Here is a 57,671-nt window from a genome sequence, read left to right as displayed (position 1 = left end):
CGATAATATCCTCTAATTGTTCATTTGGATTTTGCAGCTTTAGCTTAAGACCAATTGCATTTTGCACATATTCTGCATAGGTCGTTTGACAAATTTTATCGACCCCTAGCTCTGGTAGCACGTCGCCAATATATTCGATAAATAATTTGCTTGGTGCTAAAATCATAAGCTGCTCTGGCTTAAAATGCTCGCCCATTGTGTAAAGGAAGTAAGAGATACGATGTAGAGCAATTGTTGTCTTCCCACTACCAGCAGCGCCTTGTACTAATATGGGCTGGCGCAAATGGGCACGAATAATTTCATTTTGCTCCTTTTGAATAGTTGAAACAATTTCCGTTAGGCGGACATCAGCTTTCCCAGCGAGTGCCTCCTGTAGCAATTCGTCATTTGTCGTTAAATCCACATCCTGAAAATCGAGTAATTGTCCTTGCTCAATTTTATATTGTCGCTTAGCGAATAAATGACCAGTATGCTCCTCCTCGCGAACTCGATACGTCATGTCGCCGAGCCGCCCATCGTAATAAACATTTGCTACAGGTGAGCGCCAATCAACGATAATTGGTTCATTCGTTTCGCAATCAAAGAGCGAAGTTTTCCCGATATATAAAAATTCCTCTTGCTCACCAGTACGTTGGAAATGGATACGTGCAAAATAAGGCTTTTGCATAACAGCCTCTAGTCCTTCTTTTTGTGTACGAGCCATCTCAAAAAAACGAGCATTTGTTAAAATATTCAAAAAACTATCACTGGAATCAATGTATTCAAGATTTGCCATGGCAGAACGAATATTTTGCTGCGCCGCCTGTAAGTCGCGCTCAGATGCATATAAAATGTCATGCATATATGCCTTTGTCTGTTCTAATCGTTGTACCTCGTCTTGGTAATCAGGATGTTGCATTTGGTCCATTCCTCCAATCGTATATGTAAGTCAGAAACTCATCTTACCAAATTGTAGAAGTAGTAGGCAAGTAGTAGAAGATGTTTAAAAGTAATTATTACTGGGTATACATAAAAACATAGAAAGGGGAAGATACAATGAGTACAGCTTTATCTACTAATAAACGCACAAAGGGGCAGCATTCAACACTTACACAGTTGCGCCAGCAAGGGGCAATCCCGGGAGTAGTGTATGGCTATCAAGTTGAGTCTACACCAATTTCAATTGATGCAAAACAATTTGCAAAAGCATTATCGGAAAACGGAAGCAATGGCATATTTCAGCTTGAGCTAGAGAGCAAAAAAGTGAATGCCGTTTTATCGGAAATACAGCGCGATGCTTTAAAAGGCTTTGTTAAACATGTAGACTTCCAAGTAATCAACATGTCAGAGGATTTGGAAGTAAGTATACCAGTAGCTATTACAGGTAACGCTGTTGGTGTTTCAGAAGGCGGGCTACTGCTACAGCCGATTCGTGATATTACAATTAAAGTTAAGCCAAATGCCATACCTGAAACGATTGAAGTAGATGTGACGGATTTGGCTATCGGTTCCTCGTTGACTGTTGGCGATATTCGTACACAGCATGAGTATGATATTTTGAATCAAGATGAAGAAGTATTAGTTACTGTTTCACCACCAACTGTTGAGGAAGAAGCAACTGAAACAGAAGAAGAAGCAGTAGAGCCGGAAGAGGCTTAATAGAGGGTTTTAGAAGAGAAGGGGCGTCTGAAAAATTATTTTGAGACAAGGATAGTGACAATTTATTGTGACTACCGAAGGAGTAAATATTTTTAGCGAATATTTAATAAAGAAGTAGGGGGCTGTCTGAAAAGATATAAACTTTTCGGACAGCCCCTCTCTATATATACTGAAAGCGAAGCAGTAGGTATGTGCGAATTTCACAGATTCCAGACACAATTACGCCGAGATGTAATTGATATTATGAGTAACTATTTTTTAATGCCCTTTGAAGAGCTGTAATTGAACGAAAGGCTATAGGGCAATGGCTTCCATTTTCCATGACAATACGACGCTCTTTAAAATTAACTTCCTTTATCTTTTTTAGATGTACTAAAAAGCTTTTGTGACAGCGAAAAAAATCCTCTCCCAAATAATCTAGCTCCTTTAAAGTGCCATAAAATGAATAACAGCCGTTGCGTTCGTGAAGTTCGACTTTGTGTGGCTGTGAGGCTGTTTCGAAATAATAAATATCAGTTAGTGCTATATTTTTTATTTTTTCTCCAATTTTAATTTGAAACCATTTATCTTGATTTGTTGTACCGAACTGCCTGTATTTAGTAAATGCTGCTTGCAATGCATCGGTAATATCAGTCTGTATTTGGGATGATGTATCTTTCACAATAAAATCAAGTGCAGCTAATTTATATTTAATAGTCAAAGTTAAGTAATTTGCATAAGTTGTAATAAAAATAATATGGGCAAGTGGGTCCTGCTCGCGTATTGCTTGAGCAATATCTAAACCATTTGTCGTACTATTGAGCTCAATATCTAGTATGTAACAATCGATTTGCTTTTCTTTCATCTCTCTCAATAAGATAGATGGCTCATTTGTGCAACATGCGATTGAAATACTAGGCGCTTGAAATAACGAATAATTTCTTATTGAATCTACAATTAGTTTTTGATAGTAGGAATCATCTTCACATATGGCTACTCGCATAAAGTTCCTTCCTCTCTATTAGCATTTCTTGCACAAACCAATCTTCCTCTACATATGTATTGAGTGTGACGTTCGGGTAGTGATTTAATAATTGCTTAATATTATATAAACCTATGCCTCGATTTTTTCGTTTAGTTGAATAGTTTTCTTCAAATAGTTTTTTTATGTCAATATAGTTTTGAGTCGTTGTGTTTCGAAGAATAATTATTTGTTGGTCTGAAGCAATAGGTAAAATAGCGAATTGTATTTGTGGCATAGGATGCTGTGTACATGCCTCAATAGCGTTATCAAATAAAATACCAATTGCTCTTACTAAATCGATTGATTCGATAAATAAGTTTTTAATGCTGTTAGGTATTTCTACATTGATACTAATTGAGAGGCTATGAGCTTTGACAATTTTGGAACTAAGAAGACCTTTTAATTCAATTAATTTGATATTTTCAAGTTGTTGTAGACTACGAATAGATGGAGATTGAGTAATTGAAGTGACCTTTTCAAAATAAGATTTTAGCCCCTCTATATTTTCATTTTCTATATAGCCTCGTATTGCTAATAGTATATTAGAATAATCATGCTGTACTTGCTGAATTTCCCGATTCATTTGCTCCAACTGAGTCATATATTCGTAGAAAGAATGCTGTGCTAATTCCTTTTGTTTTATAATCGCTTCTTTTTTAACAGCTTGAATCAATACTTGGGTTGTTAAAAAAAGAAAGAGAAAATAACAAAGCAGCAGACTAAAATTAAATAATGAGAATGATATATTTCCCTCACTCGAAGGAATAAAGACTGTTACATAAAATATAATGATTGTTGTTATTGCCATGAAAATTAAGAATAACTCTATTTTTAATGGCAGTGGTATTTGCCGTAATGTCTTATTAATAAATGATTTATAACAATAAAGCACTAGCATAAATAATATAATGAGCAGTGCTGCATGGATGGTTGTCGAGAACTGAAGCGACTCTATTAACAGCAGGCTAGCATATTCCACAAGAATAGATAACAATAAAACAATTACACTATGTAAAAAGACGATGCTTTGTTTCGTTATATAAAAAAAGTAAGTGCTACTCAAACAAATGCTTAAAATTAACGCAACCCAAGGGTAGTCAGCAAAATAGATGGCATGTAGTGCAATGCACCCATTGAACAATAAAGTAATAGCAATAGCCTGAGCAGTGGGGCGAATATCTAATAAATAAAATAAAGAGCCAAATACAATGAAGTAATTTAATATACTAAAAACCCAAAAAAGTGAGTCCATTAAATACATCCTTCCAAATCATAAGACGTTCAAGAGGAATTTTCTAACGCTTGAGATAAAGTTCAGCTTTTTCTAGCGTAAGTTTCTACAATGAACAGTATAGCATTTACGTAACAGAAAGAGGGAAATGGATGAATTACTTATTATTAAGCAGCAATACATTATTGTTTTCTTTTCTTTTATTGCTAATTGCCATTATTCCATTTGGCTTTGCGACAAAAACAAAACACGCTATAAGCTGGAGAAGTGCATTAGCATTAACATGGCTTGCTTTTATTTTACAAATAATATATTTCACATGTAGATGGAAGGCAATAGGATATGCTCCTGTAAGTAATATGTATGAATTTATGACGTTTTTCGGCATTATGTTAATAGGAGCCGTATTGCTAATGAGCTATCTTTATAAGCAATGGTCAATTGGTTTCTTTGCAATCCCGATTGCGCTCATAATTTTAGGCTATGGCAGTGTATTTTCAAATAAAGCTACACCATTAATACCTAGCTTGCAAAGTCATTGGCTAGCAGTACATGTTATTACAGTAGCTGCTTCAAGTGCCATTTTATCTGTAGCCTTTATAACAAGTGTAATGTACTTGTTAAAAACAACAAATACGGGAGCAAAAACACGTGGTGCAAAATGGTTAGAGCTTGTATTATTTAATCTTGTTGTAGTAGTTGGATTTATTTTAATATCCACATTTTGCCGTTTGTTTTTCAGCTCTCAAGTGATTGAGTTTGCGAATAAAAAAGGACAAATTATTAGTGCTACATATACATTGCCTATAATTATCTCAAATAAAGCAGAGGTAGGCTTGTTTGCGTTATCTGCAAGTGTTGATGCACAAAAATTAAATACAATTATATGGTCTTATTTAGTAGGGGGCTTGCTCTATTTAATTATTCGACTAACGATGCGCAAAGCACTTTGTGAGATACTGAAGCCATTTATATCACGTATTGATTTGAGATTACTTGATGAAATTTCTCATCGTTCAATTTTAATTGGTTTTCCTTTATTCTCATTAGGCGGTTTGTTTTTTGCCATGATTTGGGCACAAATTGCTTGGGGCAGATATTGGGGCTGGGACCCGAAAGAGGTATGGGCATTGATTACATGGTTATTTTATGCAGCCTTACTGCATCTTCGCTTAACAAAAGAATGGGAAGGGGAGCGTACAGCATGGCTGGCGATTATCGGCTTTGGGCTTATCGTATTTAATCAGGTGTTCGTTAATTTAGTAATAGCAGGGTTACATTCTTATGCCTAAAAGAGCGGGCGTCCTAAAAGCTTGCAAGGCTTTTTGGACGCCACTATTTACCACTTCGCCACATGTTCCTCAATGCAGCCTAACATTTGTTGAATTGTTAATATTTTTCCATCAGGCAATGCAATTGTTCCGTGATAATAGCCTACGAGCTGATGTACCTCAGACGTAACCAATTTTACGTCTGTTTTTGCTATTCGCTCAAAAAAAGGTGTAAATGTTAAATTTACTTGATTGCTTGACTTAGAATGGATTGCCCACGGCTGCATAAAATTAGCGCGATTATATGTAAAGGCTACATCCTCACCGATTTTTGTCATTTTACCATCAATGAAAATTGCGTTTTCTGTCATTCCTGTTCCATCTGTCCATTGACCGCCGAAATTCAGCCCAATACGTCTTCCTCGAATGCGTTGTGAAGCCATTCCCCAATTCCATGTTGCTTTCCGCGGCCACACACCGCGTCCGTAATCAAGCACTGCAAAGCATTCCTCTGTATTGAAAGAATAGCTCCGTTGACCGATTTGAACTGTACCAGAAGTAGGTAATGTATGATGTTTGGCAGTAAATTGGAAAATTTGTCTGCTCCAGGGGATGACAACATTCAATGATTCATCATGCTGAGGATGTTGAATCGTTAAGTCTGCCTGCAAATGTTCATTATCAAAGTCAGGTATAGAAACTGAGAGCTGTGTTGTGCCATTGTTATAAGTAAAGCGAATATTTAGCTCGTCATGTACAAATTGCACAGATTCCAGTACTTGTGTTGGCATTTTTACACTAGTACCAAGCGGAACTGTTATTGTTTTTTCAAAATAGCGCTGTGTTTCATATTCTAAAAAATAGACAAAACAAACAGCCGCATAATCTAAATGGCTTATTGTAGCTGAAAATAATATATCCTCACCGTAAACACACCAGTAATTCCATTTTTTTTTCCGTAAATAATGACCTGTAACATTACAATCAATCAATGGTCTTCTTGCAAAACCAATTGCAGCAGGATTCAAATTTCCCTTTTTATCACACAATGGTGTTGGAACCGTCACTTCACGCTCTGCAATTAGCCTCATAAAAATCATCCCCCTCGCATAATGCTATTACAGAATAGTGTAACAAAACATGAGCGAATATGGGAGCTTTAGACACGATGAATGAAAAAATATGTAAATAGGGGGAGAAACGATGCGCTACAATCGTGAGCAAGCGGTCGCTTATGCAAGGATGTGGTGGAATGGGCGTAACCCCGCCTTTCCTTCATTTCAAGATGATTGTACAAATTTTGTATCACAATGTTTATATGCTGGGGGTGCACCGATGAGAGGCGCACCTAATCAATCAACAGGCTGGTGGATGCTACCTGAGCAAGGAATATGGAGTTTTAGTTGGTCTGTAGCTCATTCATTGCGTTGGTATTTAGAAACATCAAAAGAGGGGCTTACTGCAACACGTGTCTATTCACCTACAGAGCTTGAAATTGGAGATGTCATAGCCTACGATTTTTCCGGAGATAGCCGCATTGATCATACGACAATTGTCACGAGCATCCAAGGTGGTATTCCATATGTTCACGCGCACACATCAAATAGTGCAGATAGACCATATCATTATCGAGATTCAACAGCAGCTACTCCTAATATGCGTTACTATTACTTTCATATAGCAGATGTATTTTCGTGATGAAAGCTTTATAATTGAGAAGGAGCATCAATTGTAGAAGGGGAGATAGCATAATGACAAAAGCATTAACAGTACGAGAAGCCATTACAACTCGTCGTTCAATAAAAAAATTTAACGGACAGCCTGTGAAGCGCGAAGATTTACTAAGCATCATTGGTGATGCAGCTTGGGCGCCAAACCATGGTACACGAGAACCTTGGCGTTTAGTAGTTGCATGCGAGGAACAATTACCAAAACTACATGAGCTTTTGCGTGACTTAGCGATACCAAAATGGCAAGAGCTGTCTGAAGAAATGTTAGTTGCACAAATGCAAAAATTCACTTTACCAGGTGGCTATGCATTTATGATTGTGCCTGAAGATGCGCGTCAAAAAGAGCGCTTAGAGGATTATGCTGCAGCCGCAAGCTTTTTGCAAAATATGCAGCTACTTGCATGGGATAAAGGCATCGGCTCATGCTGGAAAACGCCAGGCTTTTTAGATATGCCTAAATTCCGCGAAGCATTAAATGTAAAAGCGGGTGAACGCGTTATCGCTATGCTGCAATTAGGCTATTTTGATGAGCTGCCAAAGGCGAAGGAACGTAAGCCGGCTACTGATATTGTCACTATTTTTGGGGAATAAAAGAAAAAGACTGTCCAGAAAGTGCATTATTTTCTGGGCAGTTATTTTTTTAATTTTACTTATCCACTTCAATCCGATTTAAAAAGTTTTCAAAGTGTACAAAATGTATTCCGATTCCCCTTAAATTACTAAATACAACACAATAGGTAAGGAAATAACACTAATTGCTGTTGTCACAAGTGTTGTAAACGATACGAGGTCAGGTTCTGTATCGTATTTAAGCGCAAGCATCGTTGTATTAGCTGCCGAGGGCATTGCCGCTTGTATAATAAATACAGTTTTTGCCAAATCATTTAAAGGTAAAAATGATAAAATGAATGCGGCTATGATAGGTGAGGCAATCATACGTATAATACTTGCCTCTACAACGAAGCGATATGTTACCTTTTTACGTGAAATAACTGCGAGCTGCATTCCTAGTACAAGCATAATAATAGGAATTGTCGCTTCTGCTACAAGGTTAAGTGCATCTTGAAAAGGAGCGGATAGCTCTAAGCCAATATAATGGCAGAGCATGCCTAGTATTGCAGCATACAGCACAGGCATACGAACGACACTCTGTAATGCTTGCTTATGTCCCCCACCCCCATGTCCTCCAAGTGCTGCAAAGAAAATCCCAAGCGTATTCATTAACAGAGAATGCAACACCATAATAATAACCGCATAATCAAAGCCTGCTGGGCCAAGTGCAAATAGTACAACAGGTGCCCCGTAATTTCCGCTATTCATAAAAACGCTACTTAAGATGAGTGCGGAGCTTTCAGATTGGTTCGCCCGCGATAGTTTTGCAACGATGTATGTAATTACTAATAATGAAAAGCTTAATGCAAGTGCAGCTAGCATCATATACACATAGTCCAGTGTTATATCGTTTGTGAAAAATGTCCTAAATGCTAGGCAGGGGGACAGTATGTATAGCGACATCGCAGAAATCGACTTAATATCAAATCCGATAAACTTTTGAGCGATAAAGCCAATCGAAAAAATGACGAGTGCAGGCAAAATAATAAGAAATAAAGTCATTGCTCCTTCTCCTTCGATTTTTGAAAATCACATCCAGATTTTATCTCGCATAAATGGGCAGTAAGCCTCTCACTTCGAGACTTGAGTAAAAATCGGCTTAAGGATAAGTTTGAGATGAACTGCCCGTATAAGCCTGATTGAAGTTTCACTTTATTCTAATTCGCAAGAGAGACCTTTTTGAACGAGATAATGCTTTCATTATTGCACTTTCTCAAAAGAAGTAAAAATAAAAAATTGACAAATATTTTTTTGTCCTTTATGGTTATATACATAAGTGTATAACCGTATTACTATAGAGGGTGGTGAAATATTTGAATCATCTATTTGATAAAGATAAACCGATTTACCAACAAATTCGTGAAAAAATTGAGGACCAAATTGTCAATGGTCAGCTACTAGAAGAAGAACAAGCACCTTCCACAAATCAGCTTGTTAGCTTTTACAAAATTAATCATGCGACCGTTTCAAAGGGAATTAATCAATTGGTGGAGGAAGGCATTCTTTATAAAAAGCGAGGAATCGGCATGTTTGTTGCAGCAGAAGCGAGGGAGAAGCTAATGAAAAAAAGAAAAGAAGCATTTGTTGACCAGTACGTTGTGGCTCTTATCCAAGAGGCAAATAAGCTTGAAATAAGTGAGCAGGAAATTATTGAGTTAATCAAACAAGTGAAGGAGCGTGAAAGCGAATGATGAAGATGAAAGCGGAAAATATCGGCTTAGATTACGGACAGCATACAGCATTACAAAATATTTCGTTTCAGCTAGAGGGCAATAAAATATATGGTCTATTAGGTAGGAATGGCGCTGGAAAAACGTCGTTGTTGAGTATTGTTGCATCTTTTCAGGAGCAAACAACAGGCACATTAACCGTTTTAGAGCAAGCTCCATTTGAAAACGCTGAAATAATGCAGCAAGTTGTTTTTGCTTACAATAAAGACTACAAAGAAGAATCTGACCAAGTAAAAAATTTACTAGCGGGTATTGCAAAATATCGTCCAAATTTTGATATGGAATATGCACAGCATTTACTAGCACGTTTTAAAATACCACAGGATAAAAAAATGAAACAATTATCAAAAGGAATGCAAGCAGCAGTTGATGCCGTAATAGGCTTAGCAAGCAATGCACCAGTGACGATTTTTGATGAGATTTATGCAGGGATGGATGCACCAACTCGAACAATTTTTTATGAGGAGCTATTAAAATCTCAGGAGCGATTCCCAAGAATGATACTAATGTCTACGCATCTTGTTTCAGAAATGGAATATTTATTTGATGAAGTACTGATTTTACACAAAGGTACAATGATTTTGCATGAAGCATATGAGGAGCTTATTTCTAAAGGTGTAACAGTGACAGGGCGAGTGGAAGACGTAGAGGTATTCGTTCAACCAATGCGCCAACTCAACACACAGCAGCTAGGTGGCACGAAGGCTGTTATGGTCTATGGTGATTTATCAGAGCAGCAATATAAAGAAGCCGCAAGGCGAGGGCTAGAAATCGGCCCGATTGCCTTACAAGACTTGTTTATTTATTTGACAGAGGAAGGAAATGATTAATATGCAAAAATCCAGCTCCGTGAAGGTTGCACTAGATATGTTTTTGACACAGATGACTTGGGCATCGGGCTATTTATTTGTTATGTTGCTCATTTTTTCAGTAAGAGCCTTGGCATCTTTTATAGGTAATATGGAGGCAAATAATTTTATTACAAAAATGATTAAAACGCTAGCGAATGAAGGGGGAATGGATAGTTTTTCAACCTTAATCTTTTATTCCTCTAATATTTTTATGTTCGTTATCGGAATTATCGCAGCATATGGCTTCCTTCAATATTTCGTCAGCAATGGTGTAACGCGCAAAAATTATTTTATCGGAGCAGCCATTGGTTCATTTGGGGTAGCTGTAGTAATTCCGATTATTATAAAAATAATTTTAATGATTGAAGTCGTCGTAACGAAAATGCTACCACTACAATTTGCAGATAGTACAAAAATAATGGAGGCTGATGATGAAATCATTGGTCAGGTAATACAAAATATTTTGTTTTCCCCGTTTATTGATATGACGAATGGCGGCATTAGCGCGATGGTTATTTTTGCTTTAAATATATTTTGTTATTATGTAGCAGGGTGGTTTATCAGTGTTAGCTTTTACCGTTTGGGCACGACACTAGGGCTTCTTTCAATTCCACTAGTAATTGTTCTATTTTTGCTATATGACGAATTGATGAGTATTGCATTGGGATTACCTGTAGCTAACTTGCTGCCATCAATAGATACAATTCCAAGTGTGCTTGCATTTGCGCTAGCTATTGCAATTGTAGTCGCTATGTTAGTAATGATTCGTCTGTTTACTAAAAAAGTAGCGGTTAAACTATGAAGATGTTAGACTATTTAATAAATTCGCATCAAATGGGTGTGTTAGAAAAGTAGTCCATCGTGCTATCTTTCAAACAATGCTTGCTGCTTATTGGAATGTAATTTATTTAGAGAAATGAATGCAGGTGTTATAAGATTGAAAACACTTGATTCACGTCTTTGTTTTCACATGAAAGCGAAGAAGCAAAACTGTATCAGAGAGAATGCTGACTTTCTAGGCAGCCCAGATGAGAAAATTTACTTTACTAAGTTTAGGGGATAGTTTTTATGACAAAAACAACATTTGCATTAATTGGTACAGGTATTGTAGGAGAGCGCATTATTAATCAAATTTTAGCGCATCCAAATTGCGAAATTGCGGCAATTTTCGACGGAAATCAAGAACGTTTGCAGGAAATTGCTGAGAAATATAGTATTCCTGCTGTTACAACATTAGAGGATTTATTAGCGACACGCCCAGATTGGGTATATATTGGGACGCCACCGGTTAGCCATGCGCCACTTGCGAAGGAAATTGCAGCACAGGGATTAAATATTCTTTCTGAAAAACCGCTGGCACATGATGCACAGGGTGGTCTAGAAATGGTGCAAGTAGCAAGTGAAGCAGATGTGCATACAGCGATGCATTTCCCATTAATGTATAGCCCAGCAGTACATCAATTAAAGCAAACTTTAGCTAATAAGGAGCTAGGAGAAGTTGTGCGTGTCGAGCTTCACACATATTTCCCAGAGTGGCCAAGGAAATGGCAGCAAAATCCTTGGATTGCATCGCGTGAGCAAGGTGGCTTTATTCGTGAGGTATTCCCACACTACTTACAATTAATGCATCATTTATTTGGAGATATTGAGATTTTATCACATGAAACAACATACCCTGCCGACGTGACTTTATGCGAAACAGGTGTATCCGCTTTAGCAAAAACGAAAAGCGGCCTACCCGTTGTGCTAAATGGTTTATCTGGCATCGGACAAGAGGAGCGCATAGAATTTAAAGTATTCGGTACGGAAAAGGTAATGACATTGCGCAACTGGTCTGAGCTGTGGCTAAGTGCAGCATATGAAGAAGCACAAAAAATAGCATCAAGTGTGCAACCAGCAGCATTGTTGGATGCTTGCCGAGCACAACTCCAAGGCGAGGATGCATTAATTGTATCGTTTGAAGAAGGCTTAAAAGTACAACGTTGGATTGATGAGCTGCTGAAATAGGATAGAACTGTCCCAAAAGCCGTGCGGTTGCCGGCTTTTGGGCAGTAGTGATGAAAATCTTTTCAAGCTGTAGTTCCATTTAAAGGGGATGCGTTTGAAAAAATGGAGAGAGCTTGCTTGAAAATCAAAAAGAAGGCGAATGGATAATTGCTTTACAACGTGAAAAAGCACTAAAGGAGTTGGTGCTACAAGCCGCAGTTCGGCGAGGTTTTCATAAATTTAAAGATGAGTTGATACGGCTACAGCAAGGTTTATCCGGCGAGCGTTATGTAGACTGTTGTTGGCAGGATATGCAATTAGAAGAACAACATTATTTACTGCATGACTTTCAAACAAATGCACATCAAATAGATAGCATCTTCCTTTGTGATAAGTTTATTTTGCTAGTGGAAATTAAAAATATTGCAGGGCGCGTTGATTTTGACGAGGCGCGTTACCAATTCACTCGAAAGCTTGAGGATGGCACAGTCCATGGTTTCCGCAATCCACTGGACCAAGTGCGGCGCCATCAAAGAATGCTACGAGCGGTTGTTCGCAATTTACCTGTATTATATGCGATTGTTTTTTCCCATCCGAAAACCATCATTGGCCATATCCCAAAAGGAGAGCCGATCTTCCATTGTAGCGGGCTAGAATTCCACATTAGAAAGCTCCTCGCACACCATAACACCGCACAATTAACCTCAACAGAGCTCCTAACTACGAAATTAATGCAAATGCATACAATTAAAAAACCCCAGTTACAAATTGAGCAAACAAAAATCTGTACAGGTGTGCTTTGCGTACAGTGTCAGGCTTATGTGCAAATGCATTATCATTACGGAGTTGTCCGAAAAGTTCATTTTGTTTTGTCACCGCATTGAAATCAATGTTTTCATCGCTTCACTTTTACTCAAAGATAACACTGCTAAAGCCAATGTTCATCCCATTTTTAAAAGAGGCGTTTTCTGTTTATATGTATCAACATTTTATGAAATATCATCGCTACTGTCCAAAATGCCGGCTATGCACGGCTTTTTGGATAGCCCCCAAGTATCACTACAAAGATAATGGCATCTTAGTAGGTGAATGGATTCCAAATGAGGAGTTTTGGGCGTTTGTAGGTGCAGATTCCGCGAATAGTGCGAAGCGTTTATTACAAAAACTTGACTGACAGTTAGGGAAAGTCACTGATATATTTGCCAAAGCCGCTGATAAAACAAAAAAGTCGCCGATATATATTCGACATATGTGAAAAATACCTTTTTATGTATCGAATTATGACGGTTCTCCGAAAAAACAGCTAGTACCATAGCGCATAGTGCCTACTATAAGGTATACTAATAAATAGTGACTATAAAGAGGGGTAGCAGAGGGTAAATTATTATGCAAAAGCAATCTACTATAAATTTATGGGCACAGGCTGTTAAGACGGGCATCATTAAGTCGAATTTGATTCCGATGTTTGCTGGACTTATGCTTGCGCTTTATACGTACGAACTAAATTTTGTCGAAAACATCCCAAATATTATTTTGGCGATAGTGGGTTCAGCATTTGTTATTGCGGCAGCAGGTATTTTCAATAATTTATATGATCGTGATATAGATGAGATTATGCCTCGTACAAAAACAAGGCCTACTGTAACTGGAGAGCTTAGCACGCGGACAGTGTTAATTGTTGGAATTATTTTTTTTGTTTTAGGGTTAATAGCGTTGGCTTTCACAACGGCACTTGCGATGTTTTTAGGTTTTCTAGGCGTGTTCTTTTATGTTGTGCCTTATACAATGTGGACGAAGCGTCGTACAATTTGGAATACTGAGGTTGGCAGTATTTCAGGAGCAATGCCGCCATTAATTGGCTGGGCGGCTGTAGGACCAGATATTTGGCATCCTGCTTGTTGGGCATTGTTTATTATTATGGTTATTTGGCAAATGCCGCATTTTTATGCAATTGCTATTCGTAAGCGTGATGATTATGCTGCTGCCAATATTCCAATGTTGCCTGTGGCAAAAGGGCAGCGTAGAACATATATCCAAACGAATATTTATTTAGTTGTACTTATTTTCACAAGCTTTTTATTCCTTCCATTAAGCTTAGGGTTAACGCTTGTATCCCTAGTTCTTGGCGGCATTTGGTTATGGCTAAGCTTTGTTGGCTATCGCAAAATGGAGGGGAGAACGTGGGCAAATAAAATGTTTGCCTACTCATTAATTCATATGACAGTATTATTTGCTACAGTAATTATTTATTCATCTGTCGGATTGATTTTACAAGCATTATAAAAAGGTCTGCCTAATCAGGCAGACCTTTTCTTATAGCTTTAACCCTGCAACCTCGTGTAAATAATCGCCTAATACGCGGAGACCATTATCGAAGTTTTCTAAATGGAAATGTTCGTTTGGTGCATGGAAGTTTTCGTTCGAAAGACCGAAGCCCATTAATACGACAGGTAAACCTAAAATTTCATCGAAGGCTGCTACGATTGGAATTGAACCGCCTCCACGTGTATAAGCAGTCGGCACTTTATAAACCTTTTCATAAGAGCGACCTGCTGCTTGGATAACTGGATGGTCGAATGGTGTTAAGTATGGTTTTCCTTTATCGAATTCAGAAATAGCTACTTCGACACCAGCAGGCTTATGCTTTTCAATATGTGTCTTTAATAGTGCAACGATTTCTTCAGGGTCTTGGTTTGGTACTAGACGACATGTGATTTTTGCGCCCGCTTCAGCAGGTAGCACTGTTTTAATTCCTTCGCCAGAGAATCCACCGAATACGCCATTAATTTCTAATGTTGGGCGTGACCAAGTTTGCTCTAAATAAGAATAGCCCGCTTCACCGAATAGCTCCTTCACCTGTAGCTCTTCTTTTAGCTCGTCCTCATTAAAGTTTAAGTCACGATAAGCTTGGCGCTCTTCCTCAGACAATGGAAGGACTTTGTCGTAGAAGCCTTCAACTTGAATTGTTCCGTGCTCATCACGGAACGATGCTAAAATCGCCGTTAGTGCATGGATAGCATTTTGCACACCGCCACCATAAAGACCAGAGTGTAAATCACCCTTTGCTCCGCGCACATCAATTTGTACTCCTGTTAAGCCACGCAAACCGTAGCAAACAGCAGGCTTACCTTTTGCATAAAGGCCTGTATCAGAAATTAAAATTAAATCAGCAGCTAATTTTTCTTTATTATCCTCTGTATATTTCGGAAGAGAGGGGCTACCAATTTCCTCCTCACCCTCATAAATAAATTTCACGTTTACTGGAAGTGTACCTTCAGTGGCAAATAATGCCTCAATCATTTTCAAGTGCATAAATACTTGGCCTTTATCATCAGATGAGCCACGTGCAAATAATTTATTATCACGAATTGCTGGCTCGAAAGGCGGCGTTTCCCATAAATGCAATGGGTCTACAGGCTGCACATCATAGTGACCGTAGAACAAAATCGTTGGTTTATCCTCTGCATGCAACCACTCACCGTACACAACAGGGTGTCCCGCAGTTTCTTCCACTGCTACATTCTCAATATTTAACGATTTCAAATGGTCTGCTAGCCAATTTGCTGCATTTCTCATATCCACTTTGTGATCTGATAATGCTGAAATACTTGGGATACGTAAAAATTCATCCAACTCTGCTAAATGGCGCTCACGATGCTCTGCAAAATAAGCATCTAATTTCTCTAAATGACTCATAAAAAGAAAGCCTCCTTTTATTTCGAATATGGAAATAGTATAGCATAAGGAGGCGAGAAAGTATTGATATATCAAAGGTGGGGGAGGGGTAAAAATAATTAGCCCCACTTTTAGCCCCAGTCGCTAAGCTTGCGCTAAAGACGGTCACAGATTCCTGCTCTAATTCCTTCATGACATGACCGTATGTGTTCATGACCATGTTCGGTGTATTTCCTAAACGCTCAGCAATCACTTTTACATTTTGCCCATTGTTCAAAAGTATTGTAGCGTGAGTATGTCGCAAGCCATGCAGTGAAATTTTAGGGCTGCCATCCTCATCTACTAGCTTCGCCTCTAACAGATGAAGAAGATTTAGATATGGAATAAAAAGTATATTATATTGGTTTTTTTAGAATGGGCAAGTGCAAAATTATTTTATGGGAGAGTTATAAAGAAGGTTCAAGGTGGAATACAAGTAAGATTTTCTGGTTGATATTGTTTATGTTGAATCTATTTGTAGATTGTTTAAAAAGTTGTTTGGTTTAGATGAGATGCCTTATGTTATAAGAAAAGCGACAAATGTTATTAAATCAACGTTTGTCGCTTTTTTTGTGCATTCTCAAACATTTATTGGGAACGTTAATTAAATTTGTTAGTGAATTAAAGATGTTATAGCAATACTCCAGACAATTAAAAGAAAAGATGCGGTTAACCAAAACGTGTTAGTAGCAGTAGGTTCTTCTCTCTTCACTTTTTTCATTATTTCTACAAGGTTAATACAAAATATAATAGCTAAAATCGGCATTAGAAACATACCAATTAGAGTCGCAACTCCTACCATAAGTAAACCCTCCCTCCTGAAAAATATTCTATTTTTTACACAAATAATATTCTCAAGCGTCCTTTGGTAACATTTCATTGAGATTCTATTTATATGTTGCCACCATTCAGAACAAGTGGATTGAACAGCCTTCCGCGCAGCATCTCAGGATGTTGTTTTCTAAAAAAACAGCGACAAGTACTGATTTAACAGTGTTTGCCGCTGTTTTAAATGTTATCAAGATTGGATTTAGGAACGTTATTTTGAATAGGTATTTAAATATCCTATAATTTATTTAGAAATTATTTTGTATTACCTATTATAAAAGTATTTCTCCAATTCCATTTATCTCCAGCTTCACCCGAAAAGCTAATGCTTCCTGCAGCACCAATATTAATAGTGACTCCTCCAAATCCTGCGACAGTAGGGGACCAAGAATGACCATATGCTGAAGTGAATGAACCTGTAGTTCCTTGATTTACAACAGGTATTCTTACTGTATCTTCAATATAACCATAGTGTCTACCAGGTGCATTTTGTATATCTATTGTAGCTTTAGTGGCTAAAATATTAGATCTGTCCACCGTTACTTTATTATCATGGGAAACTCCACCATTTGCATATCTCTTATAAGCACTTGCAGTACTAACTGAAGTAGTGTGAGCTTGCCATCCTGTAGCTATAGTGTCTGTAAATGTTAATGTTGGCATCAGGCTCCATTCCCATGCTGTTCTGTATTTGTACTCATACTCCAAATTATTACTTTTTTTCCCTACATAGGTTAAAATACCCTGTCCAGTGAAATTCCCATGCTGTTCTATTTCCATTGCAAAAGTACTTACACCTGAATTTAAATTAATTTTACTAGCAATTATTTGTGCATCTCTCAGTTTAATTTTATCAACCGCATCCATAGTTTCAGGTGTTACGATATAATCGTTGCCCTGTAAATCTGTATAAATGTGTACAAAATCTTCTTGTGTTACTTCAACTTCTACTCCACCATCAGTTAATAGTTCATTAACTAATTCTTCTGGAAAAGATTCAATCTCAACATCCGAGAATTTCATCAATTTCAAAATTGATGTTCGTTCTTCTTTTGTGAGAGATTCTGGATTATTAATAGGTTTTATGCGTCCGTCCTCAAAAATAGATATGCTTTCATTCTTAAGTTTTACAATTTTTGAAACTCTATCAGTATCCATCACTATTTCTTCAGTAGAATCCTTAATATTCATTGCGTTTGCAGTAATATTTGTATTTAATGAAAATAATACAGCAAATGTTAGTAAAAAATCGAATACTTAAAAATATTAAACTTTTTCTTATTAATTCTCATAATATCTCTCCTACTTTTTGTAAGTTTAACATAAGAAATTGGTTTTTGAGGCTTCTCTACAAAAGTAGTCAATATTAGACAAAGTTAGACAAATGAAATTAGACATGTTTGTGATGTTTAAAGCATACAGCTGCTCTTTTTTATTTCTCGAAATTTTAAAGTCATAGAGGGAAGGCATTGACAATCTTGCAGCACCTGAATCCTCTGATATTAGCCCCAATTTAGCCCCTAACTAAAGCTATTCCATGCCCCGAAATGCATAATCAATATAATAAGAGAAACGCCACAAACCATTGATACATAACATCTTCTAAGCCATTTCGTGCCCCTCTTTGCAAAGTAAAAAAATGGAAATAGTATAGCGTATCAGAGCTAAGAAGTATTGATATATCAACGGTGGGAGAGGGGTAAAAATTAATTAGTCCCACTTTTAGCCCCAGTTGCTAAACTCTCACTAAAGACGGTCACAGATTCCTGCTCTAATTCTTTCATCACATGGCCGTATGTGTTCATGACCATGTTCGGCGTATTTCCTAAACGCTCAGCAATTACTTTTACATTTTGCCCATTGTTCAAAAGTATTGTAGCGTGGGTGTGCCGTAAGCCATGTAATGAGATTTTAGGGCTGCCATCCTTATCTACTAGCTTCGCCTCTAATTGTACCCGCTTCAGCATCATGTAAAAGGTTTGATCATGCACAGGCTCCCCATAGCTGTTGATAAATATGAATAAATCACTACTATATTTAATGCCGTATTGTAAGCACACCCTCTTATACCAGGTTTTATATTTTTTTAGCTGCTCTATCACGATGCTGTCGACTAAAATAGTGCGGTAGCTATTTTTAGTTTTTGGCGTTCGAGCGCCAAATTTATCTCTAGTGCGCTCAATTGTAATTGTATGGTTTTTAAAATCAATGTTTTTCCATTGAAGCCCCAATGCTTCACCGCGCCGCATCCCTGTATAGGCAGCTACTAACAGAAAGCTATAGTGTGAAATATCCTCTGTTTCCATTGCTGTGGAAAGCAGCTTGTTTAATTCGGCTGGTGTTAAAAACTTATTGCTGGTCTTTGTAGCACTGTCATCCTCATCTTTTATCACAACTTTGGTGAAGCGGTTCCGCACGAGTATTTCTTCCTCTACGGCTGCATTAATGGCAATTTTAAATAAGCCATGTATTTGTTTGAGTGTGTACGGTTTCAATTTATCTTCAAGCACATTTATGAAAACTCTTTGATAGGTTGCGCGGTCTAGCTTTTGAAGTTTGTGATGGCCTAATAGCTTTTTAAGATGGTTATCGACAATCATTTTCCTGTATTTGCTTGTGCTAAGCTTCCACTTCTTTTTATTCATCTCTAGCCATATATCGAGCCATTCACCTATCGTCATGTTATCATTATCTATATGTTTTGTTTCACCGCGCAGCGTGGCAGCCTTTACTTCTAATAGGGCTTTCAACGCTGCCTTTTCTGTTTTGAAGCTGCTTTTCTTCTTCTCTTGGCGTATTCCAGTCGCATCATAAAACTTATGGCGGTACATCCATAGTTTTTCACCCTTAGCATTGAAATAGTAATATATTTCAGCAGGTGTGTTGATTATGTAAATATTGTCTATTAATTAGCGTGTTTTATTTAGAGGAAGTACTTTTTGCTAGGCATACCTCATTGGTTGCAGTGAAGGGGCAACTCCATCGGGATTACTGCGAGCTGAGAATCCATTTATTTCGGCGAATGCCAAATATATTAGTTGAAGTCGCACTCTGAGGAAAGCGTCCCCCGTAGCGGAAATCAACAAATTACTAGGCTTTATTTGTGAAATAAAGGATAATTAACATGCTTGATATTTTAGGCTCTTTTGATGATTTATATAGCCTCACCTTGTCCATTTCTTTCATGCTTGGCGGCGTTTGTGTAGGAATAGGTGAGTAGTAGGTGTATTTTATTTGTTAACCATCTTAAGGTATATTTTTTGCTAATTTTTTAATTGGAATTTTATTATAATTAATTCTTGTTTTTGTATTATTAATATAGTAAAATGCAAAACAGGAAGGAGGTGTAATAAATGGGACGTCGCAGATCGGAACAAAACACTAAAGATACTGTATGGGCAACGGTAGAAGAAAACAACCTAGAGCTTAGCAAAGCAAGTCTTCTAATTAGTGAACTAACTCCAGAAGAAGAGGATTTAGTAGAAACTTTAAATAAGTAATTTCTTTCTTAGGCGGGAGATACTATCCCGCCTAAGATTATTATTTAAAATAATATTTAGTTAATGTTGGAGGGAGTTTAATTGAACTTTTTATTAACTCAAAAAGAAAGAGCGATAGATACTAATGATGCAATTGAAATAGCTTTAAGTTATTTTCGGAAATTTAATTTTGAATATCAAAGCCGTTATTTTAACTCAAAAAATGAAGAAATAAATACTGTTAGCATTTATGTGAAAAATGTGGTAGATGAAATAGGTTGTTTAATGGGGAATGGGAAAGGGATAGGTAAGCAATCTTTGGCTAGTGGACTATTTGAAACACTAGAACATTATTTTAGTGATCCTAATTTTTATCATAGAGAAATTCACACTAATACGATATCCCGAATTATAGAAAGTGAACCTTATTTAATAGAAGAATATCCAATTGAGTATTTATTCTTACAGAATAAGTGTCAGGAAATAGAAACTATAAAGTATACTTCTCTAAATGATGAAAAAGAAGTTTTATATCCAGCATTTCTTACTCATCCTAGTTTTACAAAAAATTTAAACAAAGATTATAGTAATTTAATCAAATATTCTACTAATAGCGGAGCTGCAATAGGTCGAAATAAAGAAGAGGCACTTATTCATGCAATTAATGAAGTTGTTGAACGTGATGCTCTTTCAATTCATTATATAAAATCTTTTCTTTCGAAAAAACAACAAAAAATTTTTGAAGTTGACCGTTTCAGTTTACCAAATAATTTACAAGAAATTTGTGAAATAGTAGAAGATACATTAGGTACCGATATAAAAATCGTTGATATTAGTACAGATTTCAATATATATAGTTTTTTAGTATATGCAAAACATAAAGATTTCCTACTACCTATACGTGGATCAGGGAGTTCAGTTTATCCTACATATGCCTTAGAAAGGGCATTACTAGAATGTTTACAGTCGTTTCATTTATATGACAAGGATTTAGAAATAGAAGATAAATATACAGTAGCTGAATTATATAAGTACGAAAAATTTAATAATATATTAATGCTAAACTATAGTAGTAAAATTGAGGTCATGCCATTTAAAGATATAACGAACACCCATTCAAATCTATCTTCATTATTAGATTATATGGTTGATAAGATACAAAAAAGTGAGCGGAATGTTTATTATACCCCAATTTATGAAGAACGAGATTTATATTGTACACATGTGTTGATACCGGGATTTGAAAAATTTAATCTTATAACGAGTGGTCTGTTGGTAACCCCATATAAGAGAGGGTTACAATATATAGGAGGATGAATATGACTTTTAATATAATACAAGAACACAATGAAGCTTTTTATAAAATTATAGAACATATTAGTTTTGAAGATGAAAAATATGTCTTAATTCATATAGATGAGCATCATGACTTTGGAACACCAATAATTCGCAAAGATGATTTGATGAATTATAGAAAAAACTTAAAAGACATAACTTATAGCCAATTGAGAGTTTCTGATTATATAATTCCACTATTTCATTTAGGAAAAATAGATACTTCAATGTGGTTATCTAATAATGAAAAAGAGTATTATTATGAATTTATTACATTTGAAGAATTAATCAGCAATGACCACATAATGATAGGAACTAAGTCAGTACAACCAAGTGGAAATAATAATAAATTTTTAGAGGTAAAACCTAATAGTAATGTAATTCCTTTTATAAAAGGTCGAAAGCTTATCTTAAGTATTGATTTAGACTATTTTTCATGTTGTGATGAAGCGGGAGAGCGTACAGTTATTGAAATTACAAAACAAGAATTTGAAAGGTTTAATAGTGATTTATATCATAAGAGTCGTTTGAATTTTGGAAGTAGAGTTAGTTGCCATACTAATAATGATAAATATTACATGATTCATCAGCACATGGACGGTAAGTTTGTGAATAAGCAAAGATCTTGGGAAGAAATAAATACTAAACTAGCAGAATTTGATTTGTTTTTAAATAGCAATAAAATTAATCCAGATATTGTAATTGTTTGTAACTCGTTAATCAGTGGCTATACACCTAGTCACCAACATAATGACATACTATCAAATGTTATAAAGATTGTAAAAAAATATAGTACTAATGAATTACTGGAGAGAGAATAAAAATGATTAGTTTTAAAAATATACGTTTTTCTTACAAGACCTTTAAAAAACAAGTCGGAATTCATGGAACAATAAAAGATCTATTTAAAAGAGAACATATTACTCATACTGCTTTAGATAATATTAGCTTTGAAGCAGAAAAAGGTGAAATTATAGCCTTACTAGGTCCAAATGGAGCTGGAAAAACAACCTTTATAAAGTTATTAGTCGGATTAATAGAGCCATCAGACGGTGTTATTAATGTAATTGGATTTAATCCGTATAAAAAGAGCAATAAATATTTATCTCAAATTGGCCTCGTGATGGGGCAAAAGAGTCAGCTCACTTGGGACCTGCCCGCTATAGATACACTCTATCTATTAAAGTCAATTTATAAAATAGAAAATAATGATTTTAATAAAAGACTAAATTATCTAGTAAACATTTTAAATTTAACAGAAAAGATAAATACCCCAGTAAGAAAATTGTCTCTTGGAGAAAGGATGAAATTTGAACTTATAGCATCTGTGATTCATTATCCCAAGTTGTTGATTCTTGATGAACCAACAATAGGTTTAGATATTGAGAGTCAAAGAGCTATACATAAATTTTTAATACACATTAATAAATCTGAGAACACAACAATTTTGATTACAAGTCATTATATGAGCGATATAGAGGCGTTAGCTAAAAGAATAATAATATTAATAAAGGGTAATATTAAATATGACGGAGATATTAAGCAATTATTAAATATTCATAAACAAGAGAATACTCTCGTTGTTAAAACTAAAAGTAAACTACCTTCTGAAATACATGGATATAGAATAAAGAAAGGGTCAGCTACAAATGAATGGGAAATAATTCTTCCGGTTAAAGACGATGTTCAGTATAAATTGATATCGTATTTGACTAATAACTTTTATATTGAGAGTTTCAATATTAAAGAAACTCCATTTGAAGACATTATTTTTAATATATTTACTGATAATAATAAGGTGAATTCAAATTGAAATATATATATGTCTTTAGGAACGAACTTTTATCAAATCTAACTTATAAAGGTAATATAATATCAAGCTTTATAGTTCAAATTATACAAATAATTACAACTATATTTGTATGGAGAGCTTTATACTCAAGTGAAGAAGTTATTGGCGGCTATAATATATCAGAAATAACTACCTATTTAATTTTAACATCTTTGCTAAGTATATTATTTGCTCCTAATAGTGCTTTTAGATTATCCAATCTAATAAGTAATGGTAAACTTTCAACTTTACTAATAAGACCATATTCCTATTTTCTTGAAAGTTTTTCTGTTTTTATAGCTCAAAAAGCAGTGCAAATTTGTGTAGTATTAATAATAGGTACTGGCTTTTTTACTCTAAATATCTTTCAATTTTCATTTCCAAACTTAGCTTCTGTTATATTAGTTTTGTCTAATTTCTTTTTGCTTTTTATATTTTTATCAGTTATAGGGGCGTTAAGCTTTTGGTTAATTGAAATGTGGCCATTACGCCCAATTTATAATGGTTTACTTTCACTTTTCGGAGGAGTAATGTTCCCATTAGACTTATTACCAGAAAACATTTTAAATATAATTCAATACACACCTTTCTCACTCTTTGGATATGTAAATACAAAAGCTATACAAGGCGACTTACCTTTGACATTAATAATTAACTACTTAATAGCTTCAATTTTTTGGATAATCTTTTTTCGAATTATTTACTCTATCTTATGGAAAAAGGGATTGAAGAAATACGAAGGAGTGGGAGTTTAATGAATTTGAATTATCTGAAAACCATGTGGATTCAAAGTATTTCTCAATTTTTTATTTATAGATTAACTTCAATATTAGTATGTATTTTTGGAGTTTTATTTACAGCGATTGAAGTAATATCTGTATTATTGATTTATAATTATACAGATTCTGTAAATGGTTGGGACTTTTATAGTTTTTTAACATTAAGTGCCACATATACTTTAATTTCATATATTTATCAGTTCTTCTTTACATTATCTCATGAGGAATTAATAGATAAAATTATTGAAGGGGAATTAGACTATGATCTTATAAGACCAGTTGATTCTCAATTAATTAATAGTATTAAAAAAATGGATATTGCTAGTTTAATTAACATTATTATTGCAATTTTATTGTTATGTTTTTCAGTACCTAAAATATTAATTGGACAGAATATAATACTTGGAATTGGGATGTATATTTTGTTTGTTCTTCTAGGTGTATATTTATACTATTTGGTAAATCAATTTTTTATAAACTTTTCATTCTGGATTGAACGACCATATCAAATATCAGCTATCCCGGAATATTTATTAGATATTGCTAGTCGTCCAAGGAATGTTTATCCCCCAGTTTTACATCTACTTTTTGTATGGGTTTTACCAATTTTACTTAGTACAAATTTACCGGTTGAAATAGTAAGAGGGGAATTCAGCTTTCTAACAATAGGATATTATATATTATTTATTGCTGTGTTTACAATTTTAGTTAGAATACAGTGGCAGCAAGGTCTAAAGAAGTATCAATCTACTAACTAATATTCAGGGCAAGTTGATTTTAAGGTTTTAAAAATGTTATGAAAGGTGGAATTATTTTGTTTAATAAACAAAATCTTGTTGATCTACTAATTAAAGAAACTTCACAAGTTTATAGTGACGTTAATAATTTAGGCCAAAAAAAAAAAAAATAAGAGAATTTATTAATTCAAACCCTGAAGATTATTCTCACGAAAATAGTGAAGAACTCCATCAATATCTAAAAGTAAAGAAGAAATATATAAATAATAAAACACCATACATTTATACAAAACATAATAAGAGCAACACTGAAAATTATACTATATATTTTATAAGATATTATCGAGAAGTAATGATTAACTTTATAACGAACGAAAAAATAATTGTTCATTTTGAATCAATGAAAAACTTTGTTGAAGACAGTTGCTTTTATCTCAATGAAGAAATTATTCAAATTTCAAGAAAGACTTTAAGCTATGAATTTTCGATGGATATTTCAAAAGTACATGATAATATAAACCCAAAAATAAATAATATAAATGATATGTCTTCTTTTATGGATAAATATATAAATTTAATATTGATAATAGATAATATAGTTGAACAATCTATTTCATGTTTAAAAAAAATAATAAAAATATATATAAAAGATATTCCGATGCTTATTAATAAAAAATTCATAGATGAAGAATCACTAGCAATTAAAACAATTAAATTAGTTGGGGATAAGCATAATAATGGAGAACGGGTTGCTATCTTAGAGACTTTATCTAAAAAATTGGTATTCAAGCCTCGTTCATTGAAATCTGATAGAATATTTGAAAATTTAATTATTCTTTTAAATAGTACCCTGAAAGAGGAACGCTACATAAATATTTATCCGAGAACAATAGATTGTTATAAATATGGTTGGGTTGAATATATTGATACGCAAAAGCAAGCATCTTTAAACAAAGACCATTTTGCATCAAAGTTAGGAGTTCTCACGGCACTTTTTCAAGTTTTAAATACTTCTGACATTCATGAAGATAATATCTTAATATATGCAAGTTATCCAGTAGTTATTGATTTTGAAACATTAGCTCACAATAATACTATATATGAAAATAAAGAAAAAATAGACTCTAAATATATTTTAAAAAGTTTATTAATTGAATCATATAGTAGGAATAATCTAATTTATAAAGCTAGGACTATTAATAGGTTACTAAATAAAAATGAAATGAAATTAAATGACAGACTACTAAAAAAAGAAATTAATCCTTTATTTATTATAGATGAAAACTTAGAATCTTTTTTTGATGGATATGAGAAAGGCTTAATGTTTATTCAAAATAAAAAAGTTGAAATTAATGAATTGATATATAAATATAGAAATTGCATTTCTAGATTTATTCCTAGAAATACTTCATTTTATCAAAATTTAATAAATATAATGATGAATCCCATACTTTATAGAGATTTTAATAAATGTAAAGAGTTTTTAAGAATTATACTTGAAGATAATAAGTTAAACAGAATAGTAGAATATGAAATAAGCTCTTTATTGAAATGTGATGTTCCTTACTTTTATACCAAATTCAATAGTGTAAATTTATACCATGATAAGGAAATAATAGATAACTTTTTTAAAGTACCTATAAATAAAATAATTAAATCAAATATAGAAGAAAACTGGATAGAAGAATTAACATATCAAAAGGATATTGTTTATCATTATTTAAATGTAAGCCCGAAATGTACGACTTAGCGTACCTTTGCGATACGTATGACGAGTAGCCAACTAGGTGGAAGATTATTCAGTTAGCTGACTATTTTGCATATGTAAATTGAGTATTTTGGTCCCTGGAAAAACCCATATCCAAATAACGCATATAAACACTAAGAACCTTGGATCTACGTCAACACCCTCAACTTAATTTTTTTGTCGCGCAACATCCATTTGGGAGTGTTCCACATGCCTAGTAACCCGTCAAAGTGAAAAGAGCCTTTGACCGCCTACTCGGGATGTAGAGCGGAAAATGCATGTAAGTTGCGCGCCAAAAATGTGTTGGGGTAGATTTCTTTGTACCCTAGTTTTTTTTACGCTGCTGCTCGGCACATTCTTTCGTATTTATCGAGTGTGAAATAGTCGACGCTACCGTGAATGCGCTTGCGATTATACCAACCTTCGATGTATTTGAATAAAGCGGTACGTGCCGTTTCGAAGCTGTCATAGCGCGTTCTGTACACTTCTTCTTTTTTCAATGTTGCGTGAAACGATTCGATGCATGCATTATCATAGGGACAACCTTTACGGCTAAACGAAGGAGTCATTCCATACTTTTTCAGTTATTTTAAGGCACCTGCACTTGTATATTGTGAGCCTAAGTCTAGTGTGTACAATGAGTCCAGGCGCTTGTGTTTTGCAAAATGAAAGATTTTTTCGTTGAAAAACACATTCCCATTTTTAAAACTTAATATATACAGATTATTAAACAAGCCATTAAGACGTCCACAATAGCTAATGTGAGTGCTTTCATATAAAAAGATTGAATTAGATTGCCTCAAGTTGTTATAATTCAAACATTTCTACACATCACCAACCTCTATTAGCCCCAATTAAAAGCTATTCCATGCCCAGAAATGCATAATAAACATAATATTAGAAACATCTTAAACCCTTGATACATAAAGCTTCCTAAGCCATTTCATGCCCCTGTTTGCAAAGTCGAGAAATGGAAATAGTATAGCATAAGGAGGCTAGAAAGTATTAATATATCAGCGTAATGAAGGGATATATCTTTTTCTTATCTTCCGTAAAGCTAAACCAATTGCTAAGTACAATAATGTCGTCACAATCCCTGCTGTTGGTGAGACGAAAAATTCCTTGTTCTGTGCAATTGAAATGTAACCGTCTAGCATCAATGGATTAATTAGGGCATCCTCTGTGGCATGCATAAGAACAAGTGGCCAAATACTTCGTGTTATTAAATAAATTTCTGTATACATAATTGTCCAGACAATCATTGTTACAATACCGATAATGGTAAAGACCAACCGATTAACGGGGAGTACACTCGCAATATCACTATCTGATAAAAATACAAGGAAGTAAGGGATATGCCATGCCCCCCAAACGACTCCAACTGTAACATAAAGCCAGAAATCATTTAGTTTAAATTGAAGCAGTTTACTCGTTAAATAACCTCTCCAAACAGATTCCTCAAAAATATTTTTTATAAATTGAATGAAAAATACACTAACGAAAGCAGAACTAATAGCTTGAAAATTGAAATTGGAAAAATCCATCCATCCAGTTAGATAGCCAAATGATAATAAAAGAAATGTTGTAATGGGGTAAATTAGAAATGCTACAAGATACCATTTCGCATTACCTTTTAAATTTAGTGCAAGCCCCATATCTCTCCAGCCATCACCTGCAAATGCTCGTAAAAAAATCGTAGTAAGCAAAGGTAAAATTAGCCAAATACCCATTCCAAGTGTGTTGCCATTAGGTTGCTCAGGTATAAAATGGTCAATTATCACACCGAGCCAGCCGCATAGTAAAGCAATTACAACAAAAATAATGATATTTCTTTTCGTTTGCATTTTTTTTACCTCCTAATAATATCGATAATCCACTCTGCATCAGGACAAGGGGCGTTGGGATGTAAGGCAATATGCTGTGCTATGCCTTGTAAGGAATTCCAAAAGGCGATAGCTAGCGCTTGTGGGTTACCATCCTTTATTTCATTTAAACGTTGACCTTCCTCAATAAGTGAAATACTTTTGGTAATTAATTTATCTGCTTCAGCCAGCATTTCTTTGATGTCTGATGGCAAAGAATCTAAATGCTGCGCGTTTTCCATTAAGACAAACATTTTAGCTGCAAAAGGGTTAGCGCTAATTGTTTGGAAAATGTCCTCAGCAACATATTGAAAAGTTCTTAATGGAGATACCGCTGCGGCATGTAGCTCCATTTTCAATTTCTCACTTCCAATCCGAATTAAAGCTTCATATAATTTTTCTTTTGATTCGAAATAATAGAAGAGCAATCCCATACTCATATTGGCGGCTTTGGCAATATCAGCGATTTTTGTTTCTCCATAGCCTTTACGAATAAATAAATCTAAGGCTGTTTGTAAAATAAGCTGCCGTCTTTGTTCTTTTTGTTGTTGTCTAGTGTTCATATTGATAACCTCTTTATTAAATTTATTTTCATTGAATATATATTCAATGAAATGGACGCAAATTCCTCCTTTGAAGGAATAAAATTTTAAAAAAAGGGTATAAGGATTTTTGAATAGAGGTATAACTTGACGAAGAAGGCATACATAATTTGTAGGTGACATGGAAGCTTACATGATTGTAAGGAAATTGAAAGTAAATCCGATAGAGCGTAAGGAACATTTTTGCGAAAATGAGGTTAATGAAGCAGAATGAACGGAGGCAATAACTAATGAATGAAATGTTAACGAAAGTTTATGACGAATATAATCGCTATATATACCATCTTTGCTTAAAGCTTACACGCAACACAATAGAGGCGGAAGATTTAATGCAAGAAGTATGGGTAAAGGTAGTACGCTATGAAGCAACGATTGAACAAGTTGACCATGTCAAAGCATGGCTAACAACAATTACAATGAATACATTCCGCGACCGCTATCGCAAAAATGTAAGACGTAGTAAGTATATGATGAACCAACCTGAACAATTAGACGTTCCGATTTTAGATTTGGTTCCCAATAATGAGGTTTCAACAGAGGAGCAAGTCGAGAAAGTGGAAATCACAAAGATTGTGCAAGAGAAAATGCACGAGCTTGATGCTATTTATCAAAAAACATTATGGTATTTCTATGTAGACCAATATTCATTAGCTGAAATCTCGGCATTAATGAAGGTATCCATTGGTACTGTTAAATCGCGCCTATTCCGCGCGAAAGCACGCTTAAAAGAAATGCTATTAGCAGATCATAAACTAGTAGATGTCGTCCTACCTGCTTAAAGGGTAGGGCGATTTTTTAACTTGGGTTTTGAGACGAACGTGGAATAAATTCGAAAAAACATGGAATAAACTCTGGAAAACATGGAATAAATCCTGAAAAATGTGGAATAAATGAGGCGATTCAATCAAATAGAGCACGTTGCTGTGAGATAGCAGCACACAAAAGCGTCCAAAAAGCCGGCAATGGCGCGGCATTTTGGACGCTTTGTTATTTAAAATTTGCGCATTTGATAAAGATACGGCGTAAGCTTTCGATTTCTTCCTCTGATAGCATGCCGAAAAGCTGATGGATTAAGGTGTTTACTTGTTCGCGCGATTGATTTAATACATCTCTGCCAGATGCTGTAATCGTAATTTGCGAGGCGCGGCGATCGTTTTCGTTTTGTGCTTTTTCGATAAAGCCAGATTTTAAAAGCTTTGTTGTTAATACGGTAACGCCACCTGTTGTTACTTTTAAATGCTCGGCAATAGCAGAGGGGCGCTTTGGCCCTTCATTTGCTAAAAAATCTAAAATTAAAATATGTGATTTGGAAAAGCCAAGTTCATTTAAGCTATTCCATTCATTTGCAATTCTACGTTCTAAGGCAGCTACTGCTTCGAAAAGTGGTGTTAAATGCTCATGTTTATAGTCACCCATGTTTGTCATCTCCAAATTTTCTTTCATACAAAAAAAGGCGACTTATTCAACCGCCAATTTTTGCAAAGCATTCAGCTCAAACGCACGTACTTTACGTGGGATGAAGCGACGAATATCCATTTCATTATAACCAACTTGAATGCGTTTTTCATCGAGTAAAATAGGACTACGCAGCATACGTGGGTATTTTTGAATTAATGCATAGAGCTCCTGAATTGAAAGTTGCTCGATATCAATATCAAGATTTTTGAAATCGTTCGAGTTTGTTGCAATAATTTCATCTGTTCCATCTTCAGTCATACTTAAAATATTTTTAAACTCAGCTAATGTTAGCGGCTGAGAAGTGATGCGTTTCTCATTATATGAAATATTGTTTTCGTTTAACCATTTAAGTGCTTTTCGTGATGAGGAACAGCTTGATTGCGTGTAAATTGTTACTGACATAATGAATTCCTCTCTTCCTTTACATTGGTAACTTACTTGTAAGGTAATTACTTATATTTATATCTTACAACTAAGTTAATTGTAATGCAATAATTTTTTTTATTTTTTTAAATTACGTCACAGCTAACTTTTATTCAAATTCTCCCCGAGTAAGCAAGGAAAAATTTTGAGAAAAGCGGCTGTTTATTTGTATATTCCGCAATGGTAGAATATATGCCTTTGATTACCTAATTAATGTATACCCGCTTTGTTACTAATATATACGTCAAAAAGATAAAAAAGTTTCATAGAATATGAAAAAAATAAGAGAGGATATGGGAAAAGGGGATGTGTAGAGGCGTTTATCAATATAGTTCAATATAAATTCAAAAGCATGGTGCTAGATTCACTGTTTACAGCTTTTTAATAAAAAACGAAACGTCCGAAAGGCATTGCTTTTCGGACGCCTTAGCTTGTCTTATTCTTCTTCTAATTCAATTGTACGGCCTGTTGTAAACCAGTCCTGTACATTCCAAACTTTTGTGGCAAGACCTTCATAAAAATCTGGCTCATGTGATACGAGAACGATTGTGCCTTTGAATTCCTTCATTGCACGCTTTAATTCCTCTTTAGCATCTACATCTAAATGATTCGTTGGCTCGTCAAAGATTAACCAGTTGGCTTCGTTCATCATCAGCTTGCAAAGGCGAACCTTTGCTTGCTCGCCCCCTGATAATGAGTTAAGTGGGCGTGTAATATGCTCTGTTTTTAAGCCTGCGCGGGCAAGGGCTGCACGTACTTGTGCTTGCTCCATTGATGGAAAGGCATTCCACACATCGTCAATGGGTGTTATTTTTTCAGCCTTTACCTCCTGCTCAAAGTAGGAAGGGTATAAATAGTCACCACGAATAACTTTACCGCCAAGTGGATTAATTTTACCTAGCATCGTTTTTAATAGAGTAGATTTTCCGACACCGTTCATTCCAACAAGCGCGATTTTTTCCCCACGCTCAATCTGGAATGTGAGTGGCGGTAGTAACGGCTTGTCATAGCCGATTAGTAAGCTTTCTGCTTCTACTACATAACGGCTAGAGGAACGTGCCTCCTTAAAGCCGAATTCCGGCTTCACTGCCGTTTCAGGACGGTCAATGCGCTCAAGGCGATCAAGCTGCTTGGCACGCGATTTTGCACGACCAGTTGTTGAGTAGCGTGCCTTGTTTTTCGCGATAAAATCCTCTTGTTTTTTAATGAATTCTTGCTGCTTTTCATACGCTTCAATATGCTGCCGCTTATTAATTTCAGCAAGCTCTAAAAACTTCTCATAGGTTGCTGTATAGCGATTCATTTTTGAAAATTCTAAATGGAAAATAACATCGACAACCTCGTTCATAAACTCTGTATCATGTGAAATTAATAAAAAGGCATATGGATAGCTCTTTAAATAGTTTTTCAGCCAAGAAACATGTTCTTCATCCAAATAGTTTGTCGGCTCGTCTAGCAATAATACTTTTGGTTTTTCTAAAAGTAGCTTTGCTAGTAACACCTTTGTGCGTTGACCACCAGAAAGTGCAGCAACATCACGCTCTAAGCCGATTGCATCTAGACCAAGTCCGCGAGCTACCTCTTCCACTTTCATATCTAATGTATAAAAATCACCTGCATCAAGCGCATCTTGGACCTCTGCCATGTCTTCTAATAATTTTTCTAGCTCCTCAGGCGTAGCCTCGCCCATTTTAGCTGCGATTTCGTTGAGTTCTTCTTCTTTTTTATAAAGTGGTAAAAAAGCATCCTGCAGTACATCGCGCATTGTGCGTCCAGCCGTTAATACGGCATGCTGGTCTAAGTAGCCATAGTGTGTGCCAGGCAACCATTCTACTTTTCCTGTATCATGAATTTGCTGACCTGTAATGATGCCCATTAATGTAGATTTACCTACACCATTTGCACCGACAAGACCAATGTGGTCGCCCTCTACGATGCGGAATGATACATCTTTAAAAAGTGTGCGGTCACCAAATGAATGACCTAAGTTTTCAACTGTTAGTATTGCCATATCGTTTCCCCCGATAGTTAATGTGAGTTTTAATAATATGAATGAAGAAAAAAACTCGCGGGTTTTATAACGCCGCGAGCTGCTTATTCAATTCTGCAAGTCGTGCTTCCATATTTTCTAGACGTGTTAATGCTTGTTTAACGGAATCCTCATGACCTAATGATTCAAGCTTCTCCATATCACCTTGTAAATTAACATAATCCATTTTTAGTTCGGCAATTTGTTGCTGTATTTGAGCTTTTGTTAGCATGGATATTAACCTACCTTCAATATTTGCTATCGTAAATTATAGCATAGAAAAAGCACTATACTCAAATGTGGATAATTTCATGACGTGCGTATGCTAAATCGAGTAGAAGCTGCTTTAATGCTTCATTACTTGTGCGTAAATCGAGTGTGCGCTGCTTATAAATTGCACGTTCACATCGTGCCTCATGTAAGACAAATTCCATCACTGCGTTTTGGATTGTTGATTGCTTCATTTTGCGTCCAAGACCTAAATGAACGAAGCCATTATGCTCGCGATTTAAGTTATTCGATAGCTCGCGTTCATTTTGTGCCGCTGTAATGCATGGAATGCCAATTGTGGCAACTTTATAAGGTGTGTAATTAGCGTTGCAAACAACAATATCCGCAGTAGGAAGCAGCGATAAAAGTGCGTTTGGATGTTGGTGAATGGAAGTGTGGCGACGGCTCAGTACCATCATTTGTAAATCTTCTACGGAATGACGGTAGTTTTCATCGATAGCGACAGAAATTTTTAGTGGAATGTGTAGCTGTGTTAAATGGCGTAGTGTGCGATAAGTCAAATTGTTCTCATCGCCATCCTCAAATGCAATGACGATATGTGGTAAGTCATTTTTTAGCTTGTCCTCAAAGGAGATTTGTAATAGCTCACTCGGTGTCGCAAAGGCAAAGTTGCCAACTAGCATATTGGCTGGAATCATCTCCTGTGTTTCCTCGCGCAACGCAACGATATGGCAGTCAGCAAGCTCTGCTCCTTCGCCACGATCATCAAAATGCACAAGCGTATGGCAATGAGCTTTGAGCAACTGCACCTGCTCTACAGTAGAATCATTGCCATCATAAATAATTAAATCAAAATGCTGCTGTGCTAGTTTATTTGCAAGCTCATTATAATTTTTAAAAATGGTAGGGGAGCTATTTAACAGCTCTAAAAGATGACTTTCATTGCCCTTTAGAAAAATCGAAATATGCTCTGCTGCTAGCAAGTCATGCATAATAGCTACTCGTTCAAATGGGTAATAGCCTTTCCACTCACTATATTCTAAAATGAAGGCGATGTTTTTTTGTTGTTCATTTTGCATAGCTTATCCATCCTTTCTCGTTTCTACATAAAATATGGTGAAATTTCCTGAAGTATGTGTGAAAATTAAAAGAATAGGAGAAAAAGAGGGGGAGAACTTATGGGGATGCGCTCAGCTATCGTTGTAGGTGCGACAGGACTAGTCGGCTCAGAGCTTGTAAAACAATTATGTGAAAGTGATGAATATGTAGCGGTGACAGTTATTGCGCGTAGAGCGTTAGACTACTCGCACCCCAAATTAGTTGTGAAAGTACGCGCATTTGAAGAGCTTGCGGAAAGTGATATGGAATTTGCGCATGAAATCTTTTGCTGCTTAGGCACAACGATAAAAAAAGCTGGCTCGCGTGAAGTATTTGAGAAGATTGATGTTGAATACCCTGTACAAATTGCAGCACTTGCAAAAAATCGTGGCATCCAACATATGCTTGTCATATCAGCAATGGGCGCGAATGAAAAATCCTTTGCATACTATAATCGAGTGAAGGGCAAAATGGAAAAAGAGCTAATAGAGATTGAGTTACCTCAACTTTCAATTATCCGTCCATCACTGTTAGTAGGCAATCGCTCAGAGTTTCGCCTAGGTGAAAAAATAGGGGAAGCTGCATTAGCAGTGCTAAATCCAATATTAATAGGTCCTCTAAAGAAGTATCGCTCTATTGCGGCAAAGCAAGTAGCACTTGCCATGATGGTTATTGCACTACAGGGCAAAAAATCGAAAGTAGCAATCTACCCATCAAATGAGCTTGCACAAATGGTGATGCCTGAACCAGAGAAGGAACTAGAAATAAAGCGTGAGGATGTGTTCAATTGGGACAAGCTTAAATCGAATGAGCTAGAACCATTAAATGAGGAGCTTACATTCGACAAATCTAAAATGGAAAAATACAAGGTGAAGCAGGATACGCCAAAAGACTGAAATTATGTTTTTCCAAATCAGTACCCTGTTCGACAACGTTTGCATCTGCTACAATAGGTGACGTAGTAAATACCGATTTGTTAACAAGGAATAGCGGAGGTTGGAAAATGAAAATTTTACTCGTTGACGGTACAGTCTTTGGTCGCAAAACAGGCGCCGTTCTGCAACAAGTTGAAAAATATATTCAGGAATATAACAAAGACTTAAAGCTAGAGCTGTTGTATTTCTCAGACTTAAAGCACCAAATTTTAGATGGTAGCCCTCTAAATGAGGATATGCAAATGATGATTAAGAAATTTGAGGAAGCAGATGGCTATGTTATCGCATCTCCAATTTTCCAAGCATCTATCCCTGGCGTATTGAAAAATGCTTTTGATATGATTAGTCCAAAAGCAATGCGCTACAAGCCAGTCGCAATGATTGCTAACGGTGGCACATATCAGCATCATTTAGTAATCGAAAATCAGCTCAAGCCAATTTTAGATTATTTCCGATGTCTAGTGACACCGAACTATGTTTATACACACGCAGACCATTTTGATGCAGACAATAATATTATTGATAACGATGTGCACAATCGCCTTCGCGAGCTTGCACGCGTTTTCGTTCAATATTGTGAAATGAGCAAAGGCTTATGCAAGGAGCCGGTAGATACACCCTAATTAAGCAATAAAGGAGGCTGTCCAAAAAGCCGTGCATAGCCGGCATTTTGGACAGTAGCGATGATGTTTCATAATTCATATAAACAGAAAATTCCTCTTTTAAAATTGTGATGAACATTGGCTTTAGCAGTGTACTCCTTCAGTAAAAGTGAAGCGATGAATACATTGATTTCAATGCGATGTCAAAACAAAATGGACTTTTCGGACAACTCCTTCGTTTACAGACTAAATATTCACTAAAACCAATTTGTACAATACGCGATTACAAAAAAGCGTCCCAAAATAGCTTTCGGACGCCTTTTTTGTGTTGAAAATTAGCATATAAAAAGCTGTATTTTAGGATTTTACAACCGATTAAGAAAGGGGCGGATGGAATGATTGTGTTGAACGATGCTATAGTTACTACTTTTGAAGCTATCTCAAAAGCCAAGCTTTCCTCATCAGTCAAAAATACACTTTACGCTTATTTTAAATTCAAAAAAAAGCTGCAAATTCAGTGTTTTTGCTGTTCTTCAAGAACCCTCTTACTATTTTAACGTCCCCTTCAAATTCTGTTTTCACATAGCAACTACGCTAAAGTGATGAAAAGGGGGGTGGAATAATGAGTAAAATTGAAGCAATTGTATTAAATGAAGAGGATGCAAAAATTACTGAGGCCTATGGGGCGAATCGATTAGAGTTAGTTTCCGCTATTAATGCGGGGGATTAACGCCAAGCTATGGGACAATCAAGCAGGTTGTGAAGAGTGTTCAAATTCCTATTTTTTAGAAAAATATTAAAGTGCAAAGGAATTTACCCGATATAGATGATGAAGTAGAGGAGGTTGGAAAATGAATAAAAAACTATTTTTTACTTTGGGGGCAGTGCCTATCGTGATGATAGCACCTACTATTGCATACGGTGAAGAAATACAAACTGTATCGCTTACAGGAGATAAAATTGTTAATGCAACATTGAAGGCGACAATTGAAAACCTACCTGCCAAATCGATTGTTAAGGGCTACCAATGGTATTATGCAGAAAGTGTAGTTGGTGAAAATTCAAGCGGCTCTACATATAAGCCGATAATCGGTGCCACAACAGCGGCACTAAAAGTACCAGTAGAGGCGGCTGGACGCTCTATTTTTGTAGAGGCGACGACAACAGAGGGGATTAAATATAAAAGCGAGCCTGTCAAAATTAATGAGCTGCAGCTAGAGATTACAGCACCGAGGCTAAATGATTACGCTGTACCGGGCGAAACGATAAAAGCTTCAGGGGCAAGTGTAACAGATGCTATGGGAGCAAAGCTTGAAAGCGGGCAAATTACATACAGCTATCAATGGTTTTACAAGGTTGGAGAATCATTTACGATTATTGATGGCGCAACAAACAGCACCTATACAATTGCAAAAGATGCACTTGATAAAGATGTACAGCATCTTATCGTGAGGGTAAAGGCGAAGGTAGGAAGCGCTGTTATCGAGTCTGATATTTCAAACACACTAACGATTTCCAATGGATCCGTAGATTCAATGATTGCTGAAATCCAAGAGATTTTTGTTAATGATTATAAATATAATTTTACATCACTTTCATCATTCAAAGCGGATGTAACTTCTTTAGAGAGTAAATATCAAGCGTTATCAGCAGCCGCAAAAGAGAATATAACAAACTATTCGGCGCTAAAACGCGCATTAGCAGATGTAGAGACGATTGAGAAGCTATATGAAAAAGTAAATAAAGTAGATGAAATTGAAGAAAAAGACAAGGCGAAATATATACAAGATATTGAGGAAGCTTACAATAAGTTAGATTTATTACAGCGAAGCCTTGATCCACAAGAAGCTCTATATACAGATATTAAAAACTTACTCGATAACCGTACAAACGAGGAATTTAAAGAAGTAAGAAAAATTAATGAAGCAATCCAAGCCTTATTAGTATACGAAGCATCTTACGTAAAGTACAATGCGGCAGATGTTACGAACTTGCAAGCGATGATTGATACCCTTGATAAAGATATTGCTGCATTATCACAAAACGCACAGGCTGCTGTGCGTAACCAAGCCATTTTACAAGACGCAAAGCAAGATATTAAAAAAGTGCAGCAATTTATAAAGTCATTCGATAAATTATCATTAAAGGATACGCCAAATAAGCAAGTAACGACTGCAAAATCAATTCGCACAGCCTATGAGAAGCTAACATATAGGCAAGCACAGTTAGTAACAGACGAATGGATGGCTTTATTATGGCATGCAGAAAGCGCAGAGGAGCAGCAAATTGCACAATTAAATAGTGAAATTGCAGACTATGTAGGAAACCTTGGTAGCCGTTATCTAATAAATCCTTCAAGCACTTCGTGGCAAAGTCATGTTAACAATGTTGACCGCCTTGTTGCTGAATATAAAGGATTAACGAAAAATTCGACTACACAAATTATCGGATACAGTCAGCTAGTAACGCTGCAAAAGGATTTGAAAACAGCACTGAAAGTGATTCAAAGCATTGATGCCTACCAAAAGCTTTCAGAAACAAAAGGTGTGGCGAGTAATAAGCTCCAATCGACTTATACGAGTGCATTAAAGGCATATAATAAATTAACAAGCTTACAGCAATCACTTGTATATAATGCCGATGAATTTTTGAAAAATGCTCCAACAGCATCTGTTGACCCAGGTAAACAAGAGCCTACCGATAAGGCTGCAGCTGACAAGCTCGTTTCTGATATTGATAAGCTTGCAAATATTAAAAATTACACATTTGCAACATTTGAAGATGCGGTGAATTCAGCATCAACGATTTATAAAAACTTATCCTCAAGTGCGCGTAAGTATGTGACAAACTATTCTATTTTAACGGCTGCTAGCAAGGACCTTTCGGGTGCCAAATCATTCCACAAAAAGGTGCAGGCTGCAAGAGAAGAAACTGACGTGAAAAAGCAGTCTAAAAAAATCGAGTCAGTTCAAAAAGCATATGACAAGCTCCCTGCTAACCAACAATATTTAGCAAAACAGCAATATGAGGACCTATTAGCAAATCGCTTAGTTGATAAAAATGCACCAAACTTGGCGCAATTAAATAATGACATTGCCGCAATAATAGTAAACGATATGTATGTCATATCAGTTGAAAAAATCAATGAATTATCGACACAATACAATAAATTAAGCGCTGCTGATAAAAAAACAGTAACCAACTATCCGATTTTAAAAGCAGCTGTATCGGATGCTAAAAAAGCAACAACATTTATAGCACAATACGAAAAATCATTTGCTTCGAATCCGAGCACTGTCATTAAAGCTTTTTCAAAGCTCACAACGAAGCAAGCAAGTCTAGTGAGTCCAGCAATTCGACAAGCAATCATTACCAAGGAAAAAGAGCTCCAATCCTCCGAGGTCGTAGTTACATTAATCGAATCAATTGATGGGCTACTTATCAAAGGCGAATACATCGCCAATCTAGAGACTAAAGTAAAAGAGCTACGCACAATTTACGATAGCTTAAACGCCAGCGACAAAAAAACAATCAAAAACTACAAAAAGCTAACAGAAGCAGAAAGTGACTTGAAAAAGGTTGCAGATGTACACGCACTATATGTACCAGCAAATGGCGATGAACAGAAACGAAAAGCCTGGAAAACTGCCTACAGCAAGCTATCCAAACGACTAGAATTGCTATATAAACAAACACATCCAAGTGATGTATAAATTAAAATAAAGCACCAGAAATCCAAGTGGAAACTTGTTTTTCTGGTGCTTTTATTTATGCGGTGTGTGAAGAGCAGGATTTGATGTACTGATTGTTGCTTTTGTTGGAGGAATTTCTCAGTATACAAATACCTAAATTTTAATTTTTCGTAATGATAGGTTATTTGGAACTTTTTCATTATATAAAGTATGCTATATATACTTATAAAATTTTCCAATGAGGTGATTAGATGCTATATAAAACTGAAACTGAATTAATGAAAAAAGCGAAAGAAGCAATTGGAAAAACATTTAACGAAATTGATCAAAATAATCGATTAGGGAAAGGACAAAAGGGGGGCTTTGGTCATATTATCGAGGAAAGCCATTTTGGTTATGAGATAAATAGCAATACGGAGCCTGATTTTAAAAATTTAGGTATTGAATTAAAAGTGACGGCATTTAAGAAAAATAAAAATGGAACAATATCTGCCAAAGAGAGACTCGTACTTAATATCATTAATTATATGGAAGAAGTTCATGAGCAGTTCGAAACATCTAGTTTTTGGAATAAAAATCGTAAGCTATTGCTAATGTTCTATGAATGGCAAACTGAGTTGGAGCATGGTGAATTTCGTATTATTGAAACAATATTATATGAGTATCCCGAGGAAGATTTAATTATTATTAAAAAGGATTGGGCGTATATCATTCGTAAAATTCAATCGGGTGAGGCACATTTATTGTCTGAGGGAGATACGCAGTACCTAGGAGCTTGTACGAAAGGAGCAAATAAATCATCTGTACGCCAACAGCCATATTCTAATATATTAGCTCCCCAACGTGCATTTTCCTTAAAACAATCTTATATGACTTCAATTATGAGAGAACATATTACAAAAGAAAAATTAATTTACTTTGCATCTAAACAGGAGTTAATAGAAAAAACGATTGAGGAGCTTTTACACGAACGTTTTGCTCCGTATATTGGTTTAACTCAAAAGGAGATGGCAACTCGATTAGCTGTTCCTTTTGATTCCCAAAATAAAGCGTTTATACCTAAATTAATTAGCTCCTTATTAGGTGTAGAAGGAACAAAGCTTGATAAAATTGCTGAATTTGCAAAAGCTAATATTCAATTCAAAACGGTACGTTTGAAGCAAAACGCTATACCTAAAGAACATATGTCATTTGTCAATATTAATTTTAAAGAAATTGTCGAGGAGAACTGGGAAGAGAGCTATATTAGAAATTATTTTTTAGAAACGCAGTTGCTTTTTGTTGTGTTTCAATTTAATGAATGGGATGAACTTATTTTTAAAGGGATAAAGCTTTGGCATATGCCGCTAGAAACAATTGAGCGTGAATTGTGGGGGTATTGGACAGAAATCCGCAAAGTTGTAAATGAAGGTATTCAGCTTGAGGAGACGAAGCGAGGCATCAAGAATAACTTACCAAATACTAAATTTAATGGTGTACTTCATGTTCGACCGAAAGGAAGAAATGCGGCTGATAAAACAGAATTGCCAGACGGACAATGGATTACAAAGCAGTGTTATTGGTTAAATGCTGAATATATAGCAGGAATTTTAAAAGAAATACGGTGACCATGTGGCTAGTTATATTTTTACATTAGATAGTTTTGATTCCCTAATGGAGAAAGCTGGGGTTAATCGAATGTGAATAGGATATAAACACGAAAAGCATTATGTTTGAGGAAATAGTAGAGTAACTAAAAAAGTTGATCCTTTTGCGAAAATGAATTATAATGGGTTATAATTAACTCTTGCAGAAAGGATGTTCGCTTATGAGAGATACTCTAAATGTTGTCGAGTTGTTTGCGGGCGTGGGGGGATTTCGATTAGGTTTAGAAAAAGCGGACGCAAAAGTATTTAAAACCGTTTGGGCAAACCAGTGGGAGCCATCACGTAAAGCGCAAGAAGCATTTGATTGCTATAAAAAGAATTTTGGTGGAGAGCCAAGTAATGTCGATATAGCTACAGTTCCAAATGAACTATTTAGCAAATTAAATATAGATTTATTAGTAGGGGGATTCCCTTGTCAAGATTATTCGGTAGCTCGCTCATTATCTGGGGAAAAGGGCTTACAAGGCAAAAAGGGAGTGCTGTTTTGGGAAATTAAGCGAGTAATTGAGCATTCACATCCTAAATACGTTTTACTTGAAAATGTAGATCGTCTCCTAAAATCCCCATCTAAGCAAAGAGGTCGGGATTTTGCAGTAATGTTAGCGACATTTCGTGATTTGCAATACAATGTCGAGTGGCGTGTAGTGAATGCTGCCGAATATGGTGCTGCACAAAAACGTAGGCGAGTATTTATTTTTGCTTATAAAAATCAATTAGACTTTGCGGAAGAGCAAATTGAACTAACTGGAAATGATATCGTTTTTAAAGAAGGTTTTTTTGCGAAAACATTCCCAGTTCAAGATGAACCATACAAAGATAGAATAGCCACATGTACATTACCGAAAGATATTTTAGAAATCTCGGATAGCTTTGCATTTGGTTTTCATACATCAGGTATTATGAGAGATGGTGAAGTATTCACAGCCCAAACAGAGGCGAAAAATCCAACTTCCACAGCATTGAAGGATATTTTAAATGATGAATCAATGGTTGATGAACGATTTTATTTAACTGGGGCACAAATAGAAAAGTTTGCTTATTTGCGTGGGCCTAAAAAAATCGAACGTACATCAGCAGATGGACACAAGTATATTTTTTCAGAAGGCGGCATGTCACCAACGGATGAATTAGATAGACCTGGACGCACGATGCTAACGAGTGAGGGCTCTGTGAATCGCAGTACACATATTATTGAAGTAGATAATAGAAAACGATTTTTAACGCCTGTAGAATGTGAACGCTTAAATGGCTTCCCAGATAATTGGACAGCCATGATGCCAGATCGTATGCGCTATTTTTGTATGGGCAATGCTTTGGTTGTAGATTTGGTTGTGAAGATGGGAAAGACAATAATAAACTTAGATAAAAATGAAAAATTAACCTCTGAGCAAATGACAATAAATTTTTAAGTTAATATAATTTTATTTAAAAGGAAACCATTCTGGAAGTTTATATCCCAGAATGGTTTCCTTTTTCAAAATCTGCCCTCCTTTACCCCCCCTTTACACTTTTTACATAACCTTTTTAGTTCGTCCATACTTGCTTAATGTTTGTTTCGTACTATATCAATTGTAAGCAAATAAAAATAAAGGGAAACAAATGGAGGGTCCAATTCGATGACGATTCAAAAATGGTGGAAAAAAGGCTTGGTTGGGGCTTTAGCAATTGCGATGTTAGCAGCTTGTTCTGATGGTTCATCTTCTGCAAATAAAGAAGTGGATAGTAATTTATCGCTAGAGGAAATTGTTAACAAGGCGAAAGAGGAAGGCGAGGTTCATTCTGTAGGGATGCCAGATACTTGGGCAAACTGGGTGGAAACATGGGAAGAGCTAGGTACTGAGTACGGTATTAAGCATACAGATACAGATATGTCGAGCGCAGAGGAGTTAGCGAAGTTTGAGGCAGAGAAGGATGATGCTACAGCTGATATAGGAGATGTAGGTATTGCTTTCGGACCGATTGCAAAAGAGAAGGGCTTAACATTACCATACAAAACATCTTACTGGGATGAGATTCCGGGGTGGGCAAAAGATGATGAGGGGCACTGGATTGTAGGGTATACGGGAACAATTTCATTCATTACAGATAAAAACAATGTTAAAAACCCACCTAAATCATGGGAAGATTTAAAGAATAGCGATTATAAAGTAAGTATTGGCGATGCATTAACGGCGAACCAAGCGCATTTTGCTATTTTAGCGGCAGCGATGGCTTTTGGTGGTGATGAATCAAATATTCAGCCAGGTATTGATTTCTTTGCTGAGCTAGCGAAGGAGGATCGTTTGCAAGGTGGCGATCCAAACGTGGCAACTTTAGAAAAGGGAGAAATCGAAGTGGCGATTGTTTGGGATTTCAATGCACTAGGCTATCGTAGCCAAATCGATGAAAGCCGCTTTGATATAGTAATTCCCGCTGAGTCTTCTGTAACATCTGGTTATGCAACGGTTATTAATAAATATGCGAAAAATCCACATGCTGCGATGCTCGCGCGTGAATATATTTTATCGGATGCTGGACAAGAAAATTTAGCAAAGGGCTATGCACGTCCGATTCGTGAAAATGTAAAACTATCAGATGAAGTAAAAGCATTATTATTACCAGCCGAAATGTATAAAAATACTAAAACAATAAAGGATCAAAAGCAATGGGAAGAGACAACGAAGCAAATTCCGCAATTATATCAGGAACAGGTGTTAATTCATGCAAAATAACAAAGTCGTTTTGATTGTTGTTGACGCACTGCGCTTTGATACGGCTTGTTCACATATGGGTTTTATGCATCATTTAGTTGAACAAAAGATGGCTGCGCGCTATAAAGTTTGTTCGGAAGTGCCCGCATTATCAAGACCTTTGTACGAAACGATTTTAACCGCTACACCACCGCTTGTGCACGGGGTAGTGAGCAATATGATTGTGCGTTTATCAACACAGACAAGCTTATTCCATGTAGCGCAAGCAAATGGCTTAACAACAGCTGCTGCTGCGTATTATTGGGTGAGTGAGCTGTATAATCGAGCGCCGTTTGTTCATATGGAGGACCGTATCCAGCTAGATAAAGAGCTCCCGATTAATAACGGTCTGTTTTATTTTGAGGATCATTACCCAGATAGCCATTTATTTGCGGATGCGGCATGGCTGCTTGATCATAAACAGCCTGACTTCTTATATATTCATCCAATGAATGTGGATGATGATGGGCATAAATATACAGCAGAATCAAGTCAGTATCGTAATCGTGTGCTAGCAACTGATAATTTATTATCATTGTTTATTCCTAAATGTTTAGCGCAAGGCTACGAGGTGGTTGTTACTGCGGATCACGGTATGACGAGTGATGGTAATCATGGTGGGACAGCGGATGAAGACCGACATGTACCGATGTTTGTTATTTCAAATGCGGTCAAGCCAGGTATTCGGGATAGTATCGTGTCACAATTGCAAGTAGCGCCGCTTTGCTGTCACTTGCTTGGTATTGAGCCAGCGGAAAGCATGCCTCCATTATTGTTGAATGGTTTGAGGGCTTAAAATTGGAGAACGTAGAATAAATCATAAATCTAAGCTAGTTTTGGTAAACTTGCGCCTTGGGGCGGCGAAAAGGGTGCCTTAACTTTAATAAAAGGAAAGCCGCTAGATTTATTGTTTTAATTTTCAATTCAAGCGAATGCAGCGTTACTCTCCTTTAAAGATGGTTTACAAAGGAATTCATTTTCAAAAACGTTCTGAAAGCAGGCAAAGTACTGCTTTCGGGACGCCCCATCCTATACATACAAAAGAAAGAGGGAATGGTTTTGATTTCGAAACGCCAAGCCTTTCTATGGCTGTCTCCTTTTTTAGTGCTAGTATTTTTGTTTTTCTTAATACCGCTGCTTTATATGCTTATTACGAGCTTTCAAAATAATGGTTCGTTTACATTGCAGCAGTATGAAACGATTTTATCGAATAGCTATATTTTACAGGGCTTTAAAAATAGTATTACGCTATCTGTTGTGTCGGCTGTAATCGCATTAGTTGTGACGCTGTTTGCTATGTATGCCATTATGAATTTTTCGGAGCGTATGCGTGAGCGGATTTTGATTTTAACGAATTTAACTTCAAATTTTTCAGGTATTCCGCTCGCCTTTGCCTTTATCGTGTTACTTGGGAATAGTGGATTGTTTACGCTGTTGTTTGATAAATGGGGAATTGGCATTTTATCATCTTTTTCGCTATATAGCTGGGCTGGATTATTGCTTATTTATATTTATTTCCAAATGCCATTAGCGTTAATGCTGCTATATCCGATTTATGATGGGATACAGCAGCAATGGAAAGAAGCTGCGGCCCTGCTTGGTGCTTCGACTTTTCAATTTTGGCTGAAAATTGGGCTTCCAGTTATATTACCGGGAGTTGTTGGGACATTTAGTGTGCTTTTTGCGAATGCGATGGGGGCGTACGCTTCTGCCTATGCATTGACGAATAGTAGTTATAACTTAGTAGCCATTCGCATTGGTGCATTAATTAAAGGGGATATTTTCGCTCAGCCGGAATTAGCAAGTGCTATTGCAGTGTTGCTTGCAGTGGCAATGGTATTGGCGATGCTGTTAAGTGAGTGGAGTATTGCGAAAACGAGGAGGAAACTATAATGAAAAAACGTAGCTTTGCGGATTTATTTTTCCTTCTGTTCGCTTTATATATTGTTTTACCAGTTGCGGCGACGATGCTTTATGCGTTTGCGGATAAATGGAATAAAACAGTGTTACCAGAAGGGCTGACGTTGAAGTGGATTAAGACCTTATTCCAAGACCCAGCCTTTATTCAGGCATTTGGACGCTCTGTGCTACTTTCAGGCGGTGCTGTTATTATTGCACTGTTAGTAATTGTACCAGCTATTTTTGTCATTGTGCTCTATTTTCCAAAATACGAAAAATGGATTCAAGCGGCTGTTGTAATGGTGTATTCATTTCCGGGTATCATTTTAGCAGTCGGGTTGATTCGCGTTTACAGTAAGTTTGGCATATCGATGATTTTAGTTGTGCTAGGGGCTTATGTGATTAGTATATTGCCATATATTTACCAAGGTACGCGCAATAGCTTACGTAATATTGATGCACGCCAATTGTTGGATGCCGCGCAGTTACTCGGCGCTTCTAAAATACAGGCATTTACAAAAATTTTGCTACCTGCTGTTTATCCGGGCTTATTTGCAGGTGCTTTATTATCGTTTTCCGTATTGTTTGGCGAATTTGTATTAATTAATCTTGTTGTCGGCTCTCGCTTTGAAACAGTACAAATTTACTTAATGAAAAAGCTTAGCACAAGCGGACATATTGCAAGTGCGGTTGTATTTGTTTATATCGTGTTAATGGGCGTATTAACGTTCATTATTGCGAAAGTAACGAAAAAGACGAAAGGTGCTGCAAATGTATGAGTTATATAACGATTGAAAAACTGCATAAGAAATTTGGAGAAATAACTGTTTTAACAGAAATTGATATGCAAATTAACAAGGGTGAGTTTATTACATTATTAGGGCCCAGTGGCTGTGGAAAAAGTACAATTTTGCGCATATTGGCAGGTTTAACAGATGCCTCAGCAGGTGCTATTGAAATTGATGGGAAAAATATGATGGGTGTGGAGCCTAAGAAAAGACAGGTCGGTATGGTGTTCCAATCCTATGCGCTATTTCCAAATATGACAGTCTATGAAAATGTGGCATTTGGTTTACGTATGCAAAAGATTGCTCCAGCGGAAATTGATAATCGTGTACAGGAGATGCTAGCAATTGTTCGATTAACGGAAAAAGCCAGTTCTTATCCGAAAGAATTGTCTGGGGGACAACAGCAGCGCGTTGCCTTGGCACGTGCGCTAATTGTCCGTCCCAAAGTGCTGCTGCTGGATGAGCCATTAAGTGCACTTGATGCACAAATTCGCAAAAAGCTTCAGGTGGACTTGTGCCATATTCAACAGCAGCTTGAGATGACGATGATTTTAGTTACGCATGACCAAGAAGAGGCGATGGCGATTTCAGACCGTATTTTTGTGATGAATAATGGGCAGATTGCACAGAGCGGTACACCAACGGAGATTTATACAAGGCCAAAAAGTGAATTCGTAGCGAATTTCATCGGACATTATAATGTTTTTACGCGCCAAGCATTAGAAAAAATGGTCGGTACAGCATTGCCTGTGACAGGTGAGAAGTTTGCGATTCGTCCAGAGGCCATTCACCTTGAACAGAAAAACGGAGAGATAGGGATTACAGGTATAGCGCAGCACTCATTAATGAGTGGGAATGTGATTCGTACAACATTTGAAGGTGAAGGCGCGTTTTTAATGGAGCAGCTACATCAGCGTGAGCATAAAATAACGATTGGACAAAAATATACTTGCTATGTTGCAAAGGAAGACGTGGTTGCATTATCATGACGTACGCAAAAATTGAACGCCTTGAATATATTGTGAAACAGCTAGAGGTAGAAGGGAAAATTATCGTTGCTAATATTGCAGAGGCGTTGCAAGTAGCTCCTGAAACCATCCGCAGAGATTTTGATGAATTAGAGCAGCAAAAATTATTAACGAGAGTGCATGGAGGCGCTGTTAAATATACGAATGTCAGGAACGAGCCTGCTTTTTTACGCAAGCTGCAAATGCAAATGGAGGCAAAGCGCCTAATTGCACGTACGGCAGCTAGTCGTATTCAAAATGGCGATACGATTGTTGTCGATACAGGCACAACGACTGTTCATATTGCAGATTTTTTGCTTGCAGTTGATGATTTAACGGTTGTGACAAATTCTATAGCAGCGGCTGTCCAATTTAATTTAGCAATTGAAGAACGTCGTATGACAGGGAAGGTGATTGTGCTTGGTGGGATGACAAATCCGGCGCAATCATCATTAGTAGGTGCGATGACTATTGAGATGCTAAGCAAGATGAATTTTGATAAAGCCTTTTTATCTTGTGGAGGAATTAGTGATGGAATCGTTTATGACTATGATTTAGATGAGTCGTTAGTTTCTAAAAAGATGCTAGAGCAAAGTAAAAAAAGCTATATATTAGCAGATGCTACGAAGCTAAATAGCAAATCCTTTTATCAAATTTGTCAGTTGGACGCGTGTGCAGAGGTGATATGTGATCAAGCTTGTCCAACAATGTGGCAAGCATATGAGGAAATTTGGACGTTATGTCATGGAGGGAAATTCGGATGATTGATTATCATGTACATTTGGAGGAGGGGCCCTACTCGTTTCGCTGGTTAGAGCGTACTGCACAAGCACTACAGACTTGTGGGGAGGGTAGAGGATATCGTCAAACGATAGAGCGCCAAGTGCAAGTATTATCCGAGCGATTACAAAAGGGGTGCTATAGTGAGGAATGGCTCGATTTATATTTACAGCAAGCAAAGCAATTAGGCTTGCGTGAGGTTGGCATTGTAGACCATTTATATCGCTTTAAAGAAACCCGTGCTTATTTTGAGCGCCATATGGTATTAGATGAGCAGCATGAATATGGTGGATTGCAGCGTTATTGGTTAGAGCGAGTTATGACGGAAAATATAGAGCCATTTGTAGTAGCAATTCAGCATGCCAAAACAAAATGGCGTGAACAAGGTGTAGAGCTAAAGCTAGGCATCGAGGCTGATTATTTTATTGGCGGCGAAGAGGAGTTGGCTGGGCTGTTACAAGGATATCCATGGGATTTTGTCATTGGTTCGGTCCATTTTGTGGATGGTTGGGGCTTCGATAATCCACAGACAGCGTATGTTTTTGAGGGCATGGATGATGTGACATTACAGTGTTATTATGAGCGTTTTTTTACGACGGTTGAAAGTATGATTAAGTCCAAGCTATTCGATTTCGTTGCACATTTAGATAATTTTAAAGTGTTTAATTATAAGGTGCAGGACGAGGCATTTTTAGGTGCGGCATATGAGCGGATTGCTAAGGCACTTGTGACGACAAAAACGGCGACAGAAATTAATGCAGGCTTGTATTATCGCTATCCCGTAAAAGAAATGTGCCCAGGTCCACAGTTTTTACAAGTGTTATTAGCGCACGGTGTTGAGTTTACTGTTTCATCCGATTCGCATTTTCCAGATGATTTAGGGAAGTACACATTTGACAATGCACAGCAATTGAAAAGCGAGGGTGTTTCTTCATTAGTCACATTCGATAAGCGTGAAAAGCGCTATTTAGAGATTTTGGGACAAACAAAATAAATGGTGGCTATTCAAGCTACTCAAAATGCAAAGGAGCTGTCCAAAAAGCCGTGCATAGCCGGCATTTTGGACAGTAGCGATGATGTTTCGCAAAATGTTGATTCATATAAACAGATAACGTCTCTTTTAAAAATGGGATGAACATTGGCTTTAGCAGCGTTATCCTTCAATAAAAGGGAAGCGATGAAAGCATTGATTTCAATGCAGTGTCAAAACAAAATGGACTTTTCTTATAACTCTTTTTGAAATGTACTAAAAATGCTCTATGCTTCAATAGATTTTGAAAAATACTCAATAAGAAAAGTGCAAAATTCCTGAGCTGCTGCTGTTCTATAGCGTCCTTTTAATTCAACCAATTCATAAGTTCTGCGGCAAACTGGGTCGGTTATTTTTAGTTTCACAAGATCATCATCCATTTTGCAGGAACCAACAAAGGCGATGCCAAGCCCTGCACGCACAAGACTTGCAATCGATTCAGCATCATCGGCTTCGCAGACAACATGGGGCGTGAATCCAGCTTTTTGACAAAGTATTTTATTCATTTGTTCAAGTGGATGTCCTTTTCTGTAGTTAATAAAGTTTTCCTCTGTTACCTCTTTTAAAGAAATGCTGTCTCGTTCGGCAAATCTGTGACCACGCGGGACACCTAAATAAATTACCTCACTTAATATAGGAATTGCTGTAACATCTATCCTTTGTATTTTGGCTGGTGTAAAAAGGAAGTCTACATCAGGGTCATCAATAAGCTGTAACATTGAATCCATAGAAGCTTGTGATATGCGAAAATTTATATCAGGATATAGGGAAAGAAAACGATTCATTGGCTTCGTTAATCGGTCGATTTGTGAAGCGACAATGTATATACTTCCCCGTCCCACTCCAGCACGGTCTGCCACCTCTCTTTTTCCTTCCTCTAAAATTTTAAGAGCGGCATCAACCCTTTGTAGAAACTGTTTCCCAATAGAGTTAAGCTGTATTTTTCGACCTTTTCGATCAAATAATTGTACACCTAATTCACTTTCAAGTCGTGCAATCATTTGGCTAAGAGCAGGTTGAGCAATATGAAGCTCTTCTGCTGCCTTGGTCATATGCTCTAGTTGCGCGACTTTTCGAAAATAATATAGCTGTAATAATTCCATTTATTCAGCCCCCCTTAATAACTTTAATGTTATAAGTTCATCTGTAAAATTGTATTTTTTATTATTTATAAAAGATTGTAGAATAAATCAAAAATACTAGCAACTTTAGGGGAGGGGGATGACAATGGAGAATACACATTTAAAAAGACATAGGGATAAGCTGCTCATTACATTAATGTTTACACTTATTATTTCCGTAATGAATGCGACTGCCTTTAATATTGTTATTCCGCAAGTAAGCGAAGCGTTTCATATGACTACAGCACAGGGAAGTTGGATTACCTCAATTTATATTCTTGTCTTTGCTATTGGAACAGTAATATATGGCAAACTGGCTGATATCTATAAATTAAAAAATCTAGTGACAGTTGGTTTTATATTATGTGCTGTTGGTTCTATTATTGGCGCAAGCGCACAGGTGTTTCCACTTGTCTTGACTGGTCGTTTCATCCAAGCAGCAGGCGCCTCTGTTAGCCCGGCAATAGCAATGATTATTCCGGTTCGTTATTTTAGTCAGGAAGAACGCGGTAGAGCTTTAGGCATTGCCTCGATAGGTACTGCACTTGGCTCTGTAGTGGGGCCGATTGTTTCCGCACTAACGGTAAGTGTTTTTGGTTGGAGATGGTTATTTTATATATCAATTTTATTTTTGTTCACAATCCCTTTTTTTCGTAAATATTTAGAAGATGACCAAAAGAAAAGAACTAGATTCGACTGGCAAGGAGGTGGTATTTTCGCTGCTGCCATAGCACTTGTTATGCTGAGTATAACAAAGGAAGTTTGGCAGTTTGCTCTTATAGGTATAGTAGTGCTTAGTTTGTTTATCATCAGAATACATTTGGCGGCAGACCCCTTCATTCAACCGACACTTTTGAAAAATAAGCGTTATACTTTAGGGCTTGCAATCGCTTTTTTGACGAATGGTACGGGCTATTCTATTTTCTTTCTCAGCCCCTTGTTATTATTTAATGTGAATCATTTAGACCCGGGTTTAATTGGTTTGACAATGGTACCTGCTGCACTTGTAACGGCTTTATTCAGCTTTAAGAGTGGTAAATTGGCGGATACAAAAGGAAATGCCTATGTTTTTAATATAGGTACAGCCCTGTTAGTGACTTTTTTTCTTCTCGTAACTTTGTTTGTTGGAGCGTCGCCTATATTTATTTCGTTATTTCTTATTTTTGGAAACTTAGGTCACACCTTTATTACAATTGCCTTATTCAATGCAATATCTAGAACTCTTTCGGCACAAGAAGCTGGACTTGGGATGGGTCTTTTAGCAATGTTGAACTTTATCTCTAACGCCATAGCCGCCGCTATTTTTAGTAAAATGGTCGATATGCAATTTTTACAAATATGGAATCCCTTGAATCATTCTCAAAACAGTATTAGGTACAGTAACATTTTTTTATGTCTCTTGCTATTGCAAATAGGCATCTTTCTTTACTACTCAAGGTGGTCTAAACATGAAAAGGTAAAATAGCCCACAAAACTTTAGTATGCTCATTGAATTCTATATTGTTAAGGCTTATCCTTAGAAAATTGCTATACGAAGCACTATGACAAATACAGCAGTAGGGGTCGTCCTGTGAAAGAAATGTTTCTTCTAGTGCTGTACCCTTAAAGATTGTAGTCTGAGCGTAATCTCGATATTTCACATATTCTGTTAGAATAATGTAAAAGTAAGCAGTGGGGGATGATTAGGTAGTGAAAAATTTTTCTTGGATAAAAGGTCTCATTTTTGGTGTTGTGCTTTCATTTGTAACTGCATTGTTATTTATGCTAATAGGACAAGCTTGGGCTGGCGGGATAACCTCTTTTTGGGGAGAAAGTTGGTTGTACTTCTCTGTAATAATTCCTTTTGCGATTGCTTTTTCAATATTAGGCGGATATTTCCAAAATAAAAAAGGTTTATCAAATAAAAGGCTATGGCTTATAAGTCTTCTATGTGCATTTTTAGTCACCTTATACAGCGGAACTATTGGAGCTATTTTTGGTGAGACTATCGTTAGAGGTGGGATGGAAACGATAAACATTGAGGGCACATTAGTCTGGGGTACAATCTATGCTATTATATTGCTTCCTCTTACTACGCCATTTGCAAGACTACTGATAGGGGTTTTTTACAAAATTATTGGAAGATAATCAAATAATGCTGAAAAGCTCGGGCATATCTTCTTTAGTAATATGAAAAGCAATAATTGAAGACTTAGCAGGCTGTTGGGAGACGGATTAATATCTAGTATCCCAACAGCCTATTTGCGTTATTTCCCTTGCTTAGAATTTGTTGAGCTTAATATATTAAAATACTGTCTGTCTATCTTTTGAAAGTAAAAGTAGTAGTTGCATATATTTTTGCGAATTTAGATAAATGAAAGGTGAGGGAATTTGTGCAAAATAAAAAGAATTATTTAATGCTGCAGCTAGCCATTTTGACAACTGGAATCAATTTGCTTGTTTTTATACTAGCAAAGTTTTTTCATTTATTTGAAGGACATAATTCACACGGAACGATTGCTGAAGTAACAACAGCTATTATCGTTGGCAGATATATATTTTTTATTATCCCCTTCTTATTTTTAGCATGGAGTATTGTACTTTATGTAAAAAATTCAGCGCATCATTTATTGCCGTTGATTAATACATTAGTTCAAACATTTGGCAGTATGGCGATTATAAGCAGTGCTGGGGGTGGCGTGGAGTTCCACTTTTCGATTTTTATGGTGTTGGCAATTATCGCCTACTATGAGCAAGTGCGATTAATGATGTTAATGACTGTTCTATTTGCTATACAGCATATTGCAGGCTATTTGTTCATTCCGCAGCTTGTGTTTGGAACAGATGAGTATCCTTTTTTAATGCTCGCTATACATGCGATATTTTTATTAGTAACGAGCTATGCGACGATTAAGCAAATTTTGTCGAAAAATGCGATTACAAAGCAATTGGAGGAGGAGAAAAATATAAAAGAAGAGCGCTTACTTCTTTTAGTGCAGCAGGTTGAACAGTTGTCCGAGCGCATTCAATCCGCCTCGAAGAATGTATCAAATAAATCCGAACAAAATTTGAAATTTAATATAGCGATGGAGCAGTCATTTGACGAGGTGACAGGAGGAATGTCCATGCAAATTGATTCAATCCAACATATGAATGATAATCTTGGACGCATTCATCATTCAATTGAAAAAACATTCGATTCTTTCGAGGAAATTCAGACAGAGGCAAGGACAACAGAAAAAGCAGTAACTGAAAGCTATAAAATGATTGAGAAAATTCAAGGGCAAAACCAAAATGTCTTACAAGCAACTTCCATTATCGTTTCATCTATGCAATCGTTACAGCAAGCCACAGTCGAGGCACAAAGCATGACAAGCCTTATTCAAGCAATTGCTGACCAAACCAATTTGCTTTCATTAAATGCATCGATTGAAGCGGCGAGAGCAGGGGAGCATGGCAAAGGATTTGCAGTTGTGGCGGATGAGATTCGCAAATTATCTGATCAAAGTCGAAGTGCAGCAGAGGAAATCCAAGCTATTATTACAACGATTGGTCAAGAAAGCGAAGCCAATGTTACCCACGTAAACACCGGACAAGAAGCTATTCAGCAATCAGCGACTAATATTGAATCATTCGCTACAGATTTTGGAAAGATGCATCACATGATTCAACAAATGCTTAACTATATTTTCGAAATGAATAATAGAATGACAAACATTCATCAAGATACGAGTGATGTAACGGAAAATATGCAGCAAGTTTTAGCTGTAACTGAAAAAGGATTCGGTGCAGTAGAGAAATTGAGAGCTATCGGTGAAAATCAAACTGAATCAGCGAAACAAATTGATAAGGAAATTGAAGAGCTTGGGGAACTAAGCTATTCATTGCAGCAGCAATTTTCATAGGGCAGAAATTTAAGAGGGGCATCCAAAAAGTCGTGCATCGCCGGCATTTTGGACGCCTTTTCTAAATTGTGTGTAAATTGTGTGGGTGCCTGGCACCTATGCTTTTGCTGTGACGATGGCGTAGCGCTCCCATTTACGGCTTTTCCAACGCAGTAGTACAAGTATTGCGCGTAGCCATTCGTCTGCGGAGATTGCTAGCCAGACGCCGACAAGTCCCATATCCAATACGAAGACGAATAAATAGCCAAGTGGTAGGCTCATGCAAATCATCGAAATAAAGCCAATTTTTACGGGGAAGCGTGCGTCGCCTGAAGCACGCAATGCGTTAATAATTGTAATATTAATCGTCCGCCCTGTTTCTAGCAAAATGCTTAAAAGTAATACAGATGAACCAATTGCTATAATCTCTGGGTTTTTAGTAAATAGTCCAACAAGTTGCTCACGGAAAATTGTGACGGCCGCAACCATTACAAGCGTAAATATTAAAGCTGTTTTCACGCTAAACCAGCCGCGCTTATAGGCGATGTTTTGCTCTCCAGCCCCAACATGACGACCTATTAAAATGGCAGTTCCCATTCCGATAGCCATGGCAAATAAATAGGTAAACATCGAAATATTGACGACGTATTGACGTGCAGCAAGAGAGGCTGCTCCTATATACGTAACATAATATAAAAAGACGATTTGCGCTGTTTGATATAATACTTGCTCCAAAGCTGAAGGAATACCGATTTGTAAAATCTTCTTAATATAGTCTTTAGAGAAAGTATAGTAATATTGTAATTTCACACGGACCTCAAGCGCTTGATAGAGCAGCCAGAAAAATACGATGACAGCAAGTGCGCGGCTAATCACTGAGGAAATAGCGGCCCCTTCTACACCCATTGCAGGTGCACCGAATTTCCCGAAAATCAAAATATAGTTCAAAATTAAGTGTATAACATTCATCCCGAGCGAGACGTACATCGTTTGCTTTGTCCAGCCATTAACACGAATAATAGCTGAGAGCGAATTAATTAAAGCCTGTAAGAAAATAAAGCCCCCAACAATAGCTAGATAACTTTGTGCAAATATCAGTACGTTACCTTGTAAATTCATCATCGTCATAATATTATTTGAGAATAAAATGAAGAGAATACTCATTACGATGCCGACACAAAGATTAAGTGAAACAGACAATGCTGATATTTTAGACGCTTCCTTCAATCGCTTCGAGCCTAAATATTGTGAAACGACAATTGATGCGCCTGAACCAACGACACCTAGTATTAAAATGGCAATTTGGATATATTGATTGGCCGCACCTACCCCAGCAACAGCCTCATCGGAAACTGCACTAAGCATCAACGTATCTGCAAGCCCCATTAGCATAAATAAAAATAGCTCTAAAAAGAGTGGCCAAGTTAATTGAAATAGACCAAGCTCCTTGCTTTTTTTAGCCATAAAAAGCCTCTTTTCTTTGTAATATCAATTCAAAACAACATGTATCGTACCACATTCTTTCTAGAAAGTCGCTAACTATATTTCGAGAGACGAAAAGAAATCGTTTTCAGGCTGTGCGTAAAATCTATTTTGTTTGGACAAAGCATTGAAAGAAAGGTTTTCGTCGCTTCATTTCTAGCTGAAGGTAAAGAGCGCTAAAGCCATTGTTCAGCACACTTTCAAAAGAGACTCACGCTATTTATATGAGCAAATGTTTTTGTTAAACATAATGGCTTCTACCCAAAATACCGACCACGCACGGCTTTTGGGACAGTTTTTTTAAATTGTGTGAGAATTGTGTGAGTGCCTGGCACCCAATTAACATGTTATAGTAGCTGTACATAAATAAAAGGAGCGTAATCAAATGGCAAAAAGTGTAGTGTTAGCAGAAAAACCTTCAGTCGCACGCGATATTGCGAATGTGCTGAAGTGTCATAAAAAGGGTAATGGATTTATAGAAGGAGATAAATATATTGTGACATGGGCTTTAGGGCATTTAGTAACATTAGCAGACCCAGAAAGCTACGATGTGAAATATAAAACATGGAATTTAGAGGATTTACCAATGCTACCAGAGCGTTTGAAGTTAACGGTTATTAAGCAGTCTGGTAAGCAATTTAATGCAGTGAAGGCACAGTTAAGCCGCAGTGATGTGAATGAAGTTATTATTGCGACGGATGCTGGACGTGAAGGGGAGCTCGTCGCACGCTGGATATTAGCGAAAGCAAAAATTAATAAGCCAGTAAAGCGCTTATGGATTTCCTCTGTGACAGATAAAGCAATTAAAGAGGGCTTTGCCAATTTAAAGCCAGGCAAGCAGTATGAGCATTTATATCACGCGGCAATTGCGCGCTCAGAGGCGGACTGGTATCTAGGTTTAAATGCAACGCGAGCATTAACAGCAAAGCATAATGCCCAGCTTAACTGTGGGCGTGTACAAACACCTACTTTGGCAATGATTGCTGCGCGTGAAGATGAAATAAAAAATTTTAAAGCACAAACTTATTATGGCATTGAGGCGCAAACGGATTCAATCAAATTGACATGGCAGGATGCTAATGGCAATAGCCGTAGCTTTAATAAGGAAAAAGTCGATACGATTATTAAGCAGCTTGGTCGCCAAGATGCAAAAATTATGAATGTTGAGCGTAGAGCGAAGAAATCCTTCGCACCAGCTTTATATGATTTAACAGAGCTGCAGCGTGATGCCAACAAGTTTTATGGCTACTCTGCGAAGGAAACATTAAATATTATGCAAAAACTCTATGAATCACATAAAGTGCTCACATATCCACGTACAGATTCACGCTATTTATCATCGGATATTGTGGCTACATTGCCGGAGCGCTTAAAGGCGTGTGCAGTGGGAGATTATCGCATGATAGCGAACAGACTTGCAACAAAACCAATTAAAGCGACGAAGGCCTTTGTCGATGATAGCAAAGTAAGCGACCACCATGCGATTATTCCAACAGAGGCATATGTAAATTTATCGGCGTTTTCTGATAAGGAGCGTAAAATTTATGATTTAGTTGTAAAGCGCTTCTTAGCAGTGCTACTGCCAGCCCATGAATACGAGCAATTAACGGTACAGGCTGAAATTGCCGGAGAGAAGTTTATTGCGAAGGGTAAAACAGTGCTTAGTTCAGGCTGGAAGGAAGTATATGAAAATCGATTTGAAGATGAGGACGCTCATGAGGATGTTAAGGAGCAGCTTTTACCTCGACTTGATAAAGGGGATATTTTAAAAACACGCTTAATTGCTGGGACATCTGGTCAAACAAAGCCACCAGCTCGCTTTACAGAGGCAACGCTTTTATCAGCGATGGAAAACCCAACAAAATATTTAGAAAAAGAAGACAAGCGCTTAG

53 protein-coding genes and 3 pseudogenes (2 of these 56 only partly in view) are annotated in these 57,671 nt (G+C 36.6%); 36 read left to right on the top strand and 20 right to left on the bottom strand.

All coding sequences use genetic code 11. The features are described from left to right. Positions 1-898, bottom strand: the start of a protein-coding gene (gene helD / locus MHB51_RS09930; RefSeq protein WP_342559480.1) for an RNA polymerase recycling motor HelD. Its footprint begins 1,322 nt before the window's first position; only the first 898 of its 2,220 coding nucleotides appear in the window; its start codon is at positions 896-898; its stop codon lies off the left edge, out of view. Between the two features lie 137 nt (positions 899-1,035). Here helD and MHB51_RS09925 point away from each other — a divergent pair, with 137 nt between their 5' ends. Further along, positions 1,036-1,638, top strand: coding sequence for a 50S ribosomal protein L25/general stress protein Ctc (locus MHB51_RS09925; protein WP_107941953.1), 603 nt, complete (start codon positions 1,036-1,038; stop codon positions 1,636-1,638). A 241-nt stretch (positions 1,639-1,879) separates the two neighbouring features. On the opposite strand, the gene MHB51_RS09920 is transcribed toward MHB51_RS09925, so the two are convergent. Together MHB51_RS09920 and MHB51_RS09915 are read right to left on the bottom strand one after the other, a co-directional pair. Then, the gene (locus MHB51_RS09920; RefSeq protein WP_342558060.1) at positions 1,880-2,620 is read right to left on the bottom strand and encodes a LytTR family DNA-binding domain-containing protein; all 741 of its coding nucleotides are present in this window, start codon (positions 2,618-2,620) and stop codon (positions 1,880-1,882) included. Next, on the bottom strand, positions 2,601-3,893 hold the full coding sequence (locus tag MHB51_RS09915; RefSeq protein WP_342558059.1) for a GHKL domain-containing protein: 1,293 nt from the start codon (positions 3,891-3,893) through the stop codon (positions 2,601-2,603). The genes MHB51_RS09920 and MHB51_RS09915 overlap by 20 nt, the downstream gene beginning before the upstream one ends. Positions 3,894-4,024: 131 nt before the next feature. Between MHB51_RS09915 and ccsB the strand changes: the two genes are divergently transcribed. Next, positions 4,025-5,164, top strand: a complete 1,140-nt coding sequence (ccsB, locus tag MHB51_RS09910) for a c-type cytochrome biogenesis protein CcsB (RefSeq protein ID WP_342558058.1) — start codon at positions 4,025-4,027, stop codon at positions 5,162-5,164. Between the two features lie 47 nt (positions 5,165-5,211). On the opposite strand, the gene MHB51_RS09905 is transcribed toward ccsB, so the two are convergent. After that, the gene (locus MHB51_RS09905) at positions 5,212-6,234 is read right to left on the bottom strand and encodes a DUF2804 domain-containing protein (protein ID WP_342558057.1); all 1,023 of its coding nucleotides are present in this window, start codon (positions 6,232-6,234) and stop codon (positions 5,212-5,214) included. Between the two features lie 112 nt (positions 6,235-6,346). On the opposite strand from MHB51_RS09905, the gene MHB51_RS09900 reads away from it, so the two are divergent. Further along, entirely contained in the window at positions 6,347-6,841 is a 495-nt protein-coding gene (locus tag MHB51_RS09900) for an amidase domain-containing protein (RefSeq protein ID WP_066167904.1), read from the top strand. 50 nt (positions 6,842-6,891) lie between these two features. After that, positions 6,892-7,464 carry a nitroreductase gene (locus tag MHB51_RS09895; RefSeq protein WP_342473184.1) on the top strand — a complete coding sequence of 191 codons (573 nt, stop codon included), beginning with the start codon at positions 6,892-6,894 and terminating at the stop codon, positions 7,462-7,464. 120 nt (positions 7,465-7,584) lie between these two features. On the opposite strand, the gene MHB51_RS09890 is transcribed toward MHB51_RS09895, so the two are convergent. After that, positions 7,585-8,487: an AEC family transporter gene (locus MHB51_RS09890; protein ID WP_342558056.1), complete on the bottom strand. Its 903-nt coding sequence runs from the start codon at positions 8,485-8,487 to the stop codon at positions 7,585-7,587. A 311-nt stretch (positions 8,488-8,798) separates the two neighbouring features. Between MHB51_RS09890 and MHB51_RS09885 the strand changes: the two genes are divergently transcribed. The 7 genes from MHB51_RS09885 to cyoE all read left to right on the top strand — a co-directional run bounded on the left by MHB51_RS09885 (position 8,799) and on the right by cyoE (position 14,335). Further along, on the top strand, positions 8,799-9,176 hold the full coding sequence (locus MHB51_RS09885; RefSeq protein WP_066167912.1) for a GntR family transcriptional regulator: 378 nt from the start codon (positions 8,799-8,801) through the stop codon (positions 9,174-9,176). Continuing rightward, positions 9,173-10,045 carry an ABC transporter ATP-binding protein gene (locus tag MHB51_RS09880; RefSeq protein ID WP_342558055.1) on the top strand — a complete coding sequence of 291 codons (873 nt, stop codon included), beginning with the start codon at positions 9,173-9,175 and terminating at the stop codon, positions 10,043-10,045. The genes MHB51_RS09885 and MHB51_RS09880 overlap by 4 nt, the downstream gene beginning before the upstream one ends. Then, positions 10,038-10,868: a hypothetical protein gene (locus MHB51_RS09875; RefSeq protein ID WP_066167915.1), complete on the top strand. Its 831-nt coding sequence runs from the start codon at positions 10,038-10,040 to the stop codon at positions 10,866-10,868. The genes MHB51_RS09880 and MHB51_RS09875 overlap by 8 nt, the downstream gene beginning before the upstream one ends. Before the next feature lie 266 nt (positions 10,869-11,134). Continuing rightward, complete coding sequence (locus MHB51_RS09870; RefSeq protein WP_342558054.1) at positions 11,135-12,073, top strand: Gfo/Idh/MocA family oxidoreductase; 939 nt, start codon at positions 11,135-11,137, stop codon at positions 12,071-12,073. A gap of 113 nt (positions 12,074-12,186) precedes the next feature. Beyond that, positions 12,187-12,936: a nuclease-related domain-containing protein gene (locus MHB51_RS09865; RefSeq protein WP_342558053.1), complete on the top strand. Its 750-nt coding sequence runs from the start codon at positions 12,187-12,189 to the stop codon at positions 12,934-12,936. Positions 12,937-12,989: 53 nt separating this feature from the next. Further along, on the top strand, positions 12,990-13,226 hold the full coding sequence (locus MHB51_RS09860; RefSeq protein WP_342558052.1) for a hypothetical protein: 237 nt from the start codon (positions 12,990-12,992) through the stop codon (positions 13,224-13,226). Positions 13,227-13,438: 212 nt separating this feature from the next. Continuing rightward, positions 13,439-14,335 carry a heme o synthase gene (cyoE, locus tag MHB51_RS09855; RefSeq protein WP_066167927.1) on the top strand — a complete coding sequence of 299 codons (897 nt, stop codon included), beginning with the start codon at positions 13,439-13,441 and terminating at the stop codon, positions 14,333-14,335. Positions 14,336-14,365: 30 nt separating this feature from the next. Here cyoE and MHB51_RS09850 read toward each other — a convergent pair whose 3' ends face one another. From MHB51_RS09850 to MHB51_RS09830, 5 genes and pseudogenes are all read right to left on the bottom strand, one after another. Beyond that, a complete protein-coding gene (locus tag MHB51_RS09850; RefSeq protein WP_066167930.1) occupies positions 14,366-15,748 on the bottom strand; it encodes a dipeptidase in 1,383 nt (460 codons plus the stop codon). 97 nt (positions 15,749-15,845) lie between these two features. Beyond that, positions 15,846-16,076, bottom strand: a pseudogene (locus tag MHB51_RS09845) (tyrosine-type recombinase/integrase); the annotation flags it as partial. 303 nt (positions 16,077-16,379) lie between these two features. After that, entirely contained in the window at positions 16,380-16,568 is a 189-nt protein-coding gene (locus MHB51_RS09840) for a hypothetical protein (RefSeq protein WP_342558051.1), read from the bottom strand. 281 nt (positions 16,569-16,849) lie between these two features. Continuing rightward, positions 16,850-17,785, bottom strand: a complete 936-nt coding sequence (locus MHB51_RS09835) for a hypothetical protein (RefSeq protein WP_342558050.1) — start codon at positions 17,783-17,785, stop codon at positions 16,850-16,852. Between the two features lie 515 nt (positions 17,786-18,300). Next, positions 18,301-19,425, bottom strand: a complete 1,125-nt coding sequence (locus MHB51_RS09830; RefSeq protein WP_342558049.1) for a tyrosine-type recombinase/integrase — start codon at positions 19,423-19,425, stop codon at positions 18,301-18,303. 522 nt (positions 19,426-19,947) lie between these two features. On the opposite strand from MHB51_RS09830, the gene MHB51_RS09825 reads away from it, so the two are divergent. The 7 genes from MHB51_RS09825 (at position 19,948) to MHB51_RS09795 (ending at position 26,505) form a co-directional block, all read left to right on the top strand. Then, complete coding sequence (locus tag MHB51_RS09825; protein ID WP_342558048.1) at positions 19,948-20,094, top strand: hypothetical protein; 147 nt, start codon at positions 19,948-19,950, stop codon at positions 20,092-20,094. Positions 20,095-20,175: 81 nt separating this feature from the next. Next, entirely contained in the window at positions 20,176-21,390 is a 1,215-nt protein-coding gene (locus tag MHB51_RS09820; protein ID WP_342558047.1) for a YcaO-like family protein, read from the top strand. Between the two features lie 2 nt (positions 21,391-21,392). Then, the gene (locus tag MHB51_RS09815; RefSeq protein WP_342558046.1) at positions 21,393-22,229 is read left to right on the top strand and encodes a UPF0489 family protein; all 837 of its coding nucleotides are present in this window, start codon (positions 21,393-21,395) and stop codon (positions 22,227-22,229) included. Between the two features lie 2 nt (positions 22,230-22,231). After that, on the top strand, positions 22,232-23,221 hold the full coding sequence (locus MHB51_RS09810) for an ATP-binding cassette domain-containing protein (RefSeq protein WP_342558045.1): 990 nt from the start codon (positions 22,232-22,234) through the stop codon (positions 23,219-23,221). Continuing rightward, complete coding sequence (locus tag MHB51_RS09805) at positions 23,218-23,994, top strand: ABC-2 family transporter protein (RefSeq protein ID WP_342558044.1); 777 nt, start codon at positions 23,218-23,220, stop codon at positions 23,992-23,994. The genes MHB51_RS09810 and MHB51_RS09805 overlap by 4 nt, the downstream gene beginning before the upstream one ends. Further along, complete coding sequence (locus MHB51_RS09800; protein ID WP_342558043.1) at positions 23,994-24,776, top strand: ABC-2 family transporter protein; 783 nt, start codon at positions 23,994-23,996, stop codon at positions 24,774-24,776. The genes MHB51_RS09805 and MHB51_RS09800 overlap by 1 nt, the downstream gene beginning before the upstream one ends. Before the next feature lie 379 nt (positions 24,777-25,155). After that, positions 25,156-26,505, top strand: coding sequence for a DUF4135 domain-containing protein (locus MHB51_RS09795; protein WP_342558042.1), 1,350 nt, complete (start codon positions 25,156-25,158; stop codon positions 26,503-26,505). Positions 26,506-26,837: 332 nt separating this feature from the next. Here MHB51_RS09795 and MHB51_RS09790 read toward each other — a convergent pair. The 3 genes and pseudogenes from MHB51_RS09790 to MHB51_RS09780 all read right to left on the bottom strand — a co-directional run. Further along, positions 26,838-27,140 (bottom strand): annotated as a pseudogene (locus tag MHB51_RS09790) (integrase core domain-containing protein); the annotation flags it as partial. A 375-nt stretch (positions 27,141-27,515) separates the two neighbouring features. Continuing rightward, positions 27,516-28,346, bottom strand: a complete 831-nt coding sequence (locus MHB51_RS09785) for a CPBP family intramembrane glutamic endopeptidase (RefSeq protein WP_342558041.1) — start codon at positions 28,344-28,346, stop codon at positions 27,516-27,518. Between the two features lie 5 nt (positions 28,347-28,351). After that, a complete protein-coding gene (locus tag MHB51_RS09780) occupies positions 28,352-28,927 on the bottom strand; it encodes a TetR/AcrR family transcriptional regulator (RefSeq protein ID WP_066167943.1) in 576 nt (191 codons plus the stop codon). Between the two features lie 269 nt (positions 28,928-29,196). Between MHB51_RS09780 and MHB51_RS09775 the strand changes: the two genes are divergently transcribed. Further along, the gene (locus tag MHB51_RS09775; protein WP_066167946.1) at positions 29,197-29,745 is read left to right on the top strand and encodes an RNA polymerase sigma factor; all 549 of its coding nucleotides are present in this window, start codon (positions 29,197-29,199) and stop codon (positions 29,743-29,745) included. A gap of 208 nt (positions 29,746-29,953) precedes the next feature. On the opposite strand, the gene MHB51_RS09770 is transcribed toward MHB51_RS09775, so the two are convergent. From MHB51_RS09770 to MHB51_RS09750, 5 genes are all read right to left on the bottom strand, one after another. Then, on the bottom strand, positions 29,954-30,382 hold the full coding sequence (locus MHB51_RS09770) for a MarR family transcriptional regulator (RefSeq protein ID WP_066167949.1): 429 nt from the start codon (positions 30,380-30,382) through the stop codon (positions 29,954-29,956). 42 nt (positions 30,383-30,424) lie between these two features. Continuing rightward, complete coding sequence (gene spx / locus MHB51_RS09765; RefSeq protein ID WP_066167952.1) at positions 30,425-30,826, bottom strand: transcriptional regulator Spx; 402 nt, start codon at positions 30,824-30,826, stop codon at positions 30,425-30,427. Between the two features lie 457 nt (positions 30,827-31,283). Further along, positions 31,284-32,858: an ABC-F family ATP-binding cassette domain-containing protein gene (locus MHB51_RS09760; protein ID WP_107941966.1), complete on the bottom strand. Its 1,575-nt coding sequence runs from the start codon at positions 32,856-32,858 to the stop codon at positions 31,284-31,286. A 64-nt stretch (positions 32,859-32,922) separates the two neighbouring features. Continuing rightward, on the bottom strand, positions 32,923-33,108 hold the full coding sequence (locus MHB51_RS09755; protein WP_066167958.1) for an SE1832 family protein: 186 nt from the start codon (positions 33,106-33,108) through the stop codon (positions 32,923-32,925). Positions 33,109-33,169: 61 nt separating this feature from the next. Beyond that, positions 33,170-34,186: a CMP-N-acetylneuraminic acid synthetase gene (locus MHB51_RS09750; RefSeq protein ID WP_107941967.1), complete on the bottom strand. Its 1,017-nt coding sequence runs from the start codon at positions 34,184-34,186 to the stop codon at positions 33,170-33,172. Between the two features lie 99 nt (positions 34,187-34,285). On the opposite strand from MHB51_RS09750, the gene MHB51_RS09745 reads away from it, so the two are divergent. From MHB51_RS09745 to MHB51_RS09685, 13 genes and pseudogenes are all read left to right on the top strand, one after another. Next, entirely contained in the window at positions 34,286-35,101 is an 816-nt protein-coding gene (locus tag MHB51_RS09745) for an NAD(P)H-binding protein (protein ID WP_342558040.1), read from the top strand. A 107-nt stretch (positions 35,102-35,208) separates the two neighbouring features. Then, complete coding sequence (locus MHB51_RS09740; RefSeq protein WP_066167966.1) at positions 35,209-35,763, top strand: NADPH-dependent FMN reductase; 555 nt, start codon at positions 35,209-35,211, stop codon at positions 35,761-35,763. Positions 35,764-36,364: 601 nt separating this feature from the next. After that, positions 36,365-36,525: pseudogene (locus tag MHB51_RS09735) on the top strand (copper homeostasis protein CutC); the annotation flags it as partial. Between the two features lie 68 nt (positions 36,526-36,593). Continuing rightward, entirely contained in the window at positions 36,594-39,455 is a 2,862-nt protein-coding gene (locus MHB51_RS09730; RefSeq protein WP_342558039.1) for a hypothetical protein, read from the top strand. A 230-nt stretch (positions 39,456-39,685) separates the two neighbouring features. Next, on the top strand, positions 39,686-41,041 hold the full coding sequence (locus MHB51_RS09725; RefSeq protein ID WP_342558038.1) for a Sau3AI family type II restriction endonuclease: 1,356 nt from the start codon (positions 39,686-39,688) through the stop codon (positions 41,039-41,041). A gap of 200 nt (positions 41,042-41,241) precedes the next feature. After that, complete coding sequence (dcm, locus tag MHB51_RS09720; RefSeq protein WP_342558037.1) at positions 41,242-42,489, top strand: DNA (cytosine-5-)-methyltransferase; 1,248 nt, start codon at positions 41,242-41,244, stop codon at positions 42,487-42,489. A 207-nt stretch (positions 42,490-42,696) separates the two neighbouring features. Then, a complete protein-coding gene (locus MHB51_RS09715; protein ID WP_342558036.1) occupies positions 42,697-43,791 on the top strand; it encodes an extracellular solute-binding protein in 1,095 nt (364 codons plus the stop codon). Further along, positions 43,781-44,605, top strand: a complete 825-nt coding sequence (locus MHB51_RS09710; protein ID WP_342558035.1) for an alkaline phosphatase family protein — start codon at positions 43,781-43,783, stop codon at positions 44,603-44,605. Before MHB51_RS09715 ends, MHB51_RS09710 begins: the two co-directional genes overlap by 11 nt. 257 nt (positions 44,606-44,862) lie before the next feature. After that, positions 44,863-45,702: an ABC transporter permease subunit gene (locus tag MHB51_RS09705; protein ID WP_342558034.1), complete on the top strand. Its 840-nt coding sequence runs from the start codon at positions 44,863-44,865 to the stop codon at positions 45,700-45,702. Next, entirely contained in the window at positions 45,702-46,487 is a 786-nt protein-coding gene (locus MHB51_RS09700; RefSeq protein ID WP_107941975.1) for an ABC transporter permease subunit, read from the top strand. The genes MHB51_RS09705 and MHB51_RS09700 overlap by 1 nt, the downstream gene beginning before the upstream one ends. Next, the gene (locus tag MHB51_RS09695; protein WP_342558033.1) at positions 46,484-47,485 is read left to right on the top strand and encodes an ABC transporter ATP-binding protein; all 1,002 of its coding nucleotides are present in this window, start codon (positions 46,484-46,486) and stop codon (positions 47,483-47,485) included. The genes MHB51_RS09700 and MHB51_RS09695 overlap by 4 nt, the downstream gene beginning before the upstream one ends. Continuing rightward, positions 47,482-48,267, top strand: a complete 786-nt coding sequence (locus MHB51_RS09690; RefSeq protein WP_107941977.1) for a DeoR/GlpR family DNA-binding transcription regulator — start codon at positions 47,482-47,484, stop codon at positions 48,265-48,267. The genes MHB51_RS09695 and MHB51_RS09690 overlap by 4 nt, the downstream gene beginning before the upstream one ends. Beyond that, entirely contained in the window at positions 48,264-49,277 is a 1,014-nt protein-coding gene (locus MHB51_RS09685) for a histidinol phosphate phosphatase domain-containing protein (RefSeq protein WP_342558032.1), read from the top strand. Before MHB51_RS09690 ends, MHB51_RS09685 begins: the two co-directional genes overlap by 4 nt. A gap of 263 nt (positions 49,278-49,540) precedes the next feature. On the opposite strand, the gene MHB51_RS09680 is transcribed toward MHB51_RS09685, so the two are convergent. Then, positions 49,541-50,416: a LysR family transcriptional regulator gene (locus tag MHB51_RS09680; protein WP_342558031.1), complete on the bottom strand. Its 876-nt coding sequence runs from the start codon at positions 50,414-50,416 to the stop codon at positions 49,541-49,543. A gap of 124 nt (positions 50,417-50,540) precedes the next feature. Between MHB51_RS09680 and MHB51_RS09675 the strand changes: the two genes are divergently transcribed. The 3 genes from MHB51_RS09675 (at position 50,541) to MHB51_RS09665 (ending at position 54,318) form a co-directional block, all read left to right on the top strand. Next, a complete protein-coding gene (locus tag MHB51_RS09675) occupies positions 50,541-51,899 on the top strand; it encodes an MFS transporter (RefSeq protein ID WP_342558030.1) in 1,359 nt (452 codons plus the stop codon). Between the two features lie 224 nt (positions 51,900-52,123). After that, positions 52,124-52,561 (top strand): hypothetical protein, encoded by a 438-nt coding sequence (locus MHB51_RS09670; protein WP_066168018.1) that lies wholly within the window; start codon positions 52,124-52,126, stop codon positions 52,559-52,561. A 245-nt stretch (positions 52,562-52,806) separates the two neighbouring features. Continuing rightward, complete coding sequence (locus tag MHB51_RS09665) at positions 52,807-54,318, top strand: methyl-accepting chemotaxis protein (protein ID WP_066168021.1); 1,512 nt, start codon at positions 52,807-52,809, stop codon at positions 54,316-54,318. Positions 54,319-54,414: 96 nt separating this feature from the next. Here MHB51_RS09665 and MHB51_RS09660 read toward each other — a convergent pair whose 3' ends face one another. Next, complete coding sequence (locus tag MHB51_RS09660) at positions 54,415-55,761, bottom strand: MATE family efflux transporter (RefSeq protein WP_107941983.1); 1,347 nt, start codon at positions 55,759-55,761, stop codon at positions 54,415-54,417. Between the two features lie 403 nt (positions 55,762-56,164). Here MHB51_RS09660 and MHB51_RS09655 point away from each other — a divergent pair, with 403 nt between their 5' ends. Continuing rightward, on the top strand, positions 56,165-57,671 hold the 5' portion of the coding sequence (locus MHB51_RS09655; RefSeq protein WP_342558029.1) for a DNA topoisomerase III. 686 nt of this gene lie beyond the right edge of the window; only the first 1,507 of its 2,193 coding nucleotides appear in the window; it begins with the start codon at positions 56,165-56,167; its stop codon lies off the right edge, out of view.

Origin of the sequence: Metasolibacillus sp. FSL K6-0083 (genome assembly GCF_038630865.1) — a bacterium.
Lineage (GTDB): Bacteria > Bacillota > Bacilli > Bacillales_A > Planococcaceae > Metasolibacillus > Metasolibacillus fluoroglycofenilyticus.
Note: the sequence above shows the minus strand (reverse complement) of the source record. Positions and strands in the feature narration are given on the sequence as shown.

Excerpts from the sequence above, each read along its gene's own strand:
- MHB51_RS09660 (WP_107941983.1), bottom strand. The coding sequence starts at position 55,761 with ATGGCTAAAAAAAGCAAGGAGCTTGGTCTATTTCAATTAACTTGGCCA.
- MHB51_RS09740 (WP_066167966.1), top strand. The coding sequence starts at position 35,209 with ATGAAAATTTTACTCGTTGACGGTACAGTCTTTGGTCGCAAAACAGGC.
- MHB51_RS09850 (WP_066167930.1), bottom strand. The coding sequence starts at position 15,748 with ATGAGTCATTTAGAGAAATTAGATGCTTATTTTGCAGAGCATCGTGAG.
- MHB51_RS09815 (WP_342558046.1), top strand. The coding sequence starts at position 21,393 with ATGACTTTTAATATAATACAAGAACACAATGAAGCTTTTTATAAAATT.
- MHB51_RS09890 (WP_342558056.1), bottom strand. The coding sequence starts at position 8,487 with ATGACTTTATTTCTTATTATTTTGCCTGCACTCGTCATTTTTTCGATT.
- MHB51_RS09810 (WP_342558045.1), top strand. The coding sequence starts at position 22,232 with ATGATTAGTTTTAAAAATATACGTTTTTCTTACAAGACCTTTAAAAAA.
- MHB51_RS09785 (WP_342558041.1), bottom strand. The coding sequence starts at position 28,346 with ATGCAAACGAAAAGAAATATCATTATTTTTGTTGTAATTGCTTTACTA.
- MHB51_RS09920 (WP_342558060.1), bottom strand. The coding sequence starts at position 2,620 with ATGCGAGTAGCCATATGTGAAGATGATTCCTACTATCAAAAACTAATT.
- MHB51_RS09730 (WP_342558039.1), top strand. The coding sequence starts at position 36,594 with ATGAATAAAAAACTATTTTTTACTTTGGGGGCAGTGCCTATCGTGATG.
- MHB51_RS09875 (WP_066167915.1), top strand. The coding sequence starts at position 10,038 with ATGATTAATATGCAAAAATCCAGCTCCGTGAAGGTTGCACTAGATATG.
- cyoE (WP_066167927.1), top strand. The coding sequence starts at position 13,439 with ATGCAAAAGCAATCTACTATAAATTTATGGGCACAGGCTGTTAAGACG.
- MHB51_RS09780 (WP_066167943.1), bottom strand. The coding sequence starts at position 28,927 with ATGAACACTAGACAACAACAAAAAGAACAAAGACGGCAGCTTATTTTA.
- MHB51_RS09690 (WP_107941977.1), top strand. The coding sequence starts at position 47,482 with ATGACGTACGCAAAAATTGAACGCCTTGAATATATTGTGAAACAGCTA.
- MHB51_RS09755 (WP_066167958.1), bottom strand. The coding sequence starts at position 33,108 with ATGCTAACAAAAGCTCAAATACAGCAACAAATTGCCGAACTAAAAATG.
- MHB51_RS09725 (WP_342558038.1), top strand. The coding sequence starts at position 39,686 with ATGCTATATAAAACTGAAACTGAATTAATGAAAAAAGCGAAAGAAGCA.
- MHB51_RS09715 (WP_342558036.1), top strand. The coding sequence starts at position 42,697 with ATGACGATTCAAAAATGGTGGAAAAAAGGCTTGGTTGGGGCTTTAGCA.
- spx (WP_066167952.1), bottom strand. The coding sequence starts at position 30,826 with ATGTCAGTAACAATTTACACGCAATCAAGCTGTTCCTCATCACGAAAA.
- MHB51_RS09915 (WP_342558059.1), bottom strand. The coding sequence starts at position 3,893 with ATGGACTCACTTTTTTGGGTTTTTAGTATATTAAATTACTTCATTGTA.
- MHB51_RS09710 (WP_342558035.1), top strand. The coding sequence starts at position 43,781 with ATGCAAAATAACAAAGTCGTTTTGATTGTTGTTGACGCACTGCGCTTT.
- MHB51_RS09700 (WP_107941975.1), top strand. The coding sequence starts at position 45,702 with ATGAAAAAACGTAGCTTTGCGGATTTATTTTTCCTTCTGTTCGCTTTA.
- MHB51_RS09870 (WP_342558054.1), top strand. The coding sequence starts at position 11,135 with ATGACAAAAACAACATTTGCATTAATTGGTACAGGTATTGTAGGAGAG.
- MHB51_RS09925 (WP_107941953.1), top strand. The coding sequence starts at position 1,036 with ATGAGTACAGCTTTATCTACTAATAAACGCACAAAGGGGCAGCATTCA.
- MHB51_RS09880 (WP_342558055.1), top strand. The coding sequence starts at position 9,173 with ATGATGAAGATGAAAGCGGAAAATATCGGCTTAGATTACGGACAGCAT.
- MHB51_RS09750 (WP_107941967.1), bottom strand. The coding sequence starts at position 34,186 with ATGCAAAATGAACAACAAAAAAACATCGCCTTCATTTTAGAATATAGT.
- MHB51_RS09835 (WP_342558050.1), bottom strand. The coding sequence starts at position 17,785 with ATGAATATTAAGGATTCTACTGAAGAAATAGTGATGGATACTGATAGA.
- MHB51_RS09860 (WP_342558052.1), top strand. The coding sequence starts at position 12,990 with ATGTTCATCCCATTTTTAAAAGAGGCGTTTTCTGTTTATATGTATCAA.
- MHB51_RS09770 (WP_066167949.1), bottom strand. The coding sequence starts at position 30,382 with ATGGGTGACTATAAACATGAGCATTTAACACCACTTTTCGAAGCAGTA.
- MHB51_RS09685 (WP_342558032.1), top strand. The coding sequence starts at position 48,264 with ATGATTGATTATCATGTACATTTGGAGGAGGGGCCCTACTCGTTTCGC.
- MHB51_RS09795 (WP_342558042.1), top strand. The coding sequence starts at position 25,156 with ATGAAAAACTTTGTTGAAGACAGTTGCTTTTATCTCAATGAAGAAATT.
- MHB51_RS09675 (WP_342558030.1), top strand. The coding sequence starts at position 50,541 with ATGGAGAATACACATTTAAAAAGACATAGGGATAAGCTGCTCATTACA.
- MHB51_RS09680 (WP_342558031.1), bottom strand. The coding sequence starts at position 50,416 with ATGGAATTATTACAGCTATATTATTTTCGAAAAGTCGCGCAACTAGAG.
- MHB51_RS09840 (WP_342558051.1), bottom strand. The coding sequence starts at position 16,568 with ATGGTAGGAGTTGCGACTCTAATTGGTATGTTTCTAATGCCGATTTTA.
- MHB51_RS09800 (WP_342558043.1), top strand. The coding sequence starts at position 23,994 with ATGAATTTGAATTATCTGAAAACCATGTGGATTCAAAGTATTTCTCAA.
- MHB51_RS09775 (WP_066167946.1), top strand. The coding sequence starts at position 29,197 with ATGAATGAAATGTTAACGAAAGTTTATGACGAATATAATCGCTATATA.
- MHB51_RS09830 (WP_342558049.1), bottom strand. The coding sequence starts at position 19,425 with ATGTACCGCCATAAGTTTTATGATGCGACTGGAATACGCCAAGAGAAG.
- MHB51_RS09825 (WP_342558048.1), top strand. The coding sequence starts at position 19,948 with ATGGGACGTCGCAGATCGGAACAAAACACTAAAGATACTGTATGGGCA.
- MHB51_RS09705 (WP_342558034.1), top strand. The coding sequence starts at position 44,863 with ATGGTTTTGATTTCGAAACGCCAAGCCTTTCTATGGCTGTCTCCTTTT.
- MHB51_RS09695 (WP_342558033.1), top strand. The coding sequence starts at position 46,484 with ATGAGTTATATAACGATTGAAAAACTGCATAAGAAATTTGGAGAAATA.
- MHB51_RS09900 (WP_066167904.1), top strand. The coding sequence starts at position 6,347 with ATGCGCTACAATCGTGAGCAAGCGGTCGCTTATGCAAGGATGTGGTGG.
- ccsB (WP_342558058.1), top strand. The coding sequence starts at position 4,025 with ATGAATTACTTATTATTAAGCAGCAATACATTATTGTTTTCTTTTCTT.
- MHB51_RS09905 (WP_342558057.1), bottom strand. The coding sequence starts at position 6,234 with ATGAGGCTAATTGCAGAGCGTGAAGTGACGGTTCCAACACCATTGTGT.
- MHB51_RS09760 (WP_107941966.1), bottom strand. The coding sequence starts at position 32,858 with ATGGCAATACTAACAGTTGAAAACTTAGGTCATTCATTTGGTGACCGC.
- dcm (WP_342558037.1), top strand. The coding sequence starts at position 41,242 with ATGAGAGATACTCTAAATGTTGTCGAGTTGTTTGCGGGCGTGGGGGGA.
- MHB51_RS09745 (WP_342558040.1), top strand. The coding sequence starts at position 34,286 with ATGGGGATGCGCTCAGCTATCGTTGTAGGTGCGACAGGACTAGTCGGC.